53 protein-coding genes and 1 pseudogene (2 of these 54 cut by a window edge) are annotated in these 56459 nt (G+C 72.9%); 21 read left to right on the plus strand and 33 right to left on the minus strand.

From position 1 onward, the window contains the following. Positions 1 to 136, minus strand: the start of a protein-coding gene (locus ACIRNI_RS19775; protein ID WP_403552674.1) for an FAD-dependent oxidoreductase. 1253 nt of this gene lie to the left of the window's left edge; the window shows 136 of its 1389 coding nt (coding positions 1-136); it begins with the start codon at positions 134 to 136; its stop codon lies beyond the left edge, outside the window. Positions 137 to 145: 9 nt separating this feature from the next. Continuing rightward, a complete protein-coding gene (locus tag ACIRNI_RS19780; RefSeq protein WP_403552675.1) occupies positions 146 to 1057 on the minus strand; it encodes a DUF4349 domain-containing protein in 912 nt (303 codons plus the stop codon). 136 nt (positions 1058 to 1193) lie between these two features. On the opposite strand from ACIRNI_RS19780, the gene hemG reads away from it, so the two are divergent. Together hemG and hemQ are read left to right on the plus strand one after the other, a co-directional pair. Then, positions 1194 to 2666, plus strand: coding sequence for a protoporphyrinogen oxidase (gene hemG, locus ACIRNI_RS19785; protein WP_403552676.1), 1473 nt, complete (start codon positions 1194 to 1196; stop codon positions 2664 to 2666). 4 nt (positions 2667 to 2670) lie between these two features. Continuing rightward, positions 2671 to 3384: a hydrogen peroxide-dependent heme synthase gene (gene hemQ / locus ACIRNI_RS19790; RefSeq protein ID WP_355364616.1), complete on the plus strand. Its 714-nt coding sequence runs from the start codon at positions 2671 to 2673 to the stop codon at positions 3382 to 3384. Between the two features lie 123 nt (positions 3385 to 3507). On the opposite strand, the gene ACIRNI_RS19795 is transcribed toward hemQ, so the two are convergent. From ACIRNI_RS19795 to ACIRNI_RS19810, 4 genes are all read right to left on the minus strand, one after another. After that, entirely contained in the window at positions 3508 to 4500 is a 993-nt protein-coding gene (locus ACIRNI_RS19795; protein ID WP_403552677.1) for a TIGR04222 domain-containing membrane protein, read from the minus strand. 5 nt (positions 4501 to 4505) lie between these two features. Further along, the gene (locus tag ACIRNI_RS19800) at positions 4506 to 5870 is read right to left on the minus strand and encodes a DUF692 domain-containing protein (protein WP_403552678.1); all 1365 of its coding nucleotides are present in this window, start codon (positions 5868 to 5870) and stop codon (positions 4506 to 4508) included. Between the two features lie 111 nt (positions 5871 to 5981). Then, the gene (locus ACIRNI_RS19805; RefSeq protein ID WP_355364756.1) at positions 5982 to 6743 is read right to left on the minus strand and encodes a DUF4142 domain-containing protein; all 762 of its coding nucleotides are present in this window, start codon (positions 6741 to 6743) and stop codon (positions 5982 to 5984) included. A 66-nt stretch (positions 6744 to 6809) separates the two neighbouring features. Beyond that, the gene (locus ACIRNI_RS19810; protein ID WP_403552679.1) at positions 6810 to 7505 is read right to left on the minus strand and encodes a peptidyl-tRNA hydrolase; all 696 of its coding nucleotides are present in this window, start codon (positions 7503 to 7505) and stop codon (positions 6810 to 6812) included. Between the two features lie 126 nt (positions 7506 to 7631). On the opposite strand from ACIRNI_RS19810, the gene ACIRNI_RS19815 reads away from it, so the two are divergent. Genes ACIRNI_RS19815 through ACIRNI_RS19825 form a run of 3 tightly spaced genes read left to right on the plus strand, consistent with a single transcriptional unit; the run spans position 7632 to position 9375 of the window. Next, a complete protein-coding gene (locus ACIRNI_RS19815) occupies positions 7632 to 8504 on the plus strand; it encodes an ATP-binding cassette domain-containing protein (protein ID WP_403552851.1) in 873 nt (290 codons plus the stop codon). Next, entirely contained in the window at positions 8501 to 9169 is a 669-nt protein-coding gene (locus ACIRNI_RS19820; protein WP_403552680.1) for an ABC transporter, read from the plus strand. Before ACIRNI_RS19815 ends, ACIRNI_RS19820 begins: the two co-directional genes overlap by 4 nt. A gap of 14 nt (positions 9170 to 9183) precedes the next feature. After that, on the plus strand, positions 9184 to 9375 hold the full coding sequence (locus tag ACIRNI_RS19825) for a hypothetical protein (protein WP_403552681.1): 192 nt from the start codon (positions 9184 to 9186) through the stop codon (positions 9373 to 9375). Between the two features lie 28 nt (positions 9376 to 9403). On the opposite strand, the gene ACIRNI_RS19830 is transcribed toward ACIRNI_RS19825, so the two are convergent. From ACIRNI_RS19830 to zapE, 5 genes are all read right to left on the minus strand, one after another. Beyond that, positions 9404 to 9673, minus strand: a complete 270-nt coding sequence (locus tag ACIRNI_RS19830) for a DUF2087 domain-containing protein (RefSeq protein ID WP_403552682.1) — start codon at positions 9671 to 9673, stop codon at positions 9404 to 9406. Between the two features lie 88 nt (positions 9674 to 9761). Then, complete coding sequence (locus ACIRNI_RS19835) at positions 9762 to 10649, minus strand: polysaccharide deacetylase family protein (RefSeq protein ID WP_403552853.1); 888 nt, start codon at positions 10647 to 10649, stop codon at positions 9762 to 9764. Between the two features lie 55 nt (positions 10650 to 10704). Beyond that, a complete protein-coding gene (locus ACIRNI_RS19840; protein ID WP_403552683.1) occupies positions 10705 to 12063 on the minus strand; it encodes an alkaline phosphatase PhoX in 1359 nt (452 codons plus the stop codon). Between the two features lie 189 nt (positions 12064 to 12252). Continuing rightward, positions 12253 to 12678: an OsmC family protein gene (locus ACIRNI_RS19845; protein ID WP_403552684.1), complete on the minus strand. Its 426-nt coding sequence runs from the start codon at positions 12676 to 12678 to the stop codon at positions 12253 to 12255. A 103-nt stretch (positions 12679 to 12781) separates the two neighbouring features. Beyond that, positions 12782 to 13846 (minus strand): cell division protein ZapE, encoded by a 1065-nt coding sequence (gene zapE / locus ACIRNI_RS19850; RefSeq protein WP_356644088.1) that lies wholly within the window; start codon positions 13844 to 13846, stop codon positions 12782 to 12784. 60 nt (positions 13847 to 13906) lie between these two features. Between zapE and ACIRNI_RS19855 the strand changes: the two genes are divergently transcribed. From ACIRNI_RS19855 to msrB, 4 genes are all read left to right on the plus strand, one after another. Then, positions 13907 to 14698, plus strand: coding sequence for a pyrimidine reductase family protein (locus ACIRNI_RS19855; RefSeq protein WP_403552685.1), 792 nt, complete (start codon positions 13907 to 13909; stop codon positions 14696 to 14698). Positions 14699 to 14824: 126 nt separating this feature from the next. Next, entirely contained in the window at positions 14825 to 15310 is a 486-nt protein-coding gene (locus ACIRNI_RS19860) for an indole-3-glycerol phosphate synthase (protein ID WP_355361056.1), read from the plus strand. 44 nt (positions 15311 to 15354) lie between these two features. Then, complete coding sequence (gene murC, locus ACIRNI_RS19865; protein WP_403552686.1) at positions 15355 to 16785, plus strand: UDP-N-acetylmuramate--L-alanine ligase; 1431 nt, start codon at positions 15355 to 15357, stop codon at positions 16783 to 16785. 10 nt (positions 16786 to 16795) lie between these two features. Continuing rightward, entirely contained in the window at positions 16796 to 17203 is a 408-nt protein-coding gene (gene msrB, locus ACIRNI_RS19870) for a peptide-methionine (R)-S-oxide reductase MsrB (protein ID WP_403552687.1), read from the plus strand. Positions 17204 to 17209: 6 nt separating this feature from the next. On the opposite strand, the gene ACIRNI_RS19875 is transcribed toward msrB, so the two are convergent. The 4 genes from ACIRNI_RS19875 to ACIRNI_RS19890 all read right to left on the minus strand — a co-directional run bounded on the left by ACIRNI_RS19875 (position 17210) and on the right by ACIRNI_RS19890 (position 21439). Further along, positions 17210 to 18631, minus strand: coding sequence for a prolyl oligopeptidase family serine peptidase (locus tag ACIRNI_RS19875; RefSeq protein WP_403552688.1), 1422 nt, complete (start codon positions 18629 to 18631; stop codon positions 17210 to 17212). Then, positions 18628 to 19947, minus strand: coding sequence for an MFS transporter (locus ACIRNI_RS19880; protein WP_403552689.1), 1320 nt, complete (start codon positions 19945 to 19947; stop codon positions 18628 to 18630). Before ACIRNI_RS19880 ends, ACIRNI_RS19875 begins: the two co-directional genes overlap by 4 nt. Positions 19948 to 20184: 237 nt before the next feature. Further along, positions 20185 to 21015: a PaaX family transcriptional regulator C-terminal domain-containing protein gene (locus ACIRNI_RS19885; RefSeq protein WP_403552690.1), complete on the minus strand. Its 831-nt coding sequence runs from the start codon at positions 21013 to 21015 to the stop codon at positions 20185 to 20187. Positions 21016 to 21049: 34 nt separating this feature from the next. Continuing rightward, entirely contained in the window at positions 21050 to 21439 is a 390-nt protein-coding gene (locus ACIRNI_RS19890) for a VOC family protein (protein WP_403552691.1), read from the minus strand. A gap of 61 nt (positions 21440 to 21500) precedes the next feature. On the opposite strand from ACIRNI_RS19890, the gene ACIRNI_RS19895 reads away from it, so the two are divergent. Further along, positions 21501 to 22136 (plus strand): nucleoside/nucleotide kinase family protein, encoded by a 636-nt coding sequence (locus tag ACIRNI_RS19895; protein ID WP_403552692.1) that lies wholly within the window; start codon positions 21501 to 21503, stop codon positions 22134 to 22136. A 110-nt stretch (positions 22137 to 22246) separates the two neighbouring features. Further along, the gene (locus tag ACIRNI_RS19900; RefSeq protein ID WP_403552693.1) at positions 22247 to 23389 is read left to right on the plus strand and encodes a M24 family metallopeptidase; all 1143 of its coding nucleotides are present in this window, start codon (positions 22247 to 22249) and stop codon (positions 23387 to 23389) included. A 46-nt stretch (positions 23390 to 23435) separates the two neighbouring features. On the opposite strand, the gene treZ is transcribed toward ACIRNI_RS19900, so the two are convergent. Both treZ and ACIRNI_RS19910 read right to left on the minus strand, forming a co-directional pair. After that, the gene (gene treZ, locus ACIRNI_RS19905) at positions 23436 to 25190 is read right to left on the minus strand and encodes a malto-oligosyltrehalose trehalohydrolase (protein WP_403552694.1); all 1755 of its coding nucleotides are present in this window, start codon (positions 25188 to 25190) and stop codon (positions 23436 to 23438) included. Positions 25191 to 25319: 129 nt separating this feature from the next. Next, on the minus strand, positions 25320 to 26228 hold the full coding sequence (locus ACIRNI_RS19910; protein WP_403552695.1) for a GNAT family N-acetyltransferase: 909 nt from the start codon (positions 26226 to 26228) through the stop codon (positions 25320 to 25322). Positions 26229 to 26356: 128 nt separating this feature from the next. Between ACIRNI_RS19910 and ACIRNI_RS19915 the strand changes: the two genes are divergently transcribed. Continuing rightward, entirely contained in the window at positions 26357 to 26914 is a 558-nt protein-coding gene (locus tag ACIRNI_RS19915) for an FHA domain-containing protein (protein ID WP_403552696.1), read from the plus strand. 13 nt (positions 26915 to 26927) lie between these two features. Here the strand turns inward: ACIRNI_RS19915 and treY are convergent, their stop codons facing one another. Next, entirely contained in the window at positions 26928 to 29255 is a 2328-nt protein-coding gene (treY, locus tag ACIRNI_RS19920) for a malto-oligosyltrehalose synthase (protein ID WP_403552697.1), read from the minus strand. A gap of 90 nt (positions 29256 to 29345) precedes the next feature. On the opposite strand from treY, the gene ACIRNI_RS19925 reads away from it, so the two are divergent. Next, positions 29346 to 30578 (plus strand): MFS transporter, encoded by a 1233-nt coding sequence (locus ACIRNI_RS19925; protein ID WP_403552856.1) that lies wholly within the window; start codon positions 29346 to 29348, stop codon positions 30576 to 30578. On the opposite strand, the gene glgX is transcribed toward ACIRNI_RS19925, so the two are convergent. Next, positions 30575 to 32719 carry a glycogen debranching protein GlgX gene (gene glgX / locus ACIRNI_RS19930; protein ID WP_403552698.1) on the minus strand — a complete coding sequence of 715 codons (2145 nt, stop codon included), beginning with the start codon at positions 32717 to 32719 and terminating at the stop codon, positions 30575 to 30577. The genes ACIRNI_RS19925 and glgX overlap by 4 nt on opposite strands. Before the next feature lie 414 nt (positions 32720 to 33133). Here glgX and ACIRNI_RS19935 point away from each other — a divergent pair, with 414 nt between their 5' ends. Both ACIRNI_RS19935 and ACIRNI_RS19940 read left to right on the plus strand, forming a co-directional pair. Beyond that, positions 33134 to 34375 carry an SAV2148 family HEPN domain-containing protein gene (locus ACIRNI_RS19935; RefSeq protein WP_403552699.1) on the plus strand — a complete coding sequence of 414 codons (1242 nt, stop codon included), beginning with the start codon at positions 33134 to 33136 and terminating at the stop codon, positions 34373 to 34375. Positions 34376 to 34508: 133 nt separating this feature from the next. Further along, entirely contained in the window at positions 34509 to 35267 is a 759-nt protein-coding gene (locus ACIRNI_RS19940) for a 3'-5' exonuclease (protein WP_403552701.1), read from the plus strand. A 119-nt stretch (positions 35268 to 35386) separates the two neighbouring features. On the opposite strand, the pseudogene ACIRNI_RS19945 reads toward ACIRNI_RS19940, so the two are convergent. Next, positions 35387 to 36121, minus strand: a pseudogene (locus ACIRNI_RS19945) (alpha/beta fold hydrolase); the annotation flags it as partial. Positions 36122 to 36161: 40 nt separating this feature from the next. Then, complete coding sequence (locus ACIRNI_RS19950) at positions 36162 to 37013, minus strand: phosphotransferase enzyme family protein (RefSeq protein ID WP_403552858.1); 852 nt, start codon at positions 37011 to 37013, stop codon at positions 36162 to 36164. Positions 37014 to 37168: 155 nt separating this feature from the next. Between ACIRNI_RS19950 and ACIRNI_RS19955 the strand changes: the two genes are divergently transcribed. The 6 genes from ACIRNI_RS19955 to ACIRNI_RS19980 all read left to right on the plus strand — a co-directional run bounded on the left by ACIRNI_RS19955 (position 37169) and on the right by ACIRNI_RS19980 (position 43734). Further along, positions 37169 to 38125 (plus strand): carbohydrate ABC transporter permease, encoded by a 957-nt coding sequence (locus ACIRNI_RS19955; protein ID WP_403552703.1) that lies wholly within the window; start codon positions 37169 to 37171, stop codon positions 38123 to 38125. A gap of 131 nt (positions 38126 to 38256) precedes the next feature. Next, on the plus strand, positions 38257 to 39036 hold the full coding sequence (locus tag ACIRNI_RS19960; RefSeq protein WP_403552860.1) for a carbohydrate ABC transporter permease: 780 nt from the start codon (positions 38257 to 38259) through the stop codon (positions 39034 to 39036). Next, positions 39033 to 40334 carry an ABC transporter substrate-binding protein gene (locus ACIRNI_RS19965; protein WP_403552705.1) on the plus strand — a complete coding sequence of 434 codons (1302 nt, stop codon included), beginning with the start codon at positions 39033 to 39035 and terminating at the stop codon, positions 40332 to 40334. The genes ACIRNI_RS19960 and ACIRNI_RS19965 overlap by 4 nt, the downstream gene beginning before the upstream one ends. A gap of 53 nt (positions 40335 to 40387) precedes the next feature. Further along, the gene (gene mgt / locus ACIRNI_RS19970; protein ID WP_403552707.1) at positions 40388 to 41587 is read left to right on the plus strand and encodes a macrolide-inactivating glycosyltransferase; all 1200 of its coding nucleotides are present in this window, start codon (positions 40388 to 40390) and stop codon (positions 41585 to 41587) included. 311 nt (positions 41588 to 41898) lie between these two features. Further along, positions 41899 to 43104: a S8 family peptidase gene (locus tag ACIRNI_RS19975; RefSeq protein WP_403552709.1), complete on the plus strand. Its 1206-nt coding sequence runs from the start codon at positions 41899 to 41901 to the stop codon at positions 43102 to 43104. 72 nt (positions 43105 to 43176) lie between these two features. Continuing rightward, positions 43177 to 43734 (plus strand): DUF1697 domain-containing protein, encoded by a 558-nt coding sequence (locus tag ACIRNI_RS19980; protein ID WP_403552711.1) that lies wholly within the window; start codon positions 43177 to 43179, stop codon positions 43732 to 43734. On the opposite strand, the gene ACIRNI_RS19985 is transcribed toward ACIRNI_RS19980, so the two are convergent. The 12 genes from ACIRNI_RS19985 to cysC form a co-directional block, all read right to left on the minus strand. Continuing rightward, positions 43700 to 44584: an aldo/keto reductase gene (locus ACIRNI_RS19985; protein ID WP_403552712.1), complete on the minus strand. Its 885-nt coding sequence runs from the start codon at positions 44582 to 44584 to the stop codon at positions 43700 to 43702. The genes ACIRNI_RS19980 and ACIRNI_RS19985 overlap by 35 nt on opposite strands. A 131-nt stretch (positions 44585 to 44715) precedes the next feature. Continuing rightward, positions 44716 to 45810: a hypothetical protein gene (locus tag ACIRNI_RS19990; RefSeq protein WP_403552714.1), complete on the minus strand. Its 1095-nt coding sequence runs from the start codon at positions 45808 to 45810 to the stop codon at positions 44716 to 44718. Between the two features lie 68 nt (positions 45811 to 45878). Next, positions 45879 to 46358, minus strand: a complete 480-nt coding sequence (locus ACIRNI_RS19995; RefSeq protein WP_403552715.1) for a hypothetical protein — start codon at positions 46356 to 46358, stop codon at positions 45879 to 45881. A 100-nt stretch (positions 46359 to 46458) separates the two neighbouring features. Next, positions 46459 to 48021 carry an MFS transporter gene (locus tag ACIRNI_RS20000; protein WP_403552717.1) on the minus strand — a complete coding sequence of 521 codons (1563 nt, stop codon included), beginning with the start codon at positions 48019 to 48021 and terminating at the stop codon, positions 46459 to 46461. A gap of 294 nt (positions 48022 to 48315) precedes the next feature. Continuing rightward, positions 48316 to 49770 (minus strand): MFS transporter, encoded by a 1455-nt coding sequence (locus tag ACIRNI_RS20005; protein ID WP_403552719.1) that lies wholly within the window; start codon positions 49768 to 49770, stop codon positions 48316 to 48318. Positions 49771 to 50175: 405 nt separating this feature from the next. Beyond that, entirely contained in the window at positions 50176 to 50925 is a 750-nt protein-coding gene (locus ACIRNI_RS20010) for a sirohydrochlorin chelatase (RefSeq protein ID WP_403552721.1), read from the minus strand. Positions 50926 to 50930: 5 nt separating this feature from the next. Continuing rightward, a complete protein-coding gene (locus ACIRNI_RS20015) occupies positions 50931 to 51833 on the minus strand; it encodes an ABC transporter permease (protein WP_403552722.1) in 903 nt (300 codons plus the stop codon). After that, positions 51820 to 52611, minus strand: coding sequence for an ABC transporter ATP-binding protein (locus tag ACIRNI_RS20020; RefSeq protein ID WP_355361136.1), 792 nt, complete (start codon positions 52609 to 52611; stop codon positions 51820 to 51822). Before ACIRNI_RS20020 ends, ACIRNI_RS20015 begins: the two co-directional genes overlap by 14 nt. Before the next feature lie 77 nt (positions 52612 to 52688). Then, complete coding sequence (locus tag ACIRNI_RS20025) at positions 52689 to 53804, minus strand: aliphatic sulfonate ABC transporter substrate-binding protein (protein WP_403552725.1); 1116 nt, start codon at positions 53802 to 53804, stop codon at positions 52689 to 52691. Positions 53805 to 54033: 229 nt separating this feature from the next. Then, positions 54034 to 55368, minus strand: a complete 1335-nt coding sequence (locus ACIRNI_RS20030) for a sulfate adenylyltransferase subunit 1 (RefSeq protein WP_403552727.1) — start codon at positions 55366 to 55368, stop codon at positions 54034 to 54036. A gap of 2 nt (positions 55369 to 55370) precedes the next feature. Next, positions 55371 to 56312 (minus strand): sulfate adenylyltransferase subunit CysD, encoded by a 942-nt coding sequence (gene cysD, locus ACIRNI_RS20035; protein ID WP_403552729.1) that lies wholly within the window; start codon positions 56310 to 56312, stop codon positions 55371 to 55373. 91 nt (positions 56313 to 56403) lie between these two features. After that, positions 56404 to 56459: the 3' portion of an adenylyl-sulfate kinase gene (gene cysC / locus ACIRNI_RS20040; RefSeq protein WP_403552731.1), read on the minus strand. It continues 502 nt past the right edge of the window; the window shows 56 of its 558 coding nt (coding positions 503-558); its start codon lies off the right edge, out of view; its stop codon occupies positions 56404 to 56406.

Consider the following 56459-nt stretch of genomic DNA (forward strand, 5'->3'; position numbering starts at 1 on the left):
AGTACGAGGTGAAGTGGCCGCGTTCGAAGGCGACGATCTCCAGCTCGTCCGGGTCCTTGAGCCTGCGGGCCTGCGACGCGGCGGACATGCCCGCCGCGTCGCCGCCGATGATGACCAGTCGCTCGCGTCGTCCCATGCGGACACGCTACGACGCCGAGGTGTCCGGCTCCTCGCGCTTCGGCGGCTTCCGCAGCCTCGGCCGCACCAGCCACCGCCATGCCGCGTACGCCACCAGCAGCAGCGCGAGCCACGGCGCCACCGCCGCCAGCACGATCACCGCCCACGTCAGGGCCGTCACCAGCGCGTTCCATCCCCCGCTCAGCGCGTCCAGGAAACCGGGGCCGCCGTCGTCCTTCTCCCGCGCCGGGGCCTGGCGCTCGGTGAGCTCCAGCGTGATCGTGGCCATGGTCGTCCGGTCCTTCAGCGACGCCTGCTGGGACAGCAGCGACTCCAGGTCCGCCTGACGGCGGCTCAACTCGCTCTCCAGCGTGACGACGTCCTCCAGCTCGGTCGCCTCGTCCATGAGCGCGCGCACCCGCGCGACGCTCGCCCGCTGCGTGGCGATCCGGCTCTCCACGTCGACCACCTGCTCGGTGACGTCCTTGGCCTCGGCCTTGCGGGACAGCAGCTTCCCGCCGCCCGCCAGCTCCACGAGGACGGAGTCGTACGCGGCCTGCGGCACGCGCAGCACGATCCGGGAGGTCACGTGGTCGTCGTCGACGCGCTCGGTCGTCTCGTTCGCCACGTGCCCGCCCGCCCCGGACGCGGCGGTACGGGCCTTGGCCAGCGCCTTGCCCGCGTCCGCGACCTCCACCACCAGCTCGGCGGTGCGGATGACGTGCTGCTGCTGCGCGGCCGGCCGGGTGTCCGGCTTCTGCGGGGCCTTGGCGCCGGACTCCGCGGGCTTCTCGGCCGTATAACCCTGGCCCCCCTCGTCGCGGGCCACGCCCTTGGACGCGGCGCTCCCACTGTCTTCGCCTCCGGCGCCGCAGCCGGCCAGCGCGAGCGAGGCGCAGATCAGCACCGCGACCGCGACGGAGTGTCGTCGTGTACGCAAGGTCCCCCCAGGTTGCGTGATGAGTGGTGTCCCTTCGACGTACGGGACGCCTGCGCCGGTTGCCTCCACGGCGCACGAAACGGCTTACGAACCGGTCACGGTCGGGACTCGGAACGGCGTTTGACATAGTTGAACCATGAACGCGGACACACTTCACGGTGGCTCCGGCGGCCCGGGCGGCTCCCACGTGGTCGTCATCGGCGGCGGCATCGCCGGTCTCGCCGCCGCCCACCGGCTGGCCCGCGCCGGCCGGCGCGTGACGCTGCTGGAGGCCACCGGCCGGCTCGGCGGCAAGCTCCACGCGGGCGAGATCGCGGGCGCCCCCGTCGACCTGGGCGCCGAGTCGATGCTGGCCCGCCGCCCCGAGGCGATCGACCTCGCCCGCGCCGTCGGCCTCGGCGACCGGCTCCAGCCGCCCGCCACCGCCACCGCCGCCGTGTGGACCCGCGACGCCCTGCGCCCCATGCCCAAGGGCCACGTCATGGGCGTCCCCGGCGACGCCGCCGCCCTCGCCGGGCTGCTGACCCCCGAGGGCCTCGCCCGCATCGAGCGAGAGCGCGACCTGCCGCCCGCCGACCCCGACGCGCTCGGCGACGACGTCGCCGTCGGCGCGTACGTCGCCGAACGCCTCGGCCGCGAGGTCGTCGACCGGCTCGTCGAACCGCTCCTCGGCGGGGTGTACGCGGGCGACGCGTACCGCATCTCCCTGCGCGCCGCCGTCCCGAAGCTCTTCGAGGCCGCGCGCGCCCACCACACCCTCACCGAGGCCGTACGCGCCGTCCAGAGCGCCGCCGGGCAGCAGACCGGCCCCGCCTTCATGGGCATCGCGGGCGGCATCGGCACGCTCCCCGGCGCCGTGGCCGCCGCGATCACCGCCCACGGCGGCGAGGTTCTCACCGACACCCCGGTGCACGCCCTGACCCGCGCGGCGAGCGGGGGCTGGCGCGTCCGCACCGACCGGCGCGTCCTCGACGCCGACGCCGTCGTCCTCGCCACCCCCGGCTGGTCCGCCTCCGAGCTGCTCGCCGCCGAGTCCCCGGCCGCCGCGGCCGAGCTCGCCACCGTCGAGTACGCGTCGATGGCCCTGGTCACCCTCGCCTTCCGGCGTACCGAAGCGGAAGCCGCCCTGCCCGCCGGCTCCGGCTTCCTCGTCCCGCCCGTCGACGGGCGCACCATCAAGGCGTCCACCTTCTCCACCCGTAAGTGGAAGTGGACCGACGAGGGCGCCGGCGACCTGGTGGTGCTGCGCACCTCCGTCGGCCGCTACGGCGAGGAGGAGCACCTGGAGCGCGACGACGCCGACCTCGTCGCCGCCTCGCTGAGCGACCTCGCCGCCGCCACCGGGCTGGCCGCGAAACCCGTCGCCACCGAGGTCACCCGCTGGATCGGCGGCCTGCCGCAGTACCCCGTCGGCCACCTCGCCCGGGTCGCGCGCATCCGCGACGCCGTCGCCAAGCTGCCCGCCCTGCGCGTCTGCGGAGCCGTGTACGACGGCGTCGGCATCCCCGCGACCATCGCGAGCGCGCACCGCGCGGCGGACGAGATCCTCGCCGCGACCCCCGCCACGCCGACCCTGGCGCAGGGCACCCTGAGTGACGAGCGAGAATAGCCGTATGAGTGCGCCCGAAAAGATCCCGAACGCCGGTAAGAAGGCGAAGGACCTCAACGAGGTCATCCGCTACACCCTGTGGTCCGTCTTCAAGCTGCGCGATGTGCTGCCCGAGAACAGGGCCGGCTACGCCGACGAGGTCCAGGAGCTGTTCGACCAGCTCGCCGCCAAGGACGTCACCGTGCGCGGCACGTACGACGTCTCCGGTCTGCGCGCCGACGCCGACCTGATGATCTGGTGGCACGCCGAGACCTCGGACGCGCTCCAGGAGGCGTACAACCTCTTCCGCCGCACCAGGCTGGGCCGCGCCCTGGAGCCGGTCTGGTCCAACATGGCGCTGCACCGCCCCGCCGAGTTCAACCGCTCGCACATCCCGGCGTTCCTCGCCGACGAGACGCCGCGCGACTACGTCTCGGTGTACCCCTTCGTCCGCTCGTACGACTGGTACCTGCTGCCCGACGAGGACCGGCGGCGCATGCTCGCCGACCACGGCAAGATGGCCCGCGGCTTCCCGGACGTGCGCGCCAACACCGTCGCCTCCTTCTCGCTCGGCGACTACGAGTGGATCCTGGCCTTCGAGGCCGACGAGCTGTACCGCATCGTCGACCTGATGCGCCACCTGCGCGGCTCCGAGGCGCGGATGCACGTCCGCGAGGAGGTCCCGTTCTACACCGGCCGCCGCAAGTCGGTGGCGGACCTGGTGGCGGGGCTGGCGTAAGCCCCGCGCCCCACAGACCCGGAAGATCAGACGGCGGGCGGTCGCGCCCGACGCTCCAGCGACACCGGGTCAGGCTCCCGGTGCGGCGCGCGTGACGCGCGCCGCACCGGCGTCCTCAGAAGGCTACGAGCTGGAGCCGCCACCGCAGCTCGATCCGCCGCTGCTTCCGCAACTCGATCCGCCACTGCTCCCGCAACTGGAGCTGCTGCCGCCGCTGCTTCCGCAGCTCGATCCGGTGGAGGAGCCGCAGCCGGAACCCGAGCCACAGCTCGAACGCCCGGGGTCGGAGCCTCCGCACCAGACGCCGCCCGGCGCACCGTCGGCGAGCAGCGCGGCCGACGACGAGCCGCTGCCCGAGCCGCCGCCCCCGTACATCCGGCCCACAGCGGTCAAGGGCCCTCGGAGGCCCGCATCCGGGACCGCCCGCACCCCGCGCAGCGCCACCAGATGTGCCGGGTCGCCGAGGTGGGCGTGCCTCCTGCCGTACGCGGTGAGGGCCGCGCGGCCCTCACGCGTGCCGAGCGCGGCGGCGAGGCGCCCGCACCAGAGGGCGACGACACCGCCGACGGCGAGGGCCGGGCCCACCGTGACGATGAGCGGCAACGGCGGGTCATCCTCCACCAGGCTCCACATCAGCTGCACCAGGGTCACGGGAATGCCCGCGAGGAGCAGCAGCAGGCAGACCATCCCCTGGGCGAAGCTCCACCTGCGCCACAGGCGCCCGCTGCCCGGCGGCATGAGCAGGCCCCGGGCGGCCAGATCGTTCCCCACCTCCTGCACCACCGGGTGGCGCATGGCGGCCGACCGCACCAGGTACAGCGCGCTGCTGGGCGCCGCCTGGTAGGCGTCGATCACGGCGCGCTCGATCGCGTCGCGCGGCACCGGACGCGGTACGGCGACGACGCCGGGCCCGGCGACGACGAGGCGCCCGTCCGCGTGGAGCGCGGCGATCGCGGCGTCCACGACGCGGGCGGGCCCGCCGCTCAGGAAGGCGGCCTCCGCCCAGTCGTGGACGTCTCCCGTGGAGCCGCGCGGCCGGGAGGCGAGGGTGCCCCACAGGAGCACCGCGGAGGAGACCAGGACGCCCGCGACGATCACGAGGGCGATGGTGGCCACGGCGCTCACCGCCGGGCCAGCAGGGACCGGACGAGGCGGGTGACGCGCCCCGGTGGCCGTGCCCCGGCGCGCTCCTTCCACCACAGGGTCAGCCGCCGCCGCTCGGCGGGGTCGGCGGGCTCGCCGGTCGCGAGCAGGTGCTCGACAAAGTCGAGCGCGTCGCGCCGGTAGCCCCCGCGCATCGGCCGGGCCAGGGCGTACGCGACGAAGGCGGCGCGGTAGCCGTCGCCGAGGATCTCCGGCACCTCCGGCGCGGTCTTGGCCACCACCCGGGCCCGCTTGGCCGCCAGCGCCCGGCTCTGCACCCGCACCCGCGCCCGGTCGAACCCCTCGGGCACGGGCGTCCCGGCGACGAGCGCGGACAGCAGGGCGGTCTGCGAGACCCACAGCCGCTCGCGCGCGCCGGCCGTGGAACCGCCCGTGCGGGGGCGGGGCACGGCGGCGGCGGGGACGCCGAGCCCCCGACCCGGGCCCGCACCGGCGCCCGCGCCCGTACCAGTGCCCACGCCCGCGCCCACGGGTATCGCCGCCCGCCGTGGCACCGCGCTCGCCGCGAGGCTCACCGTCTCCCGTATCGCCGTCAGCTCCGCGGCCAGCTCCGCCGCCGACGGGAAGTCGTCGTCGCGCTCCAGCAGCACGCCCGGCGGCGAGACGCGGGAGGACAGGTCCGCGAGGATGTCGAGGACCGGGCGGGGGACCGGGTGGGCGTGCGTGTCGTGCCAGACGCCGTCCTGTTCGACGCCGCCCGCGACGTGGACGTACGCGATCGCCTCGACCGGGAGCTCGTCCAGGGCCTTCGCGGGGTCTTCGCCGCGGTTGACGTGGTTCGTGTGGAGGTTGGCCACGTCGATCAGGAGCCGCACCCCCGTGCGGGCGACCAGCTCCGCCAGGAACTGGCCCTCCGTCAGCTCCTCGCCGGGCCAGGAGACGAGCGCCGCGATGTTCTCCAGCGCCAGCGGCACCGGCAGCGCGTCCTGCGCGATGCGGACGTTCTCGCACAGCACGTCCAGCGCGTCCCAGGTGCGGGGCACCGGCAGCAGGTGCCCCGCCTCCAGCGGCCCGGCGGGGCCCCCGGCCCGTACGAAGGCGATGTGCTCCGTGACCAGCGGCGCGCCCAGCGCCTCCGCCGTGGCGGCGAGGGCCGCCAGCCGCTCCGGGTCCGGGCGGTCGGCGCCGCCCAGGCCGAGGGACACGCCGTGCGGGACGACCGTGACGCCGCGCTCGCGCAGCCGCAGCAGCGGGTCGGGGAGGTGGTCGGCGCAGACGTTCTCGGCGACCACCTCCACCCAGTCCGCACCGGGCAGCCCCGCCACCGCGTCCGCGATCTCCGGACGCCAGCCGATGCCCGTACCCAGCCTCGGTTCCGTCATGCCCCTGTCCCCCTCCGTCACGTCGTGGAGGGGTGATGGCCCCGGCGCACAGTGATCAATCCGCCTCGGGGGACGTTCAGAGGTTGATTTGAGCTTCGGCCCCCGAGGTCATCAGGGGCGGTTGGTGTTGATCGCCGTCGGCGGGCCGGGCTGCGTCGAGGGCCGGGAGGTGAACCGCTGGTCTCCCGAGGGCACGGCGGGCGACGGCGCCGGCGGCAGGTTGCCGTTGGGCGCCGGGGGACCGGACGGGCTCGCGGTGGCCCGCCCCGCCGCCTCGTTGGCGATCGCGTCGAAGTCGACCATGCCGGTCGCCTCCAGCATGGTGATGTGGTCCAGCACCGTCTGGTTGGCGTCGGTCGCCAGCTGCCGTATCAGCGTGTTACGGGTGGTGTGCCGCACCTGGGCCACCAGGGCGAAGACCTTGCCGTGCGCGTTGCGCAGCAGGTTGGCGAACTTCCGCTCGTACTCCTCGCCGCTCGCCGCCGACAGCTCCCGCAGCCACCCCTGCTGCTGCTCCGTGGGCTGGTTCGGCAGCTCTACGCCCAGCTTCGCCGCGACGTCCCGGGCGCGCTGGTCCAGATCCGTGTGGCCGACGACGAGATGGTCGCCGGCGTCCTTGATGGCCTCGCTGGGGGCGCGCTCGATCGCCTGCTGGCCGGCCGGCAGCTCCCACAGCCCGGCCAGCCGCACCTTCACCAGGAAGTCGCGGTCGGTCGCCGACAGCGGGCCCCACTGGGTGGCCACCGTCGACGCGTTGAGATTGGCCTCGCCGGTGCCGGAGCGGTCGGCGTACGACCAGACCGGGAACGCCAGCGCGCCGACCGTGGCGACCAGTGCCGCGATGATGAGTGCCGTGCCGTTGATGCGTCGCAACAACAAGGTGGAGCCTCCCGAACCGAATGGCATTACTGGGAGGTACGTATACCGGTGGTGCGACGTTCAGTTGACCCGTACGGAAAAGTCGGCGACGACCGTGCAGGAGCCGGGAGCGACCTCCGTGAAGCCGGCGTCCCGCACCACGGGCCGCCCGCTCGCGGTCAGTTCCGCCCATCGGGCGGGCTCCGCGGTCCGCACCGCGAGCGGGAAACCGGCCTCCCGCCACGCCTTGCGCTCCGCGTCGCCCAGGGCCCACCACAGCAGCTGCGCGCCGTGCCCCACCTGGGCCATCTCCTTGCCGGTCGACATCCGCAGTTCGGGGTTGAGCCAGAGCACCGCCTGCCCCGGCCGGACGTCCGGCAACGCGCCGGCGTCGTCCAGTTCGGTGCCGGAGACCTGGAGCTTGGCCAGCTCCTTGGGCCAGCCGTCCACCGGTACGGGCGGGAAGACCCGCACCTCCGCGGTGCCACCGGTGACCGTGATGCCCGGCAGCTGCGACGCCTTGCGCCACTCCGCGCCGCGCGCCCGGCGCACCACCTTGCGGATCCGCGCGTCCTCCCAGTCCCGCACGGCCTGTGCCCATACTCCGTCGCCGAGCGACCGGTCGTCGGAGAGCATCACGACCACCGCGCGCGCCGCTGTCTCCAGGGCGTCGGTACGGGCCGGCGGGTCGTCCCGCTCGACGCGTACGACGAGGGGAAGGGCGAACTCGCGGGCTTCGGGGACTTCGGGCACCTCGGGGGCTTCAGCGCTGCTCACCCGGACAGTCTGCCAGCCGACCCGCAGGCCGATCTTGGCGGAGCAGGTGATTCCGGGACAGGATGACCGTATGAAGAGCGATCTTCTCGCGTCCGCCGACCGCGCCTCGGGAGAGGCGGCACCGCGCTGAACCTCCACGGAGTGGGCCGTCGTTACGGTCGGCCCGGCGGGCCCTGGGTGCTGCGCGGTGTCGACCTCGCGCTGGAGCCGGGCACCCTCGTACGCGTCGAGGGCACCAACGGCAGCGGCAAGTCGACCCTGCTGCGGCTGATCGCCGGTATCGACGCCCCGACCGAGGGCCGCGTCACCGGCCGCCCCCGGCGGACCGCGTACGTACCCGAACGCTTCCCGGCCGCGCTGCCGTTCACGGCGACCGGCTACCTCGTCCACCTCGGGCGCGTCCAGGGGCTCCGCCGGGCCGTGGCCGAGGCGCGGGCAGCCGCGTGGCTGGACCGCTTCGGCGCCGCGGCGCACGCCCGCACCCCGCTGCGCGACCTGTCCAAGGGCACGAGCCAGAAGGTCGCCGTGGCCCAGGCGCTGCTCGCCGAGCCCGGCCTGCTGGTCCTGGACGAGGCGTGGACCGGCCTCGACGCGGCGGCCCGCGCGGAGCTGGACCGCGCGGTGGGGGAGCGGGTCGCCGCGGGCGCGGCCGTGGTCTTCGTGGACCACGACCCGCGCCGCCTCGCGGGCCGGCCGGACGCGGTGTACGCCGTGCGGGGCGGCCGCCTCACCCGGTCCGCGGCCGTCCCGGCCGCGCGGGAGCCGCTGGTCCGGATCACCGCCTCGGGCGGGCGGCTGCCCGACTCCGCGCTGCCGGGCTCACCGGCGTACGACAGCGACGGCGGCGACGACGCGGGCGGCCGCGTGACGTTCACCGTCCCCGCCGCGCACTCCGACGCCCTGCTGCTGGAGCTGCTGAGAGCCCGTCCGCCGTGGCACATCCACGCGGTGGCCCCCGCGCCCGTCCCCGAGACCACCACCGGAACCGCCGCGCCATGACCGCACTCGTCCGCTACCACGCCGCCCTCCTGCTGCGCTCGCAGCGCTGGCTGCCGCCCGCCCTGCTGTATGCCGTCGTCACAGGCATCGGCGTGCGCGCCGGTGAGCCGGTGCTCGGCTCGCTCGGGTACGCGGCCGCGGGCCTGCTCCCGGTCACCGCCTGGCTGGTGCGGGTCTGCCTGAACCAGGAGCCCCCCGCCGCGCGGCACGTCACCGCCGCGGCGGCGGGCCGGGAGCGGGTCCACCTGGCCGCCCTCCTCGCCGCCACGGCGTGCGCGGGCCTGCTCGGCGCGGCCGGCACCCTGGTCGTGACCGCGATCAGCGCGCCGGTCGACGCCGGTCGCGAGGTCGCGGTGGACCGCCTCCCGGCCGCCTTGGCGGGCCTGCTCACGGCGGCGGTGTGCGTCCTGCTCGGCGCGGCCGTCGGCGCCCTCACCACCCGGCCGCTGATCCCGGCCCGGGCCTGGTCGATCGCCGCGGCGTCCCTCACCGCGCTGCTCGCCCTCGTCGCCGCCGGCTCTCCTGCCCGGTACGCCGTCACGGGCCTGGTCACGGGCTCCCTCAGCGGGACGGTCACGTACCCATGGCTGCCCCTCGCGGGCGCGGCGGCCCTGGCGGCGGCGGCAGCCGCCCTGGCGTGCCGGCTCACCGCGTGGCGCGAGTGAGTAGGCTCGTGTACATGGACGATCCGTACGACGACGCGTACTGCGAGACGGAGACCAAGCCGGCTTCCCCGGCCGCGGGCGACGGACCGTACGCCGCCTGCGTCCAGTGCCAGGAGCCGACCGAGTACCCGGAGTCGACCAAGGGCATCACGCTGTGCCCGGTCTGCGAGTGGCGCGAGGCCGAGCGCACCGCCTGCTCCGGCTAGTCGCCGGCCGCGCTGCGCGCCCCCGGTCCTACGCGGCGGCGCGGCGGTAGTTGCTGCCGTCCTTGGTACGGGTCAGCAGCCCCGCCACCACCAGGTGGCGGCGCAGGGCGGAGAAGTCCTCGTGGACGGTGAGCAGCGCGTCGTTGACCTCGCGCTCGCTGTAGCCGCGGTCCCGCTCGAACAGCGTTTCCGTGAGGTGGGTGAGGAGTTGCTCGCGGCGGGCCGCCTTGCGCGGGATGGCGGTCAGCCGGCCGCGCGAGAAGAGGGCGGCCACGCCGCCGTGTGTCGTGTCGGACATGGCCGGAAGCCTCGCAGTCGCCCCTGCGGCCGGGCAACGCCTTTTCGAGCGAGCCCTGTTCGCGCGAGCTCTGCTTGGCGACGGGTGTTCACCTGCCCATCAGCTCGGACACCTTCACGAAGCGGTAGCCGCGCCTGCGCAGCTCCGGCACGATCGTGCGGACCGCCTCCTCGGTCGCGGGCGCCGCGCTGCGCGTGCAGTGCAGCACCACCAGGGAGCCCGGCCGCACACCGGCGAGGACCTGCTCGGCGATCGCGTCCGGGTCGGTCGCGAAGGCGTCGCCGCCGACCACGTCCCACTGCACGGCCGTCACCCGCGCGGGCGCGAGGGCGCGCAGCGCGTCGTCGTCGTAGCAGCCGCCGGGGAAGCGGAAGTACGGCACGACGTTGCGCACGCCCGCCGCGCGGAAGGCGTCGAAGGCGCGGCGCACGTCGGCGGCCATGGCCCGCTCGTCGCCGGAGTCCAGGGCGGGGAGCCCGTAGCAGGGCGCCTTGAAGGCGTAGTGGCTGTAGGAGTGGTTGGCGACCTCGAAGCGCGGGTCGCCGCCGATGGCCTTCGCCTGGTCGGGGTACTGCTCGGCCCAGCGGCCCGTCATGAAGATCGTCGCGTCGACCTCCAGCCGCTTGAGCGTGGCGATCAGCTCCGGGTTGTCGAACCGCTCGCCGCGCGCGGCCCGCGGCCCCTGGCCGGCCGTCATGTCGGCGTCGAAGGTCAGGGCGACCGTCTTCCCGGCCCTGGCGGGGCCCCGGGTGAACACGGGCGTGAGGCCGCCGGGCCCGGGCGCCATCGTCGGCGGCGTACGGGGCGCGACGCGCGCGGGGGAGGGGGAGGGGCTCGGTGACGCGGTGACCCGCGCGGGGGTGTGTGCGACGCCGGAGCCGCCGCTCCCGCCGCAGCCGGTCAGGGCGGCGGCGAGTGCGGCGGCGAGAGCGGTCAGCCGCGGCGGCTTCCGGACAGCACACGGTACAGATCTGATCACATAGTGAAACTATATGATTATCGTGCGTGCGCGGCGGAGGCCTGCGGCCGTGTCACCGCCACGGCCCGGTCACGGCGAACGTCGTCCCCGGTGAGTAGCAGTTCACGTACATCGTCCCGCCGTCCGGCGAGAAGGTGACGCCCGCGAACTCACCCCACTCCGGCGCCTCCGGCGTACCGATGTTCTGCGCGTTGCGCGCCATCGGGTACACCTCGCCGTGCTTGGTCAGCCCGTACACGTGCTGCCCGCCGTCGCCGTCCTCGCACACCATCAGCCCGCCGCTCGGCGCCAGGCAGATGTTGTCGGGCGACTCGCCCGGCAGCTGGAGGTCGGTGCTCGGCCCGAAGACGACGACCAGCGTGAGCCGGCGCCGGTGGGGCTCGTACTTCCACACCTGGCCGTAGTGGTCGGCCGCCGAGCCCTGCGAGGCGCGCGCGAAGCTGGACACGAAGTAGACGGATCGGCCGCCCCAGTAACACCCCTCCAGCTTCTGGGCGTGCGTGATGCCCGCGCGCCCGAAGTCCTGGATCCGGATGGGGGTCTCGCGCGCCTGCGGGTCCGGTACGGGCACCCACTCGATGCCCTCGAACACCGCCCCGGTCTCCTGGATCGCGGACAGGTCCGGCACGCCCGGCACCCGCATCGCCTCCAGCTCGCCGCCCGCGCGCAGCGAACCGGTGCCGCCGAGCGGCTTGTCGGGCAGGAAGCGGTAGAAGAGGCCGAACGGCTGCTGGAAGGCGTCCTCCGTCTCGTACACGATCCCGCTGTACGGGTCGACGGCGATCGCCTCGTGCTGGAAGCGGCCCATCGCGGTCAGCGGGACGGCCCCGGTGCGCCGGGGGTCGACGGGGTCGACCTCGAAGATGAAGCCGTGGTCCTTGGTGTAGCCGTTGGTGCCCGCCTTGCTCTCGTTCTCCTCGCAGGTGAGCCAGGTGTTCCAGGGGGTGGGGCCACCCGCGCAGTTGACGGCGGTGCCGGCGACGCCGACGCGCTCGCCGAGGACGTTGTTGCGCGCGTCCAGCTCTATGACCGTGCAGCCGCCCCGCGCCCCCGGGTCGTAGGTCAGTCCCCCTATCGTCGGCACCGGGGCCCTGCCGCTGTGGCTGTTCTCGTGGTTGCGGACGAGGAGGACCCGGCCGCGCGGGCCGCGGAAGGCGCCCATGCCGTCGGGGTTGCTCGGCACCCGGCCCTCGGAGCCGAGGGGGCCGCCCTCGCGGGAGAGGACCTTGTAGCGGAAGCCCTTCGGCAGGTCGAGCAGGCCGGCGGGATCGGGGACGAGCGGGCCGTATCCGGCGTGGCCGCCGCGGGCGGCGGCCGTGCCCGCGAAGAGCTCGGAGAGGGCACCGGTGAAGGCGATACCGGCGACGGAGGCGCCGGTGCGGGCGAGGATCTGACGTCGTGTCGCGGACATGAGGCAACAACTCCCTGCTGGCGTCAGGGGAATCCCTGCTGGAGAGGGGATGTGACGTGACCCGCACGTGTGTATCACGCGGTCTGGTGACACGTGAACACTCTCGACGGTGCGGACTGGGCCGAGCGCGCCGACCATGCGGGTCACGTTGCCTCGCTCGTACGACGAGCGTGGGACGGAGTCGAGGCGTCAGGCGAGCTTCGCCGTGAGGGTGATCTCCGTACCCGTGAGCGCCTGGCTGACCGGGCAGCCCGCCTTGGCGTCCTCGGCGGCCTTGACGAACCCGGCCTCGTCCAGGCCCGGCACCTCGCCCTCCACCGTGAGGTGGATGCCCGTGATGCCCTTGCCGGGCTGGAAGGTCACGTCGGCCTGGGTGTTGAGGCGGGTGGGAGGGTTGCCCGCCTTGGTGAGGGAGCCGGAGAGGAACATCGAGAAGCAGCTGGAGTGGGCGGCCGCGATGAGCTCCTCCGGGCTCGTCTTGCCGTTCGGCTCCTCGGCGCGGGCCGGCCAGGAGACCGGGTAGCTGCCGATGCCCGACGAGTCGAGGGACACGGTGCCCGTGCCCTCGGTGAGGTTGCCTTCCCAGACGGTGTGCGCGTGACGCGTGGTGGCCATGTGGGTTCCCTTCGGAAGGACGGTCCCGACGAGGGCCTGTCTTCCGGATCTCGCCGGGCGCGCGTGCCCGGCGAGATCCGAAAGACAGGCCCTTGCCCCAAACCTACTGCTCCACCAACCTCTTCGCGTCGCGCGCCAGCGCGGTGAGCCGCGAGATCGCCCGGAAGTACTTCTTGCGGTACCCGCCGTTCAGCATCTCGTCACTGAACAGCTTGTCGAACGGCATCCCGGAGGCGAGGACCGGCACCTCCCGGTCGTACAGCCGGTCGGCCAGGACGACCAGGCGCAGCGCCGTCGACTGGTCCGGCACCGGCTCCACGCCGGTCAGGCAGACCGCCGCGACGCCGTCGGTCAGCGCCCCGTACCGGCTCGGGTGGACCCGGGCCAGGTGCTCCAGCAGCCGCGGGAAGGAGTCGAGCGACGCACCGGGCGTGGCGTGCGCCGCCTTCGCCACCTGCTCGTCGGCGTACGGCGGCGGGGCCTCGGGCAGCCCGCGGTGGCGGTAGTCCTCACCGTCGATGCGCAGCGGACGGAAGTGGGCGGACAGGCCCTGGATCTCGCGCAGGAAGTCGGCGGCGGCGAACCGGCCCTCGCCGAGCTTGCCCGGCAGCGTGTTGGACGTGGCGGCCAGCGCCACCCCCGCGTCCACCAGCTTGCCGAGGAGCGTCGACACGAGCACGGTGTCGCCCGGGTCGTCCAGCTCGAACTCGTCGATGCACAGCAGCCGGTGCCCGCTGAGCGTGGCGACGGTCTGCTGGAAGCCCAGCGCGCCCACCAGGTTGGTCAGCTCCACGAACGTGCCGAACGCCTTGAGCGACGGCTCCGCCGGAGTGGCGTGCCACAGCGAGGCCAGCAGGTGCGTCTTGCCGACGCCGTACCCGCCGTCCAGGTACACCCCGCGCGGCGCGGCGGGGGCGGCCGGCTTCCGCTGGAACCAGCGGCGGCGCCCGGCGCCGGACGCGTGCGCGCCGCCGAGCCCGGCCGCGAAGGAGCTCAGGACCTCGACCGCCTGGGTCTGGCTGGGCTGGTTCGGGTCGGGGATGTACGTGTCGAAGCGCACCGCGTCGAACCGCGGCGGCGGCACCATCTCGGCGACCAGCCGCTCGGCGGGGACGTGCGGCTCGCGGGCGCACAGGGACAGCGGGGCCGGGGCCGCTTCGGTGGTCATGGCACGGGGGGCACTGGTGGACACGTTTCCCACTCTAAGCGCCGTGTCAGACTGCACGGCATGCGACGCCTGTTCCCTGTGACCGACCCGACACCCGTGGCGGCCGAGGGCCGCGAGTGGTCCCTCGACGAGCTGGCCGAGGCCTACGCGTACCCGGACCCCCAGCCCGATCCGTCCCCGGGAGGGCGGTCGTGGCTGCGCGCCAACATGGTGTCCTCCCTGGACGGGGCCGCCCAGCACGACGGCCGCTCCGAGCCCATCTCCTCCGCCGCCGACATGCGGATCTTCGGCACCCTGCGGGCGCTCGCCGACGTGGTGGTCGTGGGCGCCGAGACCGTACGCGCGGAGGGCTACCGCCCGGCACGCGCGCGGGAGGCCTTCGCGGCGCGCCGGGAGGCGGCCGGACAGGGGCCGGCGCCCGCGATCGCGGTGGTCAGCGCCTCCCTGGAGCTGGACTTCTCGGCTCCGCTCTTCACCCAGCCGCTCGTGCCGACGCTGCTGCTCACCGGGGCGGGGGCGCCACCGGAGCGGGTGCGGGAGGCCGAGCGGGCGGGCGCCGAGGTGATCGTCGCGGGCGACGGGACGGGCGTGGAGCCCGTGCGCGCCGTACGGGCTCTCGCCGATCGCGGGCTGACCCGCCAGCTCACGGAGGGCGGGCCGCGGCTGCTCGGGCAGCTGGTGGCGGCCGGGGTGCTGGACGAGCTGTGCCTGACGGTCTCGCCGATGCTCACCGCGGGGAACGCGCAGCGCATCGCGGGCGGGCCGGCGCTGGCGGTGCCGGAACGATTCGCGCTCGACTCGATCCTGGAGGAGGACGGGTTCCTCTTCACCCGGTACCGGCGCACCCCGTAGGCCGCCCGTAAACCCTCGGAGTCAATGAGCGGAATAGGTCGTTCCGGTTCGCTCCGGGTGGGCACACTAATCTCGCAGTCCCCGTGCGGGCACGGGGAAGGATGGTTTCCGCAGAAGGGCTCCGAGGTGTTCACAAGCGTTCTCATGATCGAAAAGCCGCTGTCCCGGGTGGACGTGGATTTCGTCACGGACCTGCACGGAGACGAGGGCGCTTCCTTCATCGTGCTGATGCAGCCCCGCGGCGACCAGTCCGTCGTCCTGCTCCGGGCCATCGACGACGTCGCCATGGGCGAACTGAAGGAAGCCGTCCGCGAGGGCAAGGAGCCCGAGGGCAGAGCCGCCGAGCTGCCTGCCCGGGCGGCCCTGGAGCACTCGCTCCAGGCGCTGCGCGACGCGGGCTGCGAAGCCGTGGGCGAGGTGGTCGAGGACCACCCCCTGGACAAGCTGAAGGCCGTCGTGGAGGAGGCGCAGGCGGACGAGGTCATCGTGCTGACCGCACCCCACTACGTGGAGGAGTTCTTCCACCGCGACTGGGCGTCCCGCGCCCGTCACAAGGTCGGCGTACCGGTGCTCAAGCTGTTCGCGCACAACGACGAGGCGCCGACCGAATAGGCTGGGGCCGCTCACGTACCGCCACACCCCGGGGAGACACACGCATGGCACCCGCCATCCCTGCCGCCGCTGCCGCGATTCCCGCAGCCATGGAACGGCCGCACTTCATCGGCATCGGCGGCGCCGGAATGTCGGGCATCGCCAAGATCCTCGCCCAGCGCGGGGCGAAGGTCGCCGGCAGCGACGCGCGCGACTCCGAGACCGCCGCCGCCCTGCGGGCGCTCGGTGCGACCGTCCACATCGGGCACGCCGCCGAGCACGTCGCCGACGACACCACCTGCGTCGTTGTCTCCAGCGCCATCCGCGCCGACAACCCGGAGCTGGCCCGCGCCACCGAGCTCGCCCTCCCCGTCGTCCACCGCTCCGACGCGCTCGCCGCCCTCATGACCGGCCTGCGCGCGATCGCGGTGGCCGGCACGCACGGCAAGACCACGACCACGTCGATGCTCGCCGTCGCCCTCACCGAGCTCGGCCTCGACCCGTCGTACGCCATCGGCGGCGACCTCGACGGGCCGGGCACCAACGCGCTCCACGGCGACGGCACGATCTTCGTCGCCGAGGCCGACGAGAGCGACCGCAGCTTCCAGAAGTACGACCCCGAGGTCGCGATCGTCCTCAACGTCGAGCTCGACCACCACGCGAACTACGCCTCCATGGACGAGATCTACGAGTCCTTCGAGGCCTTCGTCGCCAAGATCCACCCCGGCGGCGCCCTGGTCGTCGGCGAGCACGCCGGCGCCCGCGAGCTGGCGGCCCGGGTCTCCGGCCGGGCGGACCTGCACGTGGTGACCGTGGGCGAGGCGGAGCACTCCGACGTCTGGATCCGCCGGATCACCCCCAAGGGCATGACCAGCGAGGTCGCCGTGGTCCTCCCGGACCGCCACGACGAGATCGTCTTCACCGTCTCGGTGCCCGGCCGCCACTACGCGCACAACGCCGCCGCGGCCCTCGCCGCCGGCGCCCGCCTCGGCATCGACCCGGCCGCCCTCGCCCAGGCCCTCACCGCGTACACCGGCGTCGGCCGGCGTCTCCAGCTCAAGGGCGAGGCCGGGGGCGTCCAGGTCATCGACTCGTACGCGCACCACCCCACCGAGATGACCGCCGACCTCGAGGCGATGCGCGCCGCCGCCGGCTCCGAGCGCCGCCTGCTCGTCGTCTTCCAGCCGCACCTGTTCTCCCGCACGCAGGAGCTGGGCACCGAGATGGGCCGGGCGCTGGCGCTCGCCGACGCCTCCGTGGTCCTCGACATCTACCCGGCCCGCGAGGACCCCATCCCGGGCGTGACCAGCACCCTGATCATCGACGCGGCCCGCGCGGCGGACGCCGACGTCACGCACGTCGCCGACAAGGCCACCGTGCCGGACGTCGTCGCGGGAATGGCCCGCCCCGGCGACCTCGTTCTGACGATGGGCGCGGGCGACGTCACGGACCTCGGGCCGAGGATCCTGGACCGCATCGCCCGCAAGGCGAACTGAGGAGGGCCCGATGGCGTACGAGGTCGAGAAGCCGGACGAGCAGTGGCGTGCGGAGCTGTCCCCGGAGGAGTACCACGTCCTGCGCGAGGCCGGCACGGAACGCCCCTTCACCGGTGAGTACACCGACACCAAGACCAAGGGCGTCTACTCCTGCCGGGCCTGCGGCGCGGAGCTCTTCACCTCCGAGACGAAGTTCGCGTCGCACTGCGGCTGGCCGTCCTTCTACGACCCGAAGGACAGCGACGCCGTCGAACTGATCGAGGACCGCACGTTCGGCATGGTCCGCATCGAGGTCCGCTGCGCCCGCTGCGGCTCGCACCTCGGCCACGTCTTCGAGGGCGAGGGCTACCCGACCCCGACGGACCAGCGGTACTGCATCAACTCCATCTCGCTGCGGCTGGCCCCGGCCGAGGACTGAGCCCCCTCACGGCCGGGCGTCCGCGGGGTGGGCGAGGTCGTACGGCCGCGGGTAGGGGCCCGGGCGGTACGCGACGTAGCGGGCCTCGGCCGTCGGGTCCTCCTGGCGCGCGCGGGCGTTGAGCGCGCCGGGCGACGTGTCCCAGCGGCCGGTCGCCAGGCGGTGCTCCAGGGTGCGCAGGGCGCCGAGGATCTCGCCCGGGGTGAAGGTGCAGTGCCCGGGGCCGTCGACGTAGGCCTGGCCGAGCAGGGTGCCCGCGCCGGCCGCGGTGGCGGCCCGCCGGTAGGCGCTTGCCGACCGCACCGGGATCAGCGCGTCGCCGGTGGTGTGGACCGTGAGCTGGGGGTCGCTCAGCCGGCCCGTGAGGACGCTGGTGCGCCGCATCCACCGGACGGCCGGCGGGTCGGCGGAGACCCGGGGCGCGCGGGCCAGGGTGGACAGGTCGTCACGCAAGGACAGGCCCGCCCTCTTGTAGAGCTCCGTCACCTGCCGGTACGCGGGGGAGCGGTGGAGCACGGACGTGTAGTCGACGCCCGTGTTCCAGGAGGGGTTGCCGCCCGCCCGGCTCTCGGCCTCCTGCCGCCAGCTGAACGCGGGCAGTTCGAGGAGCCCCCTGACGGCCGCGTACTGGTTGGCCTGCTGGGCCTCCCAGTCGGTGGGCTCCGGCTCGGGCTGCGAGACGTCGTTGTGGCCGGGGATGTCGTGCAGGGCGGCGGCGAGCGCGATGCGGGCACGGCCCTCCGGGGTCCGCTGCGCGGCGGTGACCGCCGCGGTGAGCGCGCCGGCGGCGCTCCGCGCGGCCGCCTGGTCGGCGAAGCCGGTCAGCGGGATGTCCGCGCCGGGAGCGAGCAGCGCCTTCAGCGCGAACACCGGGTCCAGGGTGCTGTTCCAGTTGGCGACACCACCCTGGATGAGCCCGCACATGGACAGGGAGCCGTCGAAGCGCTCGGCGTGCCGCTCGGCGAGCCGCGTCGTGACCAGCCCGCCGTACGAAGTGCCCCAGGCGAGCGCTCGCCGGGCCGTTCCGAACTTCTCCGTGAAGAGGTCCAGTGTGGCGAGCTGATCGGGCACGGCCTCGGCCACGGCCCAGCCGTTCGTGGCGTACGAGGAGCCTATGAGCGCGTAGCCCCGGGCGAGCAGTGCGGTCCGCGTCTCCGGGCTCGGCGCGTTCTCGGCGGGGTTGGGCCATCCGGCGGCGCGGTAGCCGTGGCTGTAGAGGAGGACGGTGCCGTTCCAGGCGGCGGGCACGTCCATCACGTACGCGGCACCGGAGGGGAGCCGACCCTCGAGGCGGGTGTCCGGGGCTGCTTGCGATGCCTGTGAGACGGGCGCCGCCGGGAGGGCGGTCGCCGCGCACAGCGTGAGAGCGAGGACCGCGGTGCGGGCGCGGCTCCGGATACGGATGCGGTGGGGGGTGGGGAGGCTCAACGGGGTGTTCCTTCCGAGACCGGGGCGGCGGGTCGATGCGTGGGGGAGGCGTCCAGGGAGGCCGTGTGCGTCTCGCGCATGCGCCAGACGGCGAGTGCCGTGATCGCCGCGCCGCCGCACAGCAGCAGCGAGACCGGGGTGCTGCCGCCGCCGTAGACGGCGAGGAGGCTGCCGGCGATCAACGGTGAGAACCCGGCGCCCACCAGGGTCGCCGCCTGGTAGCCGAGGGAGGCGCCCGTGTAGCGGACGCGGGTGCCGAACATCTCGGTCAGCAGCGCGCCGAGCGGGCCGTACATCGTGGACTGGGCGACGCCGTGGCCCAGGGCGAGGGCAAGGATCAGCAGCCCCGGAGAGCCGGAGTCCACCAGGGCGAGCACGGGAAAGGCGAGCGCGGCCGAGGCCACGGCGCCGGCGAGGACCACGGGACGGCGGCCGACGCGGTCGGACAGGGCGGACGCGGCGGGCAGCACGGCCAGGGCCACGCAGGAGGCGACGGTCACGGCGGTGAGCACCTGCGGCCGGCTGTAGCCGTGGTCGACCGCGTACGAGATCATGAAGCCGGTCAGCAGCGACTGGGCCGTGAACGCGCCGATGCCGACGCAGGCGGCGCGCAGCACGGGCGCCGGCCGGCGCAGCAGCTCCACGACCGGCGGCCGGTCGAGCGGTTCCCTTCTCACCTGCTCGAACAGGGGGCTCTCCGCGACCTTCAGGCGCACGAACAGGCCGACGGCCAGCAGTACGACGCTCAGCAGGAACGGCAGCCGCCAGCCCCAGGAGCGGAAGTCGTCGTCGGGGAGGGCCGAGACCAGCGTGACGACCCCGGCCGAGAGCACGGAGCCGAGCGGCGCGCCCAGCTGGGTGAAGCTCGACCACAACCCGCGGCGCGAACCGTGGGCGCCCCGGGCGTGTTCGGCGTGCTCGACGACCATCAGCGTCGCGCCGCCCCACTCGCCGCCGATCGCGATGCCCTGCACGACGCGCAGCGCCACCAGCAGCACGGGCGCCCACACGCCGATCGCGTCGTACGTCGGCAGCAGGCCGATCAGGAAGCTGCAGCCGCCCATCAGGACCATGGTCAGCAGCATCATCGACTTGCGGCCGATCCGGTCGCCGAAGTGGCCGAAGACCACGCCGCCCAGCGGGCGGGCCAGGTAGCCCGCGGCGAAGGTGCCGAAGGCCGCGATGGTGCCGACCGCAGGGTCGGCGTCGGGGAAGAACAGGTCGCCGAAGACGAGCGCGGCGACGGTGCCGTACACGAGGAAGTCGTAGAACTCGACTGCCGTGCCGAGGAGTCCGGAGAGTGCGACGCGACGCAACTGCTTCGCGTCCGGGCCGGGTCGACGGGCGGAAGGGGCGCTTGCGGAAGGTCGACTGGCGGATGGGCGGGATGGCTGCACGACGAGCTCCCTGGTGCCGATGCCGTGGCGGGGTCACCGGCGGGGACCGCGCCGGTGTTCCGTGAAGTTAGGCATAGATCATGCGGCCGTCAATATTCTGCACAACATCAGAGGGTATGGGTCGGCCCCGACCGCTCGCGGCAAACGGCCCGCCGCTTATTCCTGGTCGTCGCGGACGGCCACCACGTCGAGGAGGCGCCGGGAGGCGTCCTCCGCGAGCGGCGTGAGCCGTTCGTGCACCGCTCGGAACGTCTTCTCGGCCCGCTCCGCCGGCCAGTCGTCCGGCAGGTGCTCCACCGGCAGCCGCGGATCACGGCGGATGACCTGCAACCACTCGGCCTGGAGCCTCAGTCGCAGCGCGAGGGAGTCGTCGGCCTCCGGCAGCCGCGTCTGCCAGGGCTGCCAACGCCGTACGAACTCGTCGTAGCGCGCCGACAGTTCGGGCAGCTCCCAGCTCTCCTCGATCATGGCGCCGATGTCCGTGCCGGAGTCGGCGTGCGCCCGGAAGACCTTCACATGGGCGGACAGGCCGAGCTCGGCCACCAGCGACGACACGTCCACCTCGCCGGGTGCGATCCACAGGCCGTTGAACAGCGGCCCGAAGCCGTTCCAGGTGAGCTGGGACCGCAGGTCGTGGCGCTGGCGCTGCCAGGACTCGGGCAGCGAGAAGCCGAGCAGGGTCCAGGTGCCGTCCCAGTTCCGGTTGACGGCGCCCGTCTGCCAGATGCGGTGCTCGCCGTCGCGCAGGACGGCCGCCGAGCGTTCGGTCAGGCCGAAGTACATCCGGCGGCCCTCGCGCTGGCGGCGCAGCAGGCCACGGGTCGCCATGCGGCTCAACGTCGAACGTGTCGCCTGCTCGCCGACCCCGGCACGGGCGAAGACATCGATGACGCTGCCCGAGTACACGCACACGTCACGCCCGAGCACCTGGTCGCCCAGGAATGTCAGCATGAGGGACTGGGGCCGCAGCGACTCTCGCGTGGTCACGCGGCCACCGTACGCCCCCGGCCCCACGGGGAGATCACGCGGGTTGCAGCAGGTCCCAGCGGTTGCCGTACAGGTCCTCGAAGACCGCCACCGTGCCGTACGGCTCGTGGCGCGGCTCCTCCAGGAAGCGCACGCCCGCCGCGCGCATCCGGGCGTGGTCGGCCGCGAAGTCCTCGGTGTGGAGGAAGAACCCGACGCGCCCGCCGGTCTGGGCACCCACGCTCGCCTGTTGCTCCTCGCCCCGCGCCCGGGCGAGGAGCAGGCCCGTGCCCGCGCCGGCGCCACGCGGGCGGACGACCACCCAGCGGCTGCCGTCCGCCCGCGGGCTGTCCTCGACCAGCTCGAAGCCGAGCGCGCCGGTGTAGAAGGCGAGGGCCTCGTCGTAGTCACGGACGACGAGTGTGACGAGTGCGATGTACGGCATGGGGGGAGGGTATACCGCGAGTCATACGTATGACGGGCGCAGGGCCGGGCACCCGGGGAGAATGCCGTCCGTGGATTCGCAGCAGCTCGCCGAGCTCACCGCCCGCGCCCGCCGCCTCGCCGTACCCGGCGCCCGTCGCGTTCTGGGGCTCGCCGGTGCGCCCGGGGCGGGCAAGTCCACGCTCGCGGGCCGCCTGGTGGACCGGCTCGACGGGCTCGCCGTGCTCGTGCCCATGGACGGCTTCCACCTCGCGCAGGCCGAGCTGCGGCGCCTTGGCCGCGCCGCCCGCAAGGGCGCCCCCGACACCTTCGACGCCGCCGGATACGTCGCCCTGCTCGCGCGGCTGCGCGCCGCCGAACCGGGCGTCACCGTCTACGCGCCCGCCTTCGACCGCGCCCTGGAGGAACCGGTCGCCGGCAGCATCCCCGTCGCCGCCGACGTGCCGCTCGTCATCACCGAGGGCAACTACCTGCTGTACGACGACGGGCCGTGGGCCTCCGTCCGCGGGCTCCTCGACGAGGTCTGGTTCCTGGAGCTGGACGACCGCCGCCGCGTGCGCCGCCTCGTCGAACGCCACGTCCGCTTCGGCAAGGCGCGGCCGTACGCCGAGCGCTGGGTGCGGGAGTCCGACGAGGCCAACGCCCGCCTGGTCGCCGCCGGCCGCGACCGCGCGGACCTCGTGGTGCCGGTGTCCTGACGGGGCGTCCTGAGTCGGTGTCCTGACCGGGTGCCCTGATCGTTTCGGTTGCGCCGCCGGCGAGCCGCCGCGGAGGATGGCCTGGCCGAGGACCAGGGAGGAAGCCCCGCATGGACAGCACGCCCAGTACGCCCAGCACGCCCGCTCCGTTCACCGCCGACGACTACCGCGCCCGTATGGCCCGCGCCGCCGAGGCCGCGGCGGCGGCCGGGCTCGCGGGGCTGCTCGTCGCGCCCGGCCCCGACCTGGTGTACCTCACCGGGTACCGGGTCCCCGCCGACACCGAGCGGCTCACGCTCCTGGTGCTCGTGCCCGGCGAGGAGCCGGTGCTCGTCGTACCGGCGCTGGAGGCGCCCGACGCCGCGCGGGCCGCCGGGGCCCCCGGGCTCACGCTGCGGGACTGGACCGACGGCATCGACCCGTACGCCGTCGCCGCACCGCTCCTCGACCCCAAGGGCCGCTTCGGCGTCAGCGACAACGCCTGGGCCATGCACCTCCTCGGCCTCCAGCGGCGGCTGCCGGACAGCGCGTACGCCGCGCTCACCGAGGCGCTGCCCATGCTGCGCGCCGTCAAGGACGCGCGGGAGCTGGAGCGCATGGAGGCGGCCGGCGCCGCCGCCGACGCGGCGTACCGCGAGATCCTCAAGGTGCGCTTCTCCGGTCGCAAGGAGACCGACGTCGCCGCCGATCTCGCGGCGCTGCTGCTCGACTCCGGCCACTCGCAAGTGGACTTCACCGTCGTCGGCTCGGGCCCCAACGGCGCCAACCCGCACCACGAGGCGGGCGACCGCACCATCGAGGAGGGCGACATGATCGTCCTCGACTTCGGCGGCCTCAAGCACGGATACGGCTCCGACACCTCCCGCACCGTTCACGTCGGCGATCCCACGCCCGAGGAGCGCCGCGTCCACGACGTCGTACGGGAGGCGCAGCAGGCCGGGTGCGAGGCGGTCCGGCCCGGTGTGGCGTGCCAGGAGGTGGACCGGGCCGCCCGGGCCGTGATCAGGGAGGCCGGGTACGGCGAGCACTTCATCCACCGCACCGGCCACGGCATCGGCGTCACCACGCACGAACCGCCGTACATGATCGAGGGCGAGGAGCTGCCGCTCGTCCCCGGCATGTGCTTCTCCGTCGAGCCCGGGATCTACCTTCCGGGCCGCTTCGGCGTGCGCATCGAGGACATCGTCACCGTCACCGAGGACGGCGCACGCCGCTTCAACACCACCCCGCGCGAGCTCGCGATCGTGGAGTAGGCGCGCTCAGTGGCCCGCCCTCCGTGGCCGCGCTCAGTGACCGCGCTCAGTGGTCGGTCACGTCCGTGAGGACCACACAGGACTCCGGCGGCAGGCGCACCACCCCCTCGCCGTCCGGGTCCCCGACCGGCTCCCAGGCCGCCAGCACCCGCGCGGGCGCCCCCAGCGGCACCTGCGCGGGCTCCTTCGCGAGGTTGACGACCACGCGCAGGAGCCCGCGCCGGTACGCCAGCCAGCGCGCCGACTCGTCGTAGGAGACGCGGATCGCCGCCAGGTCCGGGTCGGTCAGGTCGGGCTGGGCCGCCCGCAGCGCGATCAGCTCCCGGTGCCAGGCCAGCAGCCGCGCGTGCGGCTCGCGCTCGCGCTCCGCCCAGTCCAGGCAGGACCGGTCCCGCGTGGCCGGGTCCTGCGGATCCGGAACGTCCTCCTCGGCCCAGCCGTGCGCCGCGAACTCCCGCCTGCGTCCGCGCCGTACGGCCTCGGCCAGCTCCGGGTCCGTGTGGTCGGTGAAGAACTGCCACGGCGTGCCCGCGCCCCACTCCTCGCCCATGAAGAGCATCGGCGTGAACGGCCCGGTCAGCACCAGCGCCGCCGCGCACGCGAGCAGCCCGGGGGAGCAGGACGCCGAAAGCCGGTCGCCCGTGGCCCGGTTGCCGATCTGGTCATGGGTCTGGGCGTAGCCGAGGAACCGGTGCGCGGGCGTCGTCTCGCGGCCGACGGGCCGGCCGTGCGTGCGGCCCCGGAAGGTGGAGTAGGTGCCGTCGTGGAAGAAGACGTGCTGGAGCGTCTTGGCGAGCCCGGCGAGCGGGGCGCGGGCGAAGTCGGCGTAGTAGCCCTGGGACTCGCCGGTGAGCGTGGTGTGCAGGGCGTGGTGGAAGTCGTCGTTCCACTGGGCGTGCAGCCCGAGGCCGCCCTCCTCGCGCGGCCTCGTCGTGCGCGGGTCGGCCTGGTCCGACTCGGCGATCAGGAACAGCTCACGGCCCTGCTCGGCGGCGAGCTCGTCGACCGCCGCCGACAGCTCCTCCAGGAACGGCAGCGCCCGCGTGTCGGCGAGCGCGTGCACCGCGTCCAGCCGCAGCCCGTCGACGCGGTAGTCCCGCAGCCAGGCGAGCGCGCTGCCCAGCAGATAGGCGCGGACCTCGTCCGACCCCGGCGCGTCCAGGTTCACCGCCGCGCCCCACGGGGTGTGGTGGGTGTCGGTGAAGTACGGACCGAAGGCGGGGAGGTAATTGCCGGACGGGCCCAGGTGGTTGTGGACCACGTCCAGGACCACGCCGAGTCCCAGGCCGTGGGCCGAGTCGACGAAGCGCTTCAGCGCCTCGGGGCCGCCGTAGGGCTCGTGCACCGCCCACAGCGACACCCCTTCGTAGCCCCAGCCGTGCCGGCCGGGGAAGGGGCACAGCGGCATCAGCTCCACGTGGGTGACGCCCAGGTCGACGAGGTGGTCCAGCCGCGCGGCCGCCGCGTCGAGGGTGCCCTCGCGGGTGTAGGTGCCGACGTGCAGCTCGTACAGCACGGCGCCGCGCAGCCCGCGCGAGGGCGAGCCGTGCCGCCACTCGAACCCCGCGTGGTCGACCACCGCGCTCAGCCCGTCGGGGCCGTCCGGCTGGCGGCGCGAGCGTGGATCCGGCAGGACGGGCCCGCCGTCCAGCGCGAAGCCGTACCGCGCGCCCTCACCGGCCTCCGCCTCGGCCACCCACCAGCCGTCCCGCCGCGCATCGCGCGCCATGGGGTGCCGGGCACCCTCCAGCTGGAGCTCGACCCGTTCCTCCGCCTGCGGCGCCCACACCTCGAACAGCACTGGCGATCCCCTTGTCGTCGAATCCCCCGATGCCTCCATCCTGGCAAGATCGAGAACCGGAAGCACGACACTTGGCCGAACGCGCGAGCCGCGTCGCGAGCCGCGCCGCGGGCCCGCGGCGGCCGTCGGTCACACCAGGTGCACGCGTTCCTGCACGACGGGGTGGTTGGCCCGGGCGAAGTGCTTCGCCATGGGGAAGTTGCCCTGGTCGGTCGCCCCGGCGATGAACCGCGCGCCCCGCTCGGCCAGGAAGTGCGTGCACTCGACCAGCAGGTCGTACGCGTACCCGTGCCCGCGCTGCTCCGGTACGACGCCGATGAAGCCGACGATCGGACCGGCGGTGTTGCGCGCGGGTATCTGGAGGCCGACGACCTCGCCGTCCGGCGTGTACGCCACCTGCCACCATTCGCGCGGCGACGGCCACCAGCGGAAGAAGTCCAGCTCCTCCTGCGCGGCCGCGTCCGGGCCGCCCTTGGCGATGGCGTGGAGCGCGTGCGCGTCCAGCGTGACGGAGTGGACCCGGCGCAGGATCTCGAATATCACGTCGTCGTCCGGCTCCGGCCGGAACTCCAGCCGGCCGGGCCGCTCCGGGAGCCCGCACTCCGGCGTCCAGTGGTACCGGAACCGCTCGACGAGCAGCCGCATCCCCGCCGCCTGGGCGGCCGCTATGCGTGCCTCACCCGCCGCCCGCACGTCGGGCTGCTCGCGCCACCCGGCCGGCAGGATCAGCTCGTACTCGGTCCGGTGTGCGGCGCGGCGCAGCAGTTCGGCGCCGGCCTCGTCCTCGCCGTCGGCGAAGTCGAACCAGTTGAGCAGCATGGGCTCGGTGTCGTCCGGCCCGCCCCACCAGGCGGCGCGGGCGACCACCTCGCCGTCGCGCTCGGCGACCCAGGTCCACTCCGGGCGGTAGTCGCCGCCCTCCGCCACCGTGCGGTAGTCGACACCGGTGATGACCCGGCCCACCAACCCGGGGTCCCGCAGCGTGTGGAACAGCCGCGCCTCGTCCGCGCCGAGAGCGCGTACGGTCAGATCGCTCATGTGCTCTTCTTCCCCCTGGAGTCCCCCGCGGTCTTTCGGAGGGATCACGTATCAAGACCGTACCAAGGGCGTCTGACAACGGGGTTCTGTCTGGACACCCCGGGCCGACCGGACCGACAATCACACATGTGACGTCGCATTCCGAGTTCCACACGTATTCCGCCCGGCTGTCGGACGCCGAACGGGACCGTGTGCTCGGGATGCTCCGCGAGGGCGCCGCTCAGGGCAAGCTGTCGCACGACACCTTCCTGCACCGCATGGAGCTCGCCCTCGTCGCCCAGCGCCCCGACCAGCTGGCCGCGCTCACCGCCGACCTGCGCACCGAAGGCCGCTGGGCGAAGCGGGTGTTCGGCGTCGTCGAGCGGATGTCCGCCTTCACCGTACGGCTGGGGCGGGCGTGGCAGGCGGAGCGGCTGCCGAAGCTGCTGCTCCCCGAACCCGGCCCGTACCCCCTGCGCATCGGCCGCGACCCCGCCAACGGCCTGCGGCTCAGCCACGAGACGGTCTCCCGCGCGCACGCCGAACTGAGCATGCAGGGCGACCACTGGTTGCTGCGCGACCTCGGTTCCACCAACGGCACCACCGTCAACGGCCGTCGCGTCACCGGCACGGTCGTCGTCCGCGCCGGCGACCTGGTGTCGTTCGGACAGATGAGCTTCCGGCTCACCGCGCGTTCGGCCCGCTGACCCGCGGCCGCGGTCAGTCCGCCGACCCGCGCTCCCTCGTCAGCAGCGCCACCGGCCGCGCGGCGAACAACTCCGCCAGGGGCACCGCGCCGCCGCCGAACTCCCGCCCGTCCAGCGCGTCGTACCAGACCCCGTCCGGCAGCCTCAGCGCGGTGTCGCCCCAACCGCCCGCCTCCGCGAGCCGCAGCGCCAGCCGGGTCACCGCCGTGACCGCCTCCCCGCCCCGACAGAAGGCCACGCAGTGAGCCGCCGCCGGACCCGTCGCGATCAATGGCTCGTACGTCCCCGACGCGCCGAAGGCGTCCGGACGGCGCCGCCGCAGCCCGAGCGCCGCCCGCGTGAGAGCCGTCTTCTCGTCGGGCGGGCCTGCCCGGAACGGGGCCCGGTTGTCGGGGTCGACCAGCGCCAGGTACTCCCGCTCGGTGCCCTGGTACACGTCCGGCACGCCCGGCATGGTCAGGTGCAGCAGCGCGGCCCCCAGCACGTTGGCCCGTACGTACGGCTCCAGTTCACGCGCCAGCTCCCCGGCCAGGTACTGCGGCGGACCGGCGGGCCCGGCCGCCGCGAAGTCGGCCACGGCCCGCTCGTACGCCGGGTCGGACTCCGTCCAGCTGGTGTGCAGCCCCGCCTCCCGCACGGACTTCACCAGGGCCTGCCCCAGCCGCTCCGGCTCGGCCCGTCCGAGCCCGAACGCCGTCTGCCACGCCACCCACGCGACCTGCCCGTCCGGCGCGGGCGCCGCCGTCCGCCCCGCCACGTCGTCCAGCAGCTTCTCCCACCGCTGCGGGCACTGGGACAGCACCGCGATCCGCGCCCGCACGTCCGCGCTGCGCTTGGTGTCGTGCGTCGACAGCGCGGTGCCGGTGGCCGGCCAGTCGCGGGCCAGCCGCGCGCAGTACGCGTGAAACGCCTCCGGGCTCACGGCGGGCCGGCCCGGCTCCCCGCCCACCTCGTTCGCCGACACCAGGGGCGTGTACCGGTAGAAGGCCGTGTCCTCGACGGACTTCGCCCGCAGCGCCGACGACGTCTGCGCGAACCGCACCAGGAACGCCCGGTGGTCCGGGCCGTCCCCCAGCCGGCCGAGCGCCAGGTCCCGTACGACGTCGACCGCGGCCGCCTCCTCCGGGACCGTGAACGTCGCCTTCGCCTCGCGGGCCGCGTCGGCCGTGAGGACGTCCTTCGCGCCGGTCCCGTACGGCCGGTAGACCGGCACCCGGATCAGCAGCTCCCGGACGGCCGCCCGCAGCGCCCACGGCGCGTGGTCGCGCAGGGACGGCTCGGCGGCGCAGATCCGGGCGGCCGTCCGCGTCAGGAAGGCCACCTCCGAGGCGAGCGCGTGCGTCACCACCTTGTACGCGGCGCGCCGCGCCGTCGCCTCCCAGTCGCCGCCCCGGTCCCCGGCCGGGTGCGCGTACCGCCGGTACAGCCCGGCCAGTTCCTCCTCGCCCGCCCCGTCGACGAAGAGGCCGTCGATCCGGTACAGCGCGTCATAGCCGGTGGTGCCCGCGACCGGCCACCCCGCGGGCAGCCGCTCCTCGCCGGTGAGGATCTTCTCCACCACCGTCCAGCACGCCCCGCCCGTCGCCTCCCGCAGCTCGCTCAGGTATGCGCGCGGATCGGCCAGCCCGTCCGGATGGTCGATCCGCAGCCCCTCGATCACCCCGTCCCGCACCAGCTCCACGATCTTGGCGTGGGTCGCGGCGAACACCTCCGGCTCCTCGACCCGCACCCCGATCAGGTCCGAGATGGTGAAGAACCGCCGGTAGTTCAGCTCCGTGCGGGCCAGCCGCCACCAGCCGAGCCGGTACCACTGGGCGTCCAGCAGTTCGGGAAGCGGCATCCCTTCCGTACCGGCGCGCAGCGGGAACTCCTGGTCGTAGTAGCGCAGCGACCCGCCGGCGACCCGCAGGCGGCCCAGCTCGTCGCCGATCCGCCCGCCCAGCACCGGCAGCAGCACCTTGCCACCGCCCGCCGCCCAGTCGATGTCGAACCAGCGGGCGTACGGCGACTGCGGACCCTCCCTCAGGACCTCCCACAGGGCGCGGTTGTGGCGCGGCACGGCGGCCATGTGGTTCGGCACCAGGTCCACCACCAGGCCCATCCCGTGCGCGCGTGCGGTCCGGGCGAGGGCGCGCAACCCGTCCTCGCCGCCCAGCTCCTCCCGCACCCGGCTGTGGTCGGTGACGTCGTAACCGTGCGCCGACCCGGGGACGGCTTCCAGGACGGGCGACAGATGCAGGTGTGACACCCCCAGGGAGGCGAGGTACGGCACCGCTTCCCCGGCGGCGGAAAAGGGGAACTCCGGCTGGATCTGGAGCCGATAGGTCGAGTTGGGCGTCATGCGAACGTACGTACCCGCTTGGGAGGCTTCTGTGTCATCACCCCATGCGATTTACGTCTGACGCTACGTTACGTTCGCGTGATGTTTCGGATGTATCGCGACGTCATCGCCCTCATAGGGCCCGTGCTCCCGGTGGTCTCCTTCCTCGGCCGGCTGCCCACCGCCATGTGCCAGCTCGGCAGCCTCCTCCTGGTCGCCGAGACGAGCGGCTCCCTGACCACCGCCGGGCTCGCGGGCGGGGCGCTGGCCGCCGGGCAGACGGTCGCCGGGCCCCTGCTGGGCCGCGCCGCCGACCGGCACGGCCAGCGGGGCGTGGTGCTTGTCGCCTCCCTCGCCAACGCCCTGGCCGTCGCCGCGCTGGTGGCCGCCGCCCTGGCACAGGCCGCGACCGGCTGGCTGGTGGTGCTCGGGGCGCTCGCCGGGGCGACGGTGCCCCAGGTGGGGCCGCTGGCCAGGACCCGTTCGGTGGCGCTGGCCCGGCGGGCGGGGGCCGACGACCGGACGGTCGGCGCGGTGCTGTCCTTCGAGGGCACGGTGGACGAGGTGTCGTTCGTGCTGGGGCCCGCCCTGGTGGGTCTCGCCGCGGCCCTCGCGCACCCGGCGGCGGCGCTGCTGGTCGCGTCGGGGCTGCTCGCGGTGTGCGGTACGGCGTTCGCGCTGCACCCGACGGCGACGAAGGCGGGGCCCGACGCCGCCAGCGTCGGACGGGACCGGACGGCACGGGACCGTACGAAGCTGCCGGGCGCCACGCACGCGCTGCGCGTGACGATGGTCCTCCAGGGCGCCATGTTCGGCGCCTCCCAGGCGGGCATCACGGCCCTTACCGAGAAGCTCGGGCAGCCCGCCCAGGCGGGGCTCGTCTACGCCGCGATGGGCGTCATGAGCGCGGCCGCCGGGCTCGCGATGGCCGCCGTCCCCTCCCGCATCGGCCTGACCGCACGCTGGCGGGCGGCCACCCTCGCCCTGGTGGCGCTGTCCGTGCCGCTGCTCTTCGTGGACGCCCTGTGGTCGCTGTACGCCGCGGTGGTCGTCCTGGGCGTCGCGTACGCGCCGCACCTGATCACCGTCTTCGGCCTCACGGAGCGGATCGTCCCGCCCGGCCGGCTCGCCGAGTGCATGGCCTTCCTGACCAGCGGCATCGTCGGCGGCCAGGCCCTGGCGCTGGCCCTGTCCGGCCGGCTCGCGGACACCTACGGCCCGGCGGCCGCCTTCGCGGTGGCGGCGGCCGGGGCGGTGGCCTGCGCGGCGCTGTCCTGGACGGTCCGCGCCCGGCCCCGTACCCCTGCCCCCGCCCCCGCGTTGGGCGTCACGCAAACCGTCTAGGCCGGCCGGCGCAGGACCGTCAGGCTGCGGCCGATCAGCGTCAGCCGGTCGCCCGCGGCCACCTTGGCGCCCTGGCCCGGCTCGACGCCCTCCGGGACGGCGGTGTCCACGACCACCTGCCACTGGCGCCCGTGGTTCACCGGAACGACGAACTCCAGATCCTCGGCGCTCGCGTTGAACATCAGCAGGAAGGAGTCGTCCGCGATCCGCTCCCCGCGCGGGCCCGGCTCGGAGATCGCACTGCCGTTCAGGAACACCGACAACGCCTTCGCGTGCGCCGCCTGCCAGTCGCGTACCCCCATCTCCTCACCCTCAGGGGTGAACCAGACGATGTCCGACAGCTCGTCGTGCGTGCCCTCCACCGGCCGCCCGTGGAAGAACCGGCGCCGCCGGAAGACCGGGTGGTCGCGCCGCAGCCACACCATCGAACGGGTGAACTCCAGCAGCGACCTGGCCTCCTCCCCGTCCGGCTCGGGCTCCTCTCCGGACCCCGGTTCGGGCCAGTGCACCCAGGCGATCTCGTTGTCCTGGCAGTAGGCGTTGTTGTTGCCGCCCTGCGTACGCCCGAACTCGTCGCCGTGGCTCAGCATCGGCACGCCCTGCGACAGCATCAGGGTGGCGATGAAGTTGCGCATCTGGCGCATGCGCAGCTCGCGCACGCCCTCGTCGTCGGTGCCTCCCTCCACGCCGCAGTTCCAGGAGCGGTTGTAGCTCTCGCCGTCCCGGTTGCCCTCGCCGTTCGCCTCGTTGTGCTTGTCGTTGTACGAGACCAGGTCACGCAGTGTGAAGCCGTCGTGGCAGGTCACGAAGTTCACCGAGGCCAGCGGGCGCCGGCCGTCATCCTGGTACAGGTCCGACGACCCGGTGAGCCGCGACGCGAACTCCGCGAGCGTGCGCGGCTCCCCCCGCCACAGGTCCCGTACGGTGTCCCGGTACTTGCCGTTCCACTCGGTCCACAGGGGCGGGAAGTTGCCCACCTGGTAGCCGCCCTCCCCGACGTCCCACGGCTCGGCGATCAGCTTCACCTGGCTGACCACGGGGTCCTGCTGCACCAGGTCGAAGAACGACGACAGCCGGTCCACCTCGTGGAACTGGCGGGCCAGGGTGGCCGCCAGGTCGAAGCGGAAGCCGTCGACGTGCATCTCCGTCACCCAGTACCGCAGCGAGTCCATGATCAGCTGGAGCACGTGCGGCGAGCGCATCAGCAGCGAGTTCCCGGTGCCGGTGGTGTCCATGTAGTACCGGGGATTGTCGGCGAGGCGGTAGTACGAGGCGTTGTCCAGGCCCCGGAAGGAGAGGGTCGGGCCCAGGTGGTTGCCCTCCGCGGTGTGGTTGTAGACCACGTCCAGGATGACCTCGATGCCCGCCTGGTGCAGCGCGCGCACCGCCGACTTGAACTCCAGCACCTGCTGGCCCCGGTCGCCCCAGGAGGCGTAGGTGTTGTGCGGGGCGAAGAATCCGATGGTGTTGTAGCCCCAGTAGTTCGCGAGCCCGGAGTCCACCAGCCGGTGGTCGTTGACGAACTGGTGGACCGGCATCAATTCGAGCGCCGTCACCCCCAGTTCGGTCAGGTGCTCGATCACGGCGGGGTGCGCGAGCCCCGCGTACGTACCGCGCAGCTCCTCCGGGAGCGCCGGATGGAGCATCGTCAGGCCCTTCACATGGGCCTCGTAGATCACCGTGCGGTGGTAGTCGGTACGCGGTGGACGGTCGTCGCCCCAGTCGAAGTACGGGTTGACCACGACCGACGCCATCATGTGCGGCGCCGAGTCGAGGTCGTTGCGGGAGTCCGGCCTGCCGAAGTGGTAGCCGTACACCGCCTCACCCCAGTCGATGGCGCCGGCGACCGCCCGCGCGTACGGGTCGAGGAGCAGTTTCGCGGAGTTGCAGCGCTGTCCGCGCTCCGGCGCGTACGGTCCGTGGACCCGGAACCCGTACCGCTGGCCCGGCATCACGCCGGGCAGGTACGCGTGCCGTACGAACGCGTCGGTTTCGCGCAGCTCCACCGCGGTCTCTGAGCCGTCGTCGTGCAGAAGGCACAGCTCGACTCGGTCGGCGGCCTCGGAGAAGACCGCGAAGTTGGTTCCGGCGCCGTCGTACGTGGCGCCGAGGGGATACGCCTGTCCCGGCCAGACCTGCATAGATAAGACTCTTCCACTTCTGATCCGGGTTCTGGGGACTGTTCGAGCCAGATCCTCCACGAAAGTGGAGCGAGCGCCTAGGACTGCGGTGCCCGTGTCCGGTGCGCCCGGGGTCGGTGTGGCGGGAGGGGTGCGGTCGACCGGGTCAACCTCGCGTTCCGGGATGTCGCCCGGAGCGCTGAGCGGCGCACGGCCGGTTCATGGGGGCCCTCCGGGCCGCCGGGCGGGGGCCGGGCGCGGACGCGACCATTATGAATCCGCTCACTCCGTCCGCTCCGGGAGCCCGGAACGGCCGCTTCCGAAGGGGAGGTTGGCAAAAGACCCTGTGCATCCGGCTGCACCGGCTCCCGCTCCCGGAGTACCCTTCCTTGATCGTTGGAGACGGGTGTCCGGAGAGCTGAAGGCGGTGCGCGGGTGAGCTCGGGAGGGTTGGAGCTGCCCCCAGGTGACTCAGGTCACGAGGGGGACTCCACTGACCCCGCTGATGTCCCGCCCGGCGCGGTCTCACTCGCCCGGCCGATGGAGATCGGTGCGGAGCTGGACTGGGACGCGGAGGCCTGGAACGAGGTGCGTACGCGCGCCCAGCGGGCCGGACGCGCGTACATCTGGCTGAATCTCGTCGAACAGCGGCTGCGTGCCGTGGTGGCCGCCGTGCTGCGGCCCATCTACGAGCCGGTCCACGGCGAGGAGTGGGTGGTGGCCGCGGCCGGGCCCGCCGGGCAGGAGTGGGTGCAGCGCGCCGTCGCCGTGCGCGAGGTCTCCCGCCGCAAGGGCTACCTCCTGGACCCCGCCGACGACAACGTCCTCAGCTTCCTCACGCTGCCGCAGCTGCGCGAGCTGATGGTCCAGCACTGGCCCTGCTTCGAGCCGTACTTCGACGACCGCCGCGAGGTGGAGCTCGCCCTCGACGAGCTGGAGGTCACGCGCAACGTGGTCTCCCGCAACCGGGCGCTGTCGCGCACCGTGCTCGACCAGTCCGAGCGCGCCTCCGCCCGGCTGCTGGAGATCCTGGGCGGCGGCGCGGGCGTGCCGTCCGCGCACCGCCTGCCGGTCGACGCGGTGGAGGACCTCGTCGGCGACCGGTACGCGGACGTCGTCTCGGTCCACCCCGACCGGGTGCGGCTCCAGCGGCAGCTGCCGGCGGAGGACCTCTTCGGCGGGGCGCGGCGCCTCGACGCCATCGGCATAGGCCTCAACCTGCTGGTGCAGAACTTCTCCGGGCGGCGGCTGGTGCGGCTCGCCGAGTCGGGCTGCCGGATACGGCTGCTCTTCCTCAACCCGGCCAGCAGCGCCGTCAAACGGCGTGAAAGGGAATTGGGGATCAAAAAGGGCGAATTGAGTCGCTCGGTGGAGATGAACATCCTCCACATGCGGCGCGTCCGCTCCAGGCTCCGCGACCCCGGCGCCTTCGAGATCCAGGTCTTCGACGAAACGCCCCGCTTCACCGCGTACCTGGTCGACGGCGACGGCCCGGACGGCGTCGGCGTCATCCAGTCGTACCTGCGCCGGGCCCGGGGCATGGAGGCGCCGGTGCTGGTGCTGCGCGGCGGCCGGCGGCCCGTCGTCACCTCGGGAACCGAGCCGGACCACGGCCTGTTCGAGACGTACCGCGAGGAGTTCGAGTCGGTGTGGGCCGACTCGCGCCCCGTCTCCTGACCGGCGGTGCCCAGCTCCTTCGGTGCCGGCCCCCGGGCCGATTGTCAGTGGTGCGTGCGAAGGTGAAAACCAAGACCCAACGGGGGGAGTGCACCGCACGGGGGCGCACCACCGCACCACAAGGAGGTTCAGCATGGGCTGGCACGGGGAGACGCTGGTCGGCTTCGACCTGGAGACGACGGGCACGGAGCCGCTCGAAGCGCGCATCGTGACGGCCGCGGTCGTGGAGGTACGGGGCGGGGAGACGGTGGTGCGCCGGGAGTGGCTGGCGGATCCCGGCATCCTCATCCCCGCGCAGGCCTCGGCGATCCACGGCATCAGCAGCGAGCGCGCCGCGGCCGAGGGCCGCCCCGCCCGCGAGGTCGCCGACGAGCTCGCCGACACCCTCGCCGGCTACTGGTCGCGCGGCGTGCCGGTCGTGGCGTACAACGCCGCCTTCGACCTGACGCTGCTCACGGCCGAGTTGCGGCGGCACGGGCTGCCGGGCCTGGCCGAACGGCTGGGCGGCGCGCCGATCGGCCCGGTCGTCGACCCGTACACCATCGACCGCGCCGTCGACCGCTACCGCCGCGGCAAGCGGAACCTGGAGGCGGTGTGCGGGGAGTACGGCGTCGTGCTGGACGGCGCGCACGAGGCGGCCGCCGACGCGCTGGCGGCCGTGCTCGTGGCCTGCGCGATAGCGGAGCGGCACGCGTCCGTCGGGGCGCTGACGGCGGCGGAGCTGCACGAGCGGCAGATCCGCTGGTACGCGGAGTGGGCCGCCGACTTCCAGAGCTTCCTGCGCCGCAAGGGCACGGCCGACGCCGTCATAGACCCGGCGTGGCCGCTGCGCGACCTGGCGCCGGCGGCCGCGCCCGGGACCGTGTCGGCTGCCGCGTCCACGGCGGGCTGAGGGCGCGTCAGCGCTCCGGGGAGTCCTGCTCGGCCAGGAAGTCGAGCAGCAGTGTGTTGACGCTCCGGGGCGTCCAGCTGGAGCCAGTGGCCGGCGCCCTCGACCCGCTCGTACCGCCAGGAGCCGTCCACGTACTTCTCCGTGCCGGTCATCGACTGCTCGGTGAGGAACCGGTCGCCCGTGCTCCACACGCCCAGGACCGGGCCCGGGAGCGGCGGCAGCTCCAGCGGCGGACCGAACAGCACCTCGGGCGGCAGGCCCGTGCGGTACAGCGCCAGTGCGGCGGTCAGCGCGCCCGGCTCACGCAGCGCTTCGACCCTCTCGTCGCGGTCGGGGTGCTCGGCGAGCATCTCGCGGAGGTTCGCGAAGTCGTCGCGGGACAGCCACTCCTCGGCGAGCCCCTCCATGCGGAACAGCAGCATGTACCAGGAACGGGCCAGCTGCTCCCAGCCGGCCGACAGCATCCCGCCCAGGTTCCCCACCGACAGCAGGGACAGGCTCGCCACCCGGTCCGGGACCGTCCCGGCCAGCCCCTGCGCGATGCCGGAGCCCCAGTCGTGCCCGACCAGGTGGAAGCGGTCGACGTCCAGCCGGCCGAGCAACTCCACCAGATCGGCCGTGAAGCGGTGCGGGGCGTACGCCTCGATGCCCTCCGGCCGGTCGGAGGCGCCGAAGCCGCGCAGGTCGGGGGCGATCGTGCGGTAGCCGGCGGCGTTCAGCGCGGCCACCTGGTGGCGCCAGAGGTCATGGGTGTCCGGGAAGCCGTGCACGAGCAGGACGGGGGCGCGGTCGTCACCCGTCCCCGCCCCGCTGTCCTGCACTTCCAGCGCCACCTCGCCGAGTTCCACCCGCATGCAAGCCTCCGGTCAGGGAAGGGAGTTGATCACCATCATGTCAGAAGGGGTACCAGCGCACCCCGCGGTCGCCGTCCCGCAGCGACGCCACCCGGCGGCAGAACTCCGCGAGCGCCTTCGGGTTGGCGGGGGCGTGCTGGGCGACCCAGGCGCAGCTCGCCGTCTCCCGCGCGCCGCGCAGCACGGCACAGCCCTCCCACTCGCGCACGTCCCAGCCGTACGCCGCGGTGAAGGCGTCGTACGCCGCCGGGTCGAGCCCGTACCGGTCCAGGGAGAGGGCGAGCACCACCAGATCGTGCTCCCGCAGGTCGGAGGAGAAGGTCTCCAGGTCGACCAGGACCGGACCGTCCGGGCCGACGTGGACGTTGCGGGTGAGCGCGTCACCGTGGACGGGGCCCGGCGTCAGGTACGGGGTCAGTGCGGCCGCCGCCGCGGCGAAACCGTCGCGCCGCTCCCGCAGGTAGTCCGCGTCCGCCGGGTCGATCGCGTCACCCGCCAGGCGCAGCCAGCGCTCGACCCCGCCCAGCAGGTCGCGGCGCGGCAACCCGAACGCCGGTTCGGGAAGGGCGTGGACGCGGCGCAGCAGCGGCGCGAGGTCCCGGGGCTCGGCCGGGCGCACGGCGTCCGGCAGCCGGTGCCAGACGGTCACCGGGTGGCCGTCCACCAGCCGGGGCTTCGGCTCGGCGGCCCGTACGGCCGGGACGCCGGACTGCTCGAGCCAGGAGGCGACGGCCACCTCCCGCTCGGCCCGCTCCAGCAGCTCGGCTCCTCGGCCCACCTTGACCACCAGGTCACCGGCGGCGAAGACCGCGTTCTCGCCCAGCGCCAGCAGCGCCGCCCCCGGCTCCACTCCGGCGGCGGCCAGGACCTCGCGCGCCCGCGCCTCGTCCATGGCGTCCCTCCTGTACACGGCCGTATCCGTGGGTATCCGTTCGGATCCGTTCTCGAACGGCACAGTCTCGCATCCGCGCAGGCCCGCTTGACGAACCGACGGCCCCTCAGGACGATGACGCAAGGCTGGGTCACCTTCACAAAGGGGGCGATTCCGTGACATTGGCGACCGCGACGGAGCGGTCCGGTGGGCAAACGGGCAGACCCCCACGTCGGTCGGAGCGCCGACCGCCGCGGCGTCGGCCGCTGGACCACGGGGCCTGGTTCCTGGTTCTGCCCGCGCTGATCCCCATCCTGGTGCTCAGCGTCGGTCCGCTGCTCTACGGCATCGCGCTGGCCTTCACGGACGCCCAGTCCGGGCGCACCCAGGCCACCCGCTGGGTCGGCAGCCTCAATTTCCAGGACCTGCTGCACGACACGCTCTTCTGGGAGTCGTTCCGCATCGGCCTGCTCTGGGCGCTGGGCGTCACCGTCCCGCAGTTCGTCCTCGCCCTGGGGCTGGCCCTGCTGCTGAACCAGAATCTCCGCTTCCGCTGGCTGGCGCGGGCGCTCGCCATCGTCCCCTGGGCCATGCCCGAGGTGGTCGTCGGCATCATGTGGCGGCTGGTCTACCACCCGGACGCCGGGGTCCTCAACGAAATCCTGCGCGACCTGGGCCTCGGCGACGGCCGCGCCTGGCTCACGGGCCTGGCCACCGCGCTGCCCGCCGTGATCGTCGTCGGCGTCTGGGCGGGCATGCCGCAGACGACGGTCGCGCTGCTCGCCGGGCTCCAGAACACCCCGCGCGAACTCCACGAGGCGGCGGCGCTCGACGGCGCGGGCGCGTGGCGCCGCTTCCGCACCGTCACCTGGCCCGCGCTCAGGCCCGTCGCCCTCGCCGTCACCGCGCTCAATTTCATCTGGAACTTCAACTCCTTCGCCCTGGTGTACGTCCTGACCAGCGGCGGCCCCGGCGGCCGTACCCGGCTGCCGATGCTCTTCGCCTACGAAGAGGCGTTCCGGTACGGGCAGTTCGGCTACGCGGCGGCGATGGGCTGCGTGATGGTCGCCGTCATCTCCGTACTCCTGGCCCTGTATCTCGTGGGGCGGCTGAGGGGAGGCGAGGAGCGGTGAAGGGTGCACGCGCGGGCCTCGGCGCCCGCGGCGCGGTCGGCCGGACCGGGCCGGCCCCCGGGGTCGGCCCGGTCCGCCGGCCCTCTCGGCGGGCCGCCCGGGCCGGGCAGTACGCCGCCCTCCTCGCGTACCTGGTCTTCCTCGCCTTCCCCTTCCTCTGGCTGGTCTCCACCGCCTTCAAGCCCGCCCGCGAGCTCGGCTCCCTGCATCCCACCTGGATCCCCGAGGACCCCACCCTCGGCAACTTCCGGCAGGCCTTCGGCGAGCAGCCCCTGCTCCAGGCCGCCGCCAACAGCCTCACGGCGGCGCTCGGCGCCGCTCTGATCACGGTCGCCCTCGCCACGCCCATGGCCTATGTCATGGCGCGGCAACGAGGCAGACTCTCGGCCGCCGCCACCGGATGGGTCGTGGTCAGCCAGGCGTTCCCGTTTGTCCTGGTGATCATTCCGCTCTTCCTGGTGCTGAAGAACCTGCATCTGATCAACACGCTGCCCGGGCTGGTCATGGTGTACGTCGTGTGGTCGCTGCCGTTCGCGCTGTGGATGCTGGCCGGTTACGTACGAGCCGTGCCGGCCGAGCTGGAGGAGGCCGCGGCCGTCGACGGGGCGGGCCGGCTCCGTACGCTCGTCTCGGTCACCACGCCGCTGCTGGCGCCCGGCGTCGTCGCCACCGCGCTCTTCGCCTTCATCACCGCGTGGAACGAGTTCTTCTTCGCGCTCGTCCTGCTCAAGACCCCGGAGAAGCAGACCTTGCCGGTCGTCCTCACCCACTTCCTCGGCGCGGAGGGCGTCGCCGACCTCGGCCCGCTCGCCGCGGCCGCGTTCCTCGCCACGCTCCCCTCGCTGGTCGTGTTCGCGCTCATCCAGAAACGGATCACGAGCGGCATGCTGACCGGGGCGGTGAAGTCATGATGAGTCCCCGACGGACCGTCATCGGCATCCTCGCCGCGCTTGTGCTGCTGCTGACCGGCTGCTCCGGCGGCGGAGACGAGCGCACGACCGGGCCCATCGTGCTGCGCTTCCAGTCCCTCGCCTGGCAGCAGGAGTCCGTCGAGACCAACAAACAACTGGTCGCGGAGTGGAACGCCGCTCACCCCGACGTCCAGGTGCGGTACGTCCAGGGCAGCTGGGACAGCGTCCACGACCAGCTCCTCACCTCCTTCGAGGGCGGCGAGGCGCCCGACGTCATCCACGACGCCTCCGACGACCTCGCCGACTTCGCGTACGGCGGCTACCTCGCGGATCTGCGCGGTCTGCTGCCCGCCCGGCTGACGGCGGACATACCCGAGCGCAGCTGGGAGACGACCACGTTCGGCGGCGGTGTCTACGGCGTGCCGTTCCTCCAGGAGCCGCGCGTGATCATGGCGAACAAGAAGCTCCTGGAGGCGTCGGGTGTCCGGATCCCCACGCCCGCGAAGCCGTGGAGCTGGGAGGAGTTCCGCCAGGTCGCCCGCGACCTGACGGCGACGATGGGAGAGGGCCGGTACGCCGTCGCCTGGCCGCTCAAGGAGCCCGTCTCCGTCTCCCTCAACCTGGGCCTGTCGGCGGGCGGCCGCCTCTTCCACCGCGAGGACGACGGCAAGGTCCGCATCCGCTTCACCGACGGCGACGCCGTCATGCCCGGCACCGTCCGCGACCAGATCGCCGCCGACCGCACCGCGCCCCGCTCGACCCTCGGCATGGGCGGCTCCGACACCCTGCCCGGCTTCTTCGGCGGCCGATACGCGATGGTGCCGCTCGGCTTCTCGTACCGCCAGCAGATCGCCCAGCAGGCACCCGAGGGCTTCGAGTGGATGGTGCTGCCCGCACCGGCGGGGGAGGAGGGGCTCGCGCAGGGGGTCAGCCCGCAGACCCTGTCGATCGCCGAGGACAGCCCGTACAAGAAGGAGGCCGCGCGCTTCATCGACTTCCTGCTGCAACCCCGCAACATGGTGCGCCTGGCGCGCGGCGACTGGATGCTGCCGACCGGTACGGAAGCGCTCGGGGACCCGTCGCTGCACACCGCGAAGGACGGCTGGGCGACCGGCGTGGCGCTGGCGGAGCACCTGCGTCCGGCTCCGGCGCAGTCGGTGCGGGGGTATCCGGAGTGGAAGGACAAGGTCGCCACGCCCGCGTTCCAGGAGTACTACAGCGGTGCGATCGACGCCGAGGAGCTGGAGGAACGCCTGGTGCGGGACGGGAACAGGGTGTTGGCGCGCTACCAGAGGTAGGCCGTCCGGGGATGAGATTGCACGAGACGTCTCGTCTTGTCTAGGGTGTGAGCATGACCTCAGTCGCCCGCGCCCATATCGCCATGTTCTCCATCGCCGCCCACGGCCACGTGAACCCCAGCCTCGACGTCATTCGCGAGCTCGTCGCCCGCGGTCACCGCGTCAGCTACGCGATCCCCGCCTCCTTCGCGGACAAGGTCGCCGCCACCGGCGCCGAGCCGGTCGTCTACACCTCGACCCTGCCGACGGACGACGACCCGGAGGCGTGGGGGACGGAACTGATCGACAACATCGAGCCGTTCCTGAACGACGCCGTCCACGCCCTCCCGCAGCTCGCCGCGGCGTTCGGGGGCGACGAACCGGACCTCGTCCTCCACGACATCACCTCCTACCCCGCACCCGTGCTCGCCCACCGGTGGGGCGTGCCCGCCGTGGCCCTGTGGCCGAACCTCGTCCCCTGGGAGGGGTACGAGGAGGAGGTAGCCGAGCCGATGTTCGCGGACCTCAAGGCGTCCGAGCGCGGCAAGGCGTACTACGCCCGCTTCGAGGCCTGGCTCGCCGAGAACGGTGTCGACGCCCACCCCGACCGGCTGATATCTCGGCCCCGGAAGGCGGTCGTCCTCATCCCCAAGGCGCTGCAGCCCCACGCGGACCGGGTCGACGAGTCCGTGTTCACCTTCGTCGGCGCCTGCCAGGGCGACCGCGCCGAACAGGGCGACTGGCGGCGGCCGGCCGACGCGGAGAAGGTCCTGCTGGTGTCGCTGGGCTCGACGTTCACCAAGCAGCCGGAGTTCTACCGTGAATGCGTCAAGGCCTTCGGTGACCTGCCCGGATGGCACGTCGTCCTCCAGATCGGCGCGTACGTCGATCCGGCCGAGCTCGGTGACGTGCCGTCCAACGTCGAAGTGCGTGCCTGGGTGCCGCAGTTGGCGATCCTGCGCCAGGCCGACGCGTTCATCACCCACGCGGGCGCGGGCGGCTGCCAGGAGGGCCTCGCGACCGGCACGCCGATGGTCGCGGTCCCGCAGGCCGTCGACCAGTTCGGCAACGCCGACATGCTGGAGTCCCTCGGCGTCGCCCGCCACCTCCCGATGTCCGACGCCACGGCCGACGCCCTGCGCACGGCCGTGCTCGATCTGGTCGCCGACCCCCGGGTCGCCGAGCGCGCCGAGGCCATCCGCCGCCAGATGTCCACCGAGGGCGGCACCTGGCGCGCGGCGGACCTCATCGAGGCGGAGCTCCCGATGGCATGACCGACCCTTCCCGGCTCAGGGGCCCCTCGGCCCAACACTCCCTTTCCGGCGGCGAGTTCGCCGGGAGGGGCTCTGGCCTGCGCACCTTCGGTGGAGGTCTCGTGAAGTCGAGGAGGTGGTAAAGCATTCAAGCAGACCGCTTCGTTCTACTTGCCCCCATTCCTCATTACGAAGGCTTGTTGAGTAAGTAACAGACGTATGAAGCTCTTGATCTGGGCGCGTCAATCGGTCAGGGTTTCGAACCAACCCCCGGAGATTTTCCGTCCGGAGGGCAATCCCCCCACAAATGATGGACGAGGAGACCCCTCTTCATGACCACCCATCAGCGCGCCCGCCGGTTCAAGCTCGCCACGGCCATTGCCGCCGTCGCCGGAGTGACCGCCCTGAGCGCGCCGCACGCCTCCGCCTCCGCCGCTCCCGAGGCCGCGGCCGTCGAGGGCACCGTCTACGGCCTGGGCGCCCAGGGCGCCGTCGCCGGGAGCTACATCGTCCTGCTCGACGAGAAGGCGGACAAGGCCAAGCTCGCCGAGGAGTACGGCGGCACGCTCCGGCGCAGCTACAGCTCCGCCGTCAACGGCTTCTCCGCCAACGGGCTTTCGGAGACCGAGGCCAAGCGGCTGGCGGCCGACCCGGCCGTCGCCAAGGTCGTCCAGAACAAGAAGTTCACCATCGACGCCACGCAGACCAACCCGCCGTCCTGGGGCCTCGACCGCCTCGACCAGGCCGACACCGCGGGCGACAGCGCGTACACCTACCCCGACGGCGCGGGCGAGGGCGTCACCGCGTACGTCATCGACACCGGCGTGCGCGTCAGCCACAAGGACTTCGAGGGCCGCGCCGTCTCCGGCTTCGACGCCGTCGACAACGACAACGATGCCGACGACGGCAACGGCCACGGCACCCACGTCGCCGGCACCATAGCCGGGGCCGCGCACGGCGTCGCGAAGAAGGCGAAGATCGTCGCCGTACGCGTCCTCGACGACAACGGCTCCGGCACCACCGAGCAGGTCGTCGCGGGCATCGACTGGGTCACCAAGAACCACCAGGGCCCGTCCGTCGCCAACATGAGCCTCGGCGGCGGCGCCGACGAGGCCCTCGACGAGGCCGTCCGCAAGGCCATCGCCGCCGGCGTCACCTTCGGCGTGGCCGCCGGCAACGAGTCCCAGGACGCCGGCCAGGTCTCCCCGGCCCGCGTCCAGGAGGCCATCACGGTGGCCTCGTCCACCAAGGACGACCAGCAGTCGAGCTTCTCCAACCACGGCGCGGTCGTGGACCTCTACGCCCCGGGCTCCGACATCACCTCCGCCTGGAACGACGGCGACGAGGGGACCAAGACCATCTCCGGCACCTCCATGGCCACGCCCCACGTCGTCGGCGCCGCCGCCGTCTACCTGGCGGGCCACAAGGACGCCACCCCGGAGCAGGTCGCCAAGGCCCTCACCGACGGAGCCACGCCCGGCAAGATCTCCAACCCCACCGGCTCCACGCCCAACAAGCTGCTGAAGATCGTCGAGTAGCGCCCCGGAGCGCCTGACCGGCGGCCGCCGTGCCCTCCCCCCCGGGGCACGGCGGCCGCCTATGGTGTGCCCATGACGACGAGGTACGCCGCCCTGCTGCGCGGCATCAATGTCGGCGGCCACCGGAAGGTGCCGATGGCCGAGCTGCGCACGGTCCTCGCGGGGCTCGGGCTCGACGACGTACAGACGTATCTGCAGAGCGGCAACGCCGTCTTCGGCAGTGAGTCCGGCGCCGGTGAGGAGGGCCTCCGCGCCGAGCTGGAGCGGGCCATCGAGCAGCACTTCGGCTTCCCCGTCGACTGCCTCGTCCGCGGCGGACCGTACCTGCGCGCCGTCGCCGACGCCTGCCCCTTCCCCGCCGCCGAGCTGGAGGGCAAGCAGCTGCACGTCACGTTCTTCTCGGAGCAGGCGGACCCGGAGCGGTTCGCCGCGCTCGACCAAGCCGCCTTCCTCCCCGAGGAGTTCCGACTCGGCGACCGGGCCCTCTACCTGTACGCCCCCGAGGGCCTGGGCCGCTCCAAACTGGCCGAGGCGCTCGGCCGCCCGGCCCTGACGAAGGGCCTCGTCGGAACCACCCGCAACTGGAACACCGTCGTCAAGCTGGTGGAGCTGACCCGTGACCGGCAGTAAGCGCGTCCAGCCGCGCCACATCGTCCGCGTCCAGGCGTACGGACGCGGCGTCGAGGTTCTCGTCGAGGTGTGCGAGCGATCCGGTGCCGGGGGTGGGCAGGAGGACCGGCGAGCGGTGCAGGAGCCAGGCCAGTGCGAGTTGGCTCCGGGTGGCGCCGTGCCGGGTGGCGAGTGCGTCGAGCTCGGCGGCCGCCGCGGAACCGGGCAGGGAGCCGTTGGCCAGCGGGAACCACGGCAGGAACGCCAGGCCGTGCGCCTCGCACACCTCCAGGACGTCCTGCGAGGAACGGTCGAGCAGGTTGAAACGGTTCTGTACGGAGGCGAGCGGGGCCACGTCCAGCGCGAGCGCCCGCTCGAGCTGGGCCGCGGTCACCGTGTCGAGGCCGATGTGCCGGATCTTGCCCTCCCGCCGCAGCTCGTCCAGCGTCCCGAGCTGGTCCGCCAGCGGCACCTCGGGGTCCAGCCGGTGCAGCTGGTACAAATCGATGGTCTCGGTACGCAGTCGGCGCAGGCTCGCTTCGCACATCGCGCGCAGCTGCTCGGGGCGCCCCGCGACGTGCCAGGAGCTGTCGCTCGTGCGCACCACGCCGCCCTTGGTCGCCACGACCAGGCCCGCCGGGTAGGGGTGCAGCGCCTCGGCCACCAACTCCTCGGCGAGGCCGGGGCCGTAGTTGTCGGCGGTGTCGATGAGCGTGACGCCCCGCTCGACCGCCCGGCGCAGCACCGCGACCGCGTCCGCGCGCGTACCGCGCGGTCCCCAGTAACCGGGGCCGGTCAACTGCGCGGTGCCGAAGCCGAGGCGGCGTACGGGCAGGTCGCCGCCGAGCGTGAAGGTATCCAAGATCACCACGCGACCGTACTCCTTCTCCGCTCGGCAAGGAACCGCCCACCGCCCGAACCGCCCGGACCGTCCGATGACGCCGGACGGCACGCCGTGGCGCCCCCCGCGCGCCACGGCGTGCCCGGTCAGATTGGGTCGAGTCAGGTCACCGCGCACGCGGAGCCGGTGCCGGCGACCCGGTGTCTCGTCACCTTGCCGTCCGGCCCCAGCGCGTAGGTCAGCCCGTCCGGCAGGACGCGCAGGGCGGTGGCGCGGATCTCCGACGAAGACGGTTGTCCCGTCGGGGACATGGCGCTGATCCGGCCCTCGGAGAGGAACACCCCGCAGTCGCCGGAGGCGCCGAGGCCGCCGCCGCTCGAGGTGACGGCCTTGGCCGTCCTGTCCCCGGTGTTCGCCGCGACCCGGACCGCCTGGGCGTCCTGCTCGCTCTTGCCCACGGCGTAGGTCCCCACCACCGTCGTGGTCCGCGACATGGCGCACTCGCTGGAGAAGTCCCCGAGCTCCCGCACGTTCCTGCCCGTGGCGAGCGTGAAGAGGGCGGGCCGCTCACCGATGGTGGCCGCCCGGTCGCCTGCCCGGTCCAGGCAGCCGAGGGCGCCGGGGAGGTGATCGGCGACCAGCCGGGGCGGGCCGGCGTGCCGCCCGCCGACATCGAAGAGGTAGGCGGACCATCGCGGCGCCGCGTCGCTGCCCGTGGCGACCGAGACGGCCAGCGAGCCCCCGTCGGCGGACTGGACCCCCATCGCGTCCTTGAGCCCTCCGGGCAGGCTCTGCTCCTTGCCGCCGACCGACCAGGTGACCCGCTCGCCGTCGGTGGCGACCCAGTCGTCCGGACCGGAGCTCCAGTGGACATCGAGGCGAGCGGCCTCGAATTCCTTCACGGAAGTCCGGATTCCCTGCTTCCAGATCGCTGCCGACTTTTTCTGCTTCGGGTTCTCGGTGACCGCGGCGGAAATGACCGCGTCCGGGCACCGGGTAAGGCACTGGATATCGGAAGGGAAATGCCCGGAGTGTTTCCAGACGTGTGTGCCGTCCGAGCGGAATCCCTGGAGAACCTCGCGCTCGGTGTCGAAGGTGATGTAGCCGTGGGCATCGGCTTCGACGAGCAGGGTCGTGGGGTCCGCCGGGGGCGGGCCGGCGGACGCCCGCCCGCCGGGGCTCTCGGTGGCCGCGCACCCGGCGAGGACCGGAAGCAGCAGACAGGCGGCGGCAGCCAGGCGCGTACGGATCTTCATGGTTCCTCCGGGCCCGCGGGGAGGCCGGGTGGCCTCCCCGCGGGCTCTCGACGACCGGTGAGGCAGGGTCAGAAGGCGAACGACTTGCCCTTGCACTCCATCGGCCAGGAGTCCATGTTGTACCAACCGTGGCTGATGAGCCGGGTCTTGCCCTTCTTGGTGATCGGCTCACGGCCGATCGGCCAGCCCTGGCCCCAGCTGTTGTACTCCCAGGACACCTGCCCCTTCTTGACCTCCACGTGCCCCTTGCGGGTGGTGCCGTCCAGGAGGTACGTGACGTGGCTCAGGTCGCGGCGCTTCTTGTTGATGCCGTGGCTGTTCGGGAAGTTGAGCCGCTCCTTGTGCTTCCACGTGGTCGAGGTCTTCGCCACGTAGTAGCTGTCCGTGCGGACATTGCCGTCGGCCGACGGCCCCAGCGCGGTCGAGCAGTTCACCGTCACCTTCTTGTCGGCGGCGACGGCGGAAGGCGCGGTCAGCGTTCCGATCGCGAGCGCGGCGATGACGGTCGGAGCCGTAAGAGCGGCGGCTCGGCGAAAACTGATGTTCATTTATTTTCCCCTCTTGTCGGTCGTGAATATCTTCGCCGGGCGTTGATCGCCGATCAAGGAACTTGAGGAACATCTGAGGGTCGGTCAGGAGAATGTGCCGCTATTCCGCGTTCCGGAATATGGATGGTTGAATTCCGCTCTTATTTTCCTGGCTCGGGAATGCATTTCGGATTCTTTTTCCGGATATCGGACTTCTCTCGGGTCGGCTGGAGCCGATCGGCTTGGGAAGCAGGAGCATCAGTGCCCACATCACGACGAGGGTGCCGAAGACGTACCAGAGACCGTCGGCGAAGGCGGTGTTCATGGCCGGGCCAAGGGTGCCCGCGCTGATGTCGGTGAAGAGGACCACGGTGGTCAGAGCGGTGCCGAGGGCGATGCCGAGCTGGGTGGCGGTGTTGAAGAGGCCGGAGGCCGATCCTGCGTGTTGGTGGGGAACCTTGGCGAGGGTGAGGTCGGCGAGCGGGGCGCCGATCATGCCGAGGCCGAGGCCGACCGCGAGCATGGGGACAGCGGCCAGTACGGTCCCCATTCCGGTGCCCTCCGTGGTGATGAGGTGGTGGTAGCCGGCCAGGGTGGCGGCGGCGAGCAGGGCTCCGGCCTGCGGGATGGCACGGCCGTAGCGGCGGACCAGGCTCATCGCGAGCCAGGCGCCGCCCATCTCACCGAGCGATGCGGCGACGAAGCCGGTTGCGGCCTGCCCGGGGGTGAGGCCGAGGCCGTCTTGCATGAACAGGGCCCACGACAGGAAGAAGGCGCCCGACAGCAGTCCGAAGGCCAGCTGGGTGGCGAGTCCGGCGCTGAAGGCGCGGCCGGTGAAGAGGGAGAGGACGACCAGAGGTGAGCGGTCCTTGCGAGTCTCGGCCTGCTGCTGGGCCATGAACGCCGCCAGGACGAGCACCCCGGTGGCCATCATCGCGAACGACCAGGCGGGCCAGCCGTGTTCGCCGCCCACTGTCAGCGGGAGCGTGAGCAGCAGCAGGGCGAGCGCGGACAAGAGTATGCCGAGGGGGTCCAGGCGCCGGGTGGTGCGGTCGTGGGACTCGGGGATGCAGCTCAGGCCGAGGACGACGGCGGCGATCCCGATGGGCAGGTTGATCAGGAAGACGGGCCGCCAGCCCAGGCCGAACAGGTCGGCCTGGGTGAGGGCCCCGCCCAGGACCGGGCCGGTGACGCTGCCGAACGACATGACCGTGCCGTACAGGCCGAACGCCTTCGCCCGGGAGCGGGCGTCGAAGGCGACGTGGAGGGTGGCCAGGACTTGCGGCACCATCGCCGCGGCCGCTGCGCCTTGCAGGGTGCGGGCGGCGATCAGGAGCTCCGGGTCGGTCGCGATGCCGCACAGCAGGGAGGCCAGGGTGAAGAGGGCGGTGCCGGCCAGGAAGATCCGCTTGCGGCCGTAGAGATCGCCGAGCCGGCCGCCCGTGATGAGGCCGAGGGCGAAGGTCAGGGCGTAGGCGGCGTGGATCCACTGGAGGGCCGCGGTGGTGGCGCCGGTGTCGGCGGCGATGGAGGGCAGGGCGGTGTAGACGACGGAGCCGTCGAGCGCGTTCATCAGCTCTGCGGTCAGGACGACGGCGAGGGTGATGGCCCGGGCATGTCCCGCTGTCCGCGATCCGGCGCGCGGGGGGCTGCTGGTGGTGGTCTGGTGGGTGTCGTGGGACACGGAGGAGAGGTCCTGTTCCGGTGAGGGTCGGGAATACGGGCAGACCGGGGCCGCGTACGCCGACTGCGCACAGGAAGAGGGGAGCGGGGCCCAGGCCGAGGGAGGAGGCCGTCATCGCCGACGTGTTGGTGCGGCACCGAGGGGGTGCGGCCGTGTCGGCAAGGGGACGGCTATCGGGCCTGGGAGATAGGTCATCACCTCACATCGGCTGGGGGAGGAACACGCCCGCGTTCAAAGGAACGGGGGGCCGGGGGCGGCGACCCGTCCCTCATGGGGCGGGTCGCCGGCCGTGGTTCAGGCGGTCTTGGCGGTCTTGGCGGGCTTGGGCAGCCGGAACATCAGTGCCCACATCACCGCGAGGGCGGCGATGACGTACCAGACGCTGCCTGCGAAGGCATGGGTCACGGTCGTGCCGTGACTGCCCGCGGGGGCGTGGTGGAAGAACACCACGGAGGCCGTCGCGATACCGAGCGCGGTACCGAGCTGCATGGCGGTGTTGAACAGTCCCGCCGCGGAGCCGGCGTCCTCGTGGCCGACCTGGCTCAGGGTGAGCCCGGCAAGACCCGCGCCGACCATGCCGAATCCGGCGCCGACGAGGATCATCGGGGCGACGGCGGCCACGAACGGCATCCCGGTCTGCTGGGCGGAGACCAGCAGCTGGTAGCCGACCAGGGTGAAAGCGATCAGTACTGCCCCGGCCTGAGGCACGCGCCGCAAGTGGCGTCCCGTCCACTTGGAGGCGAGCATCGCGCCGGCCATGCCGCCGAGGGAGATGGCGACGGACGCCGGAGCGAACTGCCCCGGCGAGAGCCCAAGGCCGGACTGCATGAACAGCACCCACGTCAGCAGGAACACGCCGGAGACCAGACCGAAGACCAGCTGGGCGGCGAGCCCGCCGGCGAACGCCTTGCTCTTGAAGAGGGACAGCGCCACCAGCGCGGATCCGTCCTTCGCGGTCTTGGCCCGCTGCTGGGCCATGAACACGGCCAGCATGACCGCACCCGCGGCGATCATGAGGAGGCTCCAGGCGGGCCAGTGCTTCTCGCCGCCCACGGTGAGCGGGTAGGCGATCAGCAGCAGACCCGCGCTGGAGAGCAGCATGCCCAGCGGGTCCAGGCGTCGGGCCTGCTGGTCGCGGGACTCCGGGATGTACCGGAGGGCGAAGAGCACGGTGGCCAGGCCGATGGGCAGGTTGATCAGGAAGATTGTCCGCCAGCCGAGACCGGCGATGTCGGCGGAGGTCAGGACCGCGCCCAGGACGGGGCCGAGGACACCGCCGAGGGACATGATCATGCCGTACATGCCGAATGCCTTGGCCTGGGACTCCCCCTGGAAGGTGACCGCGATGGTGGCCATGACCTGCGGCACCATCACCGCCGCTCCGGCACCCTGGAGCGCCCGCGCGGCGACGAGGAACTCCGGGCCGGTGGCGATCCCGCACAGCAGCGATGCCACCGTGAACAGGACGGTGCCGGCGATGAAGACTCGCTTGCGCCCGAAGAGGTCACCCAGGCGCCCGCCCGTGATCAGGGCGAGGGCGAAGGTGAGGGTGTAGGCGGCGGGGATCCACTGCACCGCGGCGCTGGAGGCGCCGGTGTCGGCCTGAATGGAGGGAAGTGCGGTGTGGACGATCGAACCGTCGAGCGCGTTCATCAGCTCGGCGATCAGCACCACGACCAGCGTGATCGTGGCGGCACGGCCGACCCCGGCGGGGCGTGGGCGGCCGGTGGTATGGGTGTCGGTTGACACGAGGAGGATTCCTGTTCGCGTACAGAAGGAATAGGGGGCAGGGGCAGGCCTGGGCATGCCCCCGCACGCCGACAGCGCGACAGGGGAAAGCAGGGTGCAACGAGCCCAGGCCATCAGGGAGCACCGCCGTCGAGGCATGCGTCGGAAGCCCGCGATCGCGGACAACCGGAAAAGCGCCTCGGAACGAGCGGCTACTTACTTGGCCTGGGAGATACGTCATCACCTCGAAACACAGCGCCGGGCCCCGGAACGGGCACCGACGGAACCACACAAGGCTAAGAGACTGCCCGACGCCCGTGCAACGCAATATCCCAGCCCCGCCCCTGCCCGAACTGCCTGGGCCCGTGCCGCACCCCTCCTGGGAGCGACGCCGGAGAACCAGGGCGTGTCGGCCGGCGGTGACGCTCAGGCGATGCGGGCGACCGGCCGCCGCTCCGCCCCGAGCGCCTCGTCGTACCGCTCGACCAGCAGCCGCGCCAGCTCCGGCGACGGGCCCAGCACATCGGCGAGGACGTCCGCCCCCGCCGCGCCCTCGGCGATGCGGTCCGGCAGGCGGCCGGGCGCGATGACGTACGGCGCCACCGCCACGCGACGCACGCCGTCGGCGCGCAGCGCCCGTACCGCGTCCTCCGTCCGCGGGAGAGATGCGGAGGCGAACGCAGGCCGCACGGCACACCAACCAGTGCGCCGCAGCTCCCGCGCCGTTTCTGCGATCGCTGCGATCGCCTCCGGGTCCGAGGAGCCCGCCGAGGCCAGGACGACCCCGGTCGAGCCCTTGTCGGCGGGGGTGAGCCCCGCCTCGTACAACCGCCGCTCCACCGCCGCCAGGAGCAGCGGCGACGGGCCCAGGACCTCCGCCTGCCGGACACGCAGCGACGCAGGGGCCTCGCGCAGTACGGCGGGGATGTCGGCCTTCGCGTGGAAGGCGCGCGTCAGCAGCAGGGGAAGCGCGACCACCTCGCGCACCCCCTCCGCCGCCAGCCGCTCCAGCACGGCCGGCACCGACGGGACGTTGAAGTCCAGGAAAGCCGTCTCCACCCGCAGCCCGGGGCTCAGGTCCTGCTCGGCCACCGCCCGCACCAGGGCGTGGACGGTCGCGGCGTGCCGCGGGTCGCGGCTGCCGTGGGCGATGACGAGCAGGACGGGACGGTTCATGTGAGTCAGCTCTTCACCAGCAGGCCGCGGGTGCGCAGCACGGCCCGCTCCAGGGGGCTGAAGATCAGCAGGTCGATGGCGATGCCGACGACCAGGATCAGGATGATCGCCAGGAAGATCCCCGGCATGTCGATGTTGTTGCGGCCGTGCTCCAGCAACTGGCCCAGCCCCAGGCCCAGCTCGGGCGAGGAGGCGATGATCTCGGCGGCCATGAGCGACCGCCACGAGAACGCCCAGCCCTGCTTCAGACCGGCCAGGTAGCCGGGCAGCGCGGCCGGCATGACGATGTGCCAGGCGCCCCGCAGCCCGGTCGCGCCGAGCGTCCGCCCGGCCCGCAGGAACAGCGGCGGGACCTGGTCGACGCCCGCCACCAGGCCGTTGGCGATCGACGGCACGGCGCCCAGCAGGATCACCGCGTACATCATCGAGTCGTTGAGTCCGATCCAGAGCACCGCGGGCGCCACCCAGGCCACCGACGGAAGGGCCTGGAGGCCGGAGAGGATCGGGCCGATCGCCGCCCGCACGAACTTCACCCGGGCGACCAGCAGGCCCAGCGGCGTACCGATCGCCAGCGCCATCAGGAAGCCCAGCAGGGCCCGCGACACACTGGTCCACAGCACGTCGAAGAGCGTGCCCTGCAGCCACATGGTGGTCAGGCTGTCCCAGACCGCGGACGGCGCCGGGAGCTTGTACTCGTCCGTGACCTTCGCCCACACCAGCAGCTGCCACACCACCAGCACCAGCGCGACGGCCAGCACCGGCGGCAGGACCTTCTTCAGCAGGACGTCGCGCACCGGAGTCCGCGCCACCTGCACGGCGTCCAGCGCGTCGAGACCCGCCTCCAGGCCGGCGAGGTCGTCGGACTTGGCGCCCGTCGTGACGGTCGTCGTCGTATCAGTGCTGGCCATGACGGCGGATCTCCCCACGCAGTTCTTCGGTGATCTCGATGGACAGCTCCGCCACCGCGGCGTCCTCGATGCGGCGCGGCTGCGGGATGCCGATCTCCCACTCGCGGGCGATGCGCCCGGGACGGGACGACAGCAGCACCACGCGCTCGGCCAGCCGCACCGCCTCGCGCACGTTGTGCGTGACGAACAGGACCGACAGCCGCGTCTCGCTCCAGATCCGGGTCAGCTCGTCGTGCAGCACGTCCCGGGTGATGGCGTCCAGCGCCGCGAACGGCTCGTCCATCAGCAGCAGGTCGCTGTCCTGCGCGAGCGCCCGCGCCAGCGCCACGCGCTGCCGCATGCCGCCGGACAGCTCGTGCACCCGCTTCCCGTACGAGCCCTTCAGGCGCACGAGCTCCAGCAGCCGCTCCGCCTCGTCGCGCCGCTCGCTCTTCGGGACGCCGCGCAGCCGCAGCGCCAGCTCGATGTTCTTGCCTGCCGTCAGCCACGGGAACAGCGCGTGCTCCTGGAACATCAGCGCCGGCCGGCCGCCCGGGGTGTCGATCGACCCCGCGGACGGCCGGTCGAGCCCCGCGACCAGGTTGAGCAGCGTGGACTTGCCACAGCCCGAGGCGCCCAGGAGGGTGACGAACTCGCCCGGAGCGACATCGAGCGAGATGTCGTCGAGGACGAGCTGCTGCCCGGACGGGGTGGCGAAGGACTTGGAGACGTGCTCGAGACGGGCGGCGTGCGTGGTCACCGCGGCACGGTCCTCGGCCTTGGCGAGCGTGGTGGCCATGGTCGTCACCTCCTGGGAGAGTCGTTCAGAGCGGGAGCGGGAGCGGGGCGGGGCGGGCAGGGCGGAGTCGACGGGCACTACTTGACGCCGAGACCGGCGTCGGAGACCGCGGGCTTGCCCTCGGCCTCGAGGACCTTGTTGAGCGGCCCCAGGTCGTAGATCCCGCTCAGGTCGGGCTTCTCCAGCAGACCCGCCTGCACCGCGTGGTCGGCCTGCGCCTGGAGCGTGGCGGCCAGCGGGTCGTTGACGAACTGGATCGACGGCCAGGCGGCGTCGATCACCTTCGGGCCCAGCGGCTTGCCCGTGATGGTCTTCAGCTTGGTGTTCGCGGACGCCTTCGCCTTGTCGGGGTTGGCGCTGATCCAGTCGTTCGTCTTCACCACACCGCGCAGCAGCGCCTCGACGACGTCCGGATGCTGCTTGAGGAACTTCTGCGACACGACGATGTTCGTGATCACGAACTTCTTCCCGGGCCACAGCTCCGACTCGTCGAGCAGCACCTTCGCACCGTCGCTGACCAGCTTCGACGCGGTCGGCTCCGGCACCCAGGCGCCGTCGATGGCGCCGGTCTGGTAGGCGTTCGGCGTCACCTTGTTGTCCGTACGGACCACCGAGACGTCGCCCTTGCCGCTCTGGGAGTCGACCTTCCAGCCCTTCGTCGCGATCCAGTGCAGGAAGGCGACGTCCTGCGTGTTGCCCAGCTGCGGGGTCGCGATCTTCTTGCCCTTGAGGTCGTCAAGGGTCTTGATCTTCTCCGGGTTCACGACCAGCTTGACCCCGCCCGAGGCCGCCCCGCCGATGATCCGCAGGTTGCCGCCCTTGGACTTGACGTAGCCGTTGATCGTGGGGGAGGGGCCGATGAAACCGATGTCGATCGAGTCGGCGTTGAGCGCCTCGATCGCGGACGGGCCCGCGTTGAAGAACGACGTCTCCAGCCGGGTGCCGCCCAACTCCTTCTGGAACAGGCCCTCCTGGTCGCCCACCAGCGCCGTGCCGTGGGTGAGGTTCGGGAAGTACCCGAGCCGGACCCGGTCGGCCGAGAGCTTCTCGCCCTTGGCCTCCACCCGGGTCTCCTTGGGGGCCTGGGAGCCGTAGCCGCAGGAGGCGAGCGTGCCGAACAGCAGCGGCAGGGCGACCGCCGCGGCGAAGCGGCGGCGCAGGCGCAGGGCGGTGACGCGGATGGTGGCAGGCACGGGAGGGTGTTCCTCTCGTCGGCCCGGCGCTACGCCCTCCTGATCGTCGTCAGGGGCGCGGCCGGGAAGTCGGCAGTGTCGTCGTTCTTCGGCGGTACGCGTGGTACGGGAGCGGGCGCGGCGTCATCGGGCACATCGCGCGACACCCCCGGTTCCCGCGCCGAGGGCGCCGCTGCCGACCCGGCCGCCCTCCTTGGCGAAGGTCGCGTAGACGTCGATGGTCGTCACGTCAGAAGTCCCAGCCCTCGTCGTCGGCCTCGACGGCCGGGGCCGCCTTGGCGGCGGCGAAGGCCTCGCCCGCCATGCCGGCCGCGAGCGTCGTGCCGTCGGCCGGGTCGATGAGCAGGAAGGACCCGGTACGGCGCGAGTCGGCGTACGCGTCGAGCGCGAGCGGCTCGGCGGTGCGGACGCGGACGCGGCCGATGTCGTTGGCGACGAGCTGCCCCGGCGCCGGGTGCTGGGAGAGGTCGTCCAGCGTCAGCTTGGACGGGATGTCCTTGACGATCGCCTTGACCGTGCGGGTGGTGTGCTTGAGCAGTACCCGCTGCCCGACGGTGAGCGGCTGGTCGGCGACGTGGCACACGGTCGCCTCGACGTCCTGCGTGGTGGCGGGCACGTCGGAGGCGGGCACGATCAGGTCGCCGCGCGAGATGTCGATGTCGTCCGCGAGGAGCAGGGTCACCGACTGCGGGGTCCACGCCACGTCCACCGGCTCGCCCAGCAGGTCGATCCCGGTGATCGTCGACGTACGCCCGGAGGGCAGGACGGTCACCTGCTCGCCGACCCGGAACGTCCCCGCCGCGATCTGGCCGGCGTAACCCCGGTAGTCGGGGTGCTCGGCGGTCTGCGGGCGGATCACGTACTGCACCGGGAAGCGCGCGTGGCACCCCGTCAGGTCGTGGCTGACCGGCACCGTCTCCAGGTGCTCCAGGACGGTCGGACCGCCGTACCAGTCCATGTGCGCCGACGGCTCCACCACGTTGTCCCCGGCGAGCGCCGAGATCGGGATCGCGGTGACCTCCGGGACGCCCAGCTCGGTCGCGTACGCCGTGAACTCCTCGGCGATCGCGGCGAAGACGGTCTCCTCGTACGCGACCAGGTCCATCTTGTTGACGGCGAGGACGACGTGCGGCACGCGCAGCAGCGCCGCGAGGGCCGCGTGGCGGCGGGTCTGCTCGACGACGCCGTTGCGGGCGTCGACCAGGATCACCGTCAGCTCGGCGGTGGAGGCGCCGGTGACCATGTTGCGGGTGTACTGCACGTGCCCCGGGGTGTCGGCCAGGATGAACCGGCGCCGCGGCGTGGCGAAGTAGCGGTACGCGACGTCGATGGTGATGCCCTGCTCCCGCTCGGCCCGCAGGCCGTCGGTGAGCAGCGCCAGGTCCGGCGCCTCCTGGCCGCGCGAGCGGGAGGCGTGCTCCACGGCCTCCAGCTGGTCGGCGAGGACCGACTTGGAGTCGTGCAGGAGCCGGCCGACGAGGGTGGACTTGCCGTCGTCGACGGAGCCCGCGGTCGCGAAGCGCAGCAGCGTGGTGGCGCTGAGCTGCTCGGTGGTGCTGGTCATGGTTAGAAGTACCCTTCGCGCTTGCGGTCTTCCATCGCGGCCTCGGACAGCTTGTCGTCGGCGCGGGTCGCGCCCCGCTCGGTGAGCCGGGAGGCGGCGATCTCGGCGATCACGGCGTCCAGCGTGGTGGCGTCGGAGTCCACCGCGCCGGTGCAGGACATGTCGCCGACGGTGCGGTAGCGGATGAGCCGCTTCTCGACCGTCTCGGTGTCCTTCGGGCCGCCCCACTCGCCGGCGGTCAGCCACATCCCGTTGCGCAGGAACACCTCGCGCTCGTGCGCGAAGTAGATCTCCGGCAGCTCGATGTTCTCGCGGGCGATGTACTGCCACACGTCCAGCTCGGTCCAGTTGGACAGCGGGAAGACGCGCACGTGCTCGCCGGGCGCGTGGCGGCCGTTGTAGAGCTGCCACAGCTCGGGGCGCTGGCGGCGCGGGTCCCACTGCGAGAACTCGTCGCGCAGCGAGAACACCCGCTCCTTGGCGCGCGCCTTCTCCTCGTCACGGCGCCCGCCGCCGAACACGGCGTCGAAGCGGTGCTGCTGGATCGCCTCGGTCAGCGGCACCGTCTGCAGCGGGTTGCGCGTCCCGTCGGGGCGCTCGCGCAGCTTGCCGGCGTCGATGTACTCCTGTACGGAGGCGACGTGCAGCCGCAGCCCGTGCTTCTCGACCGTGCGGTCGCGGTACTCGATGACCTCGGGGAAGTTGTGCCCGGTGTCCACGTGCAGCAGCGAGAAGGGCACCGCCGCCGGGGCGAACGCCTTCAGCGCCAGGTGCAGCATGACGATGGAGTCCTTGCCGCCGGAGAAGAGGATCACCGGCCGCTCGAACTCGCCCGCCACCTCGCGGAAGATGTGCACCGCCTCGGACTCGAGGGCGTCCAGGTGGCTCAGGGCGTACGGAGTGTCGGTCGCCCCGTCGACGGTGTGGGCAGCGGTGGTGGTCATGCGGCACCCCTTTCGTGAGCTTCTCCGCCCGCGCGGCGCAGAGGTGCGGGCATCGTGGTCGTCTGCGGCCCGGCGGCCGCGCGGGCGTCGCTCACAGGACACCCCTTTCGGTGAGCAGCGCATGGACCGCCGCCGCGGACTCCTGCA

Source organism: Streptomyces sp. NPDC093546, from assembly GCF_044765045.1.
In the GTDB taxonomy this organism is placed as follows: domain Bacteria; phylum Actinomycetota; class Actinomycetes; order Streptomycetales; family Streptomycetaceae; genus Streptomyces.

Coding starts and splice junctions, on each gene's coding strand:
- ACIRNI_RS19975 (WP_403552709.1), top strand. CDS start 41,899: ATGACCACCCATCAGCGCGCCCGCCGGTTCAAGCTCGCCACGGCCATT.
- ACIRNI_RS19910 (WP_403552695.1), bottom strand. CDS start 26,228: ATGAGCGATCTGACCGTACGCGCTCTCGGCGCGGACGAGGCGCGGCTG.
- ACIRNI_RS19990 (WP_403552714.1), bottom strand. CDS start 45,810: ATGAAGATCCGTACGCGCCTGGCTGCCGCCGCCTGTCTGCTGCTTCCG.
- ACIRNI_RS19800 (WP_403552678.1), bottom strand. CDS start 5,870: ATGACGGAACCGAGGCTGGGTACGGGCATCGGCTGGCGTCCGGAGATC.
- ACIRNI_RS20020 (WP_355361136.1), bottom strand. CDS start 52,611: ATGGCCACCACGCTCGCCAAGGCCGAGGACCGTGCCGCGGTGACCACG.
- ACIRNI_RS19825 (WP_403552681.1), top strand. CDS start 9,184: ATGGACGATCCGTACGACGACGCGTACTGCGAGACGGAGACCAAGCCG.
- mgt (WP_403552707.1), top strand. CDS start 40,388: ATGACCTCAGTCGCCCGCGCCCATATCGCCATGTTCTCCATCGCCGCC.
- ACIRNI_RS19895 (WP_403552692.1), top strand. CDS start 21,501: ATGCCGTCCGTGGATTCGCAGCAGCTCGCCGAGCTCACCGCCCGCGCC.
- hemQ (WP_355364616.1), top strand. CDS start 2,671: ATGAGTGCGCCCGAAAAGATCCCGAACGCCGGTAAGAAGGCGAAGGAC.
- ACIRNI_RS19995 (WP_403552715.1), bottom strand. CDS start 46,358: ATGAACATCAGTTTTCGCCGAGCCGCCGCTCTTACGGCTCCGACCGTC.
- ACIRNI_RS19940 (WP_403552701.1), top strand. CDS start 34,509: ATGGGCTGGCACGGGGAGACGCTGGTCGGCTTCGACCTGGAGACGACG.
- ACIRNI_RS19845 (WP_403552684.1), bottom strand. CDS start 12,678: ATGGCCACCACGCGTCACGCGCACACCGTCTGGGAAGGCAACCTCACC.
- hemG (WP_403552676.1), top strand. CDS start 1,194: ATGAACGCGGACACACTTCACGGTGGCTCCGGCGGCCCGGGCGGCTCC.
- ACIRNI_RS19980 (WP_403552711.1), top strand. CDS start 43,177: ATGACGACGAGGTACGCCGCCCTGCTGCGCGGCATCAATGTCGGCGGC.
- ACIRNI_RS19890 (WP_403552691.1), bottom strand. CDS start 21,439: ATGCCGTACATCGCACTCGTCACACTCGTCGTCCGTGACTACGACGAG.
- treY (WP_403552697.1), bottom strand. CDS start 29,255: ATGACGCCCAACTCGACCTATCGGCTCCAGATCCAGCCGGAGTTCCCC.
- murC (WP_403552686.1), top strand. CDS start 15,355: ATGGCACCCGCCATCCCTGCCGCCGCTGCCGCGATTCCCGCAGCCATG.
- glgX (WP_403552698.1), bottom strand. CDS start 32,719: ATGCAGGTCTGGCCGGGACAGGCGTATCCCCTCGGCGCCACGTACGAC.
- ACIRNI_RS20015 (WP_403552722.1), bottom strand. CDS start 51,833: ATGGCCAGCACTGATACGACGACGACCGTCACGACGGGCGCCAAGTCC.
- ACIRNI_RS19830 (WP_403552682.1), bottom strand. CDS start 9,673: ATGTCCGACACGACACACGGCGGCGTGGCCGCCCTCTTCTCGCGCGGC.
- ACIRNI_RS19900 (WP_403552693.1), top strand. CDS start 22,247: ATGGACAGCACGCCCAGTACGCCCAGCACGCCCGCTCCGTTCACCGCC.
- ACIRNI_RS19855 (WP_403552685.1), top strand. CDS start 13,907: ATGCGACGCCTGTTCCCTGTGACCGACCCGACACCCGTGGCGGCCGAG.
- cysD (WP_403552729.1), bottom strand. CDS start 56,312: ATGACCACCACCGCTGCCCACACCGTCGACGGGGCGACCGACACTCCG.
- ACIRNI_RS20030 (WP_403552727.1), bottom strand. CDS start 55,368: ATGACCAGCACCACCGAGCAGCTCAGCGCCACCACGCTGCTGCGCTTC.
- ACIRNI_RS19965 (WP_403552705.1), top strand. CDS start 39,033: ATGATGAGTCCCCGACGGACCGTCATCGGCATCCTCGCCGCGCTTGTG.
- ACIRNI_RS19820 (WP_403552680.1), top strand. CDS start 8,501: ATGACCGCACTCGTCCGCTACCACGCCGCCCTCCTGCTGCGCTCGCAG.
- ACIRNI_RS19840 (WP_403552683.1), bottom strand. CDS start 12,063: ATGTCCGCGACACGACGTCAGATCCTCGCCCGCACCGGCGCCTCCGTC.
- msrB (WP_403552687.1), top strand. CDS start 16,796: ATGGCGTACGAGGTCGAGAAGCCGGACGAGCAGTGGCGTGCGGAGCTG.
- ACIRNI_RS19925 (WP_403552856.1), top strand. CDS start 29,346: ATGTATCGCGACGTCATCGCCCTCATAGGGCCCGTGCTCCCGGTGGTC.
- ACIRNI_RS20010 (WP_403552721.1), bottom strand. CDS start 50,925: ATGAACCGTCCCGTCCTGCTCGTCATCGCCCACGGCAGCCGCGACCCG.
- zapE (WP_356644088.1), bottom strand. CDS start 13,846: ATGACCACCGAAGCGGCCCCGGCCCCGCTGTCCCTGTGCGCCCGCGAG.
- ACIRNI_RS19950 (WP_403552858.1), bottom strand. CDS start 37,013: ATGGACGAGGCGCGGGCGCGCGAGGTCCTGGCCGCCGCCGGAGTGGAG.